Origin of the sequence: Vibrio sp. YT-18 (assembly GCF_033337345.1) — a bacterium.
GTDB classification, from domain to species: Bacteria; Pseudomonadota; Gammaproteobacteria; order Enterobacterales; family Vibrionaceae; genus Vibrio; species Vibrio alginolyticus.
The window spans coordinates 1-57,671 of record NZ_JAWOQO010000014.1 but is presented as its reverse complement, the minus strand read 5'-3'; the positions used below and the strand labels follow the sequence as shown (position 1 = coordinate 57,671).

Sequence of the window (57,671 nt, the reverse complement as noted above, 5' to 3'; positions counted from 1 at the left end):
AGCCGTAAAAGAGTCCGATTTTCATTATATTCGTCGTTATTTGTGTTGCTGTTGTGGAAGATTCTAACCATAAATTGAGGAAGATTGCAGCGAATATCCTATGTGGGATGATTTTTTATGGTATTGGATTGGCAGGTGCTTTAATCTAAATACTGTAAATATAAACAGATAAGGAAGCATTCATGACGGCACAACAGCCTGTCAATCAACAAGATTTTTCGCTTGTTGAGCAATTCTTAGATGCGATGTGGATGGAGCGTGGCCTATCAGAGAACACGTTGGCTTCCTACCGAAACGATTTAATGAAGCTGCTCGTGTGGATGGAAAAACATCGATACCGTCTTGATTTTATCAGTTTGTCTGGCTTGCAAGAATATCAAAGCCACCTTGTAGACTTAGATTACAAACAGACGTCCCGTGCGCGTATGTTGTCGGCTATTCGTCGTTTATTTCAATACCTGCATCGTGAGAAGGTGCGTGCTGATGACCCGAGTGCGCTCTTGGTTAGCCCTAAACTGCCACAACGTTTACCCAAAGATATTAGTGAAGAGCAAGTGGACGCGTTGCTCGAAGCGCCAGACCCGAATGACCCTATAGAATTGCGCGATAAAGCGATGCTAGAGCTACTCTACGCGACAGGGTTGCGTGTGACAGAGCTCGTCAGTTTGACCATGGAAAATGTTAGCTTGCGCCAAGGGGTGGTGCGCGTGACTGGTAAAGGCGGTAAAGAACGCCTGGTTCCTATGGGGGAAAACGCGGTCGATTGGATCGAGACGTTCATTCAACAAGGGCGCCCTGCGTTACTTGGTGATACATCATCTGATATTGTTTTTCCTAGTAAACGCGCAAGACAAATGACTCGTCAGACGTTTTGGCACCGTATTAAGTACTATGCTTTGATAGCAGGGATTGATACTGATCAGCTGTCGCCGCACGTACTGCGTCATGCCTTTGCCACGCATTTATTGAACTATGGCGCAGATCTCAGGGTCGTACAGATGCTTTTAGGACATAGTGACTTATCGACCACGCAAATTTATACTCACGTGGCGACTGAACGATTGAAGCAGATCCACAGTCAACACCACCCAAGAGCATAACAATGGTTAGATTCATCCATGTCTTCTTGGAAAAACGATTTTACATTAAGGTGAATTTCATGAGCGTATTACGCCGACTAACTCTGCTGACTTTACCATTTTTTGTTACCGCTTGTGGTGCAGAAGAAAGTCAGGCTCAAACGGAGACTCCTGCGCAACAAGTGGCGCCAGCTGCCCAGAGCGGCTTTGATGAAGCAGCATTAAAAACTAAGTTCTCAAAGCTTGGTTTATCTATCGTTGATATTCAACCATCAGACGTCGCTGGCTTATTGGAAATTCAAACCAATGGCGGGATCCTGTTTGCTTCAAATGATGGTAGCCATTTTATCGCCGGTACGCTTTATGCCATTAAGGATGATGGCAGTTACAAAGATGTCATAGCAGAGCGTCAAGCGCCACTTAACGCCGAGAAAATTGCGCAGTTCTCCGATAGCATGATCGAATACAAAGCCGACGATGAAAAGTACGTTGTGACCGTATTCACCGATATCACATGTGGTTACTGTGTGCGTCTGCATAGCCAAATGCAAGGCTATAATGAGCTAGGTATTACAGTGCGTTACATGGCTTACCCTCGCCAAGGTGCAACTGGCCCTGTGGCAGAACAAATGGCAACGATTTGGTGTGCTGAAGATCCGGCGTCGGCAATGCACAACGCGAAAGTGAATCGTACATTTGATAACCCTGCGAAAGACCTGAAACAGTGTAAAGAAACCATCCAGGCGCATTACAATCTAGGTCGCCAATTGGGTATTTCTGGTACGCCAGCAATCTTCTTACCGAATGGCGAAATGGTTGGTGGCTACCTACCACCTGCAGAGCTATTGAAACGTTTAAAGCAACTATAATCCATTAGGAGCAGAGTCGGCAAAGTTGTCGGCTCTTTTAAGCATGATAGAAATTCAACGACGTCCTGAACCTGATCTTTCCCTTCTTCCTGATTCCATTCCTCCGATTCTTAAACGTATCTACATCAACCGTGGGATAACGGATCTTTCACAATTAGAAACGTCGGCCCGTGGGTTGCATTCATATCAAAAACTCGGGGGGATTGAGCAAGCTGTCGATCTTTTGTTTCAGGGGATAAAAGAACAAAAACGCATCATCGTTGTCGGTGATTTTGACGCTGATGGTGCGACAAGCTCAGCATTATCAGTACTCGCGCTGCGTATGCTTGGTAGTCACAATGTGGATTACCTAGTGCCAAATCGTTTTGAAGACGGTTATGGGTTAAGTCCAGAAGTCGTTGACCAAGCCTTAGAGCTTGGCGCTGAGATGATCATGACGGTGGATAACGGCGTCTCATCAATCGAAGGCGTGCGTTACGCAAAAGAAAATGGCATTACTGTGCTTGTTACCGATCACCACTTGCCAGGACAAGTGTTGCCTGATGTGGATGCAATGGTGAACCCAAACCTTGAGAGCTGTAGCTTTCCATCTAAAGCGCTTGCGGGTGTGGGGGTCGCGTTTTATCTCATGATGGCACTATGCGTTCATATGCGAAAACACAATTGGTTTGCAGAACAGGGGATGCAAGAGCCCAAGTTGATGGAACTGATTGACCTTGTTGCACTGGGTACCGTCGCCGACGTCGTTCCATTGGATGAAAACAACCGCATTCTTGTACACCAAGGTTTGCAACGTATTCGTGCGGGCAAAGCGCGTCCCGGCATCCAAGCGTTAATTGAGGTCGCGAAGCGCGATGCGCGTCGTTTAGTTGCGTCCGATTTTGGCTTTGCTTTAGGTCCACGTATTAATGCTGCAGGTCGTCTTGATGACATGTCTTTCGGTGTTGAACTGCTGATGTGTAACAACATCCACGCTGCTCGTCGCATGGCAAGTGAATTGGATGGCTTGAACCAAACACGTAAAGAGATTGAAGAAGGCATGAAGCAAGAAGCGATGGCTTTCTGTGAGCGCCTTCAGTTTGGTGAAGGCAATGAGCTTCCTTATGGCCTAGCCTTGTTCCAACGTGATTGGCATCAAGGTGTGATTGGTATTTTGGCTTCGCGTATTAAAGAGAAGTTTCACCGTCCAGTCATTGCATTTGCTGATGGCGGAGAAGGGACGATTAAAGGCTCGTGTCGTTCTATTCCGGGGCTACACATGCGCGATGCGTTGGATTTCATCGACACGCAAAACCCGGGTTTGATCATCAAGTTTGGTGGACACGCCATGGCAGCAGGCTTAACGATTAAAGAGCAGGATTTTGAGCGTTTCAGTCGTTTGTTTGATGAAGTGGTAAAAAAGGAACTCGATGAAGCGGCGCTAAAAGGCGTGATCATGTCCGATGGTGAACTTAAGCCGGAAGAGTTCTCTATGCATGTTGCTGAACAGCTGCGATCGGGTGGCCCTTTTGGACAAGCTTTCCCAGAGCCAATCTTTGATGGTGAGTTTAAAGTACTGCATCAAAAGCTGGTGGGTGAGAAGCATCTTAAATTGATGTTAGAGCCGCTTTATAAAGGTCACCCTACCAATATGATGATCGACGGCATTGCATTCAATGTTGATCTACGCCGATGGCCAGATGCATCGGTTAAAACAGTACGTCTCGCGTATAAGTTGGATGTGAATGAATTTCGTGGTAATCAATCATTGCAATTGATGATCGATCATATCGAAGCTAAGTAATACCTAGATTAACCTTTCTTATAGAGTACGGTTGCCCCGAAGTGGGTGTAAAATTTTATGACCGTGCTCTCTCTCACCGCAATCTGATTTCTCATCCGAAATTTTCCTGTATCTCGGTCACATTTTTCAGTAGAATTTCTCGGTTAAATTCTATTCTAAAATGTTGAGTAAACATGTTTGAAATCAATCCAATTAAAAACCGTCTGCAGGACGTGTCTCAGCGCACAAATGTCCTGAGGGGGTATCTTTGACTATGACGCGAAGAAAGAGCGTCTAGAAGAAGTCAACGCAGAACTTGAACAACCAGATGTATGGAACGAACCTGAGCGTGCGCAAGCACTGGGTAAAGAGCGTGCATCACTAGAAGCGGTTGTTGAAACCATTGATCAACTAGAGCAAGGTGTGGAAGATGTAGAAGGTCTTCTTGAGCTGGCTGTAGAAGAAGAAGATCAAGAAACATTTGACGAAATTGAACCAGAACTTGCTGAGTTGGAAGAGAAGCTAGAAAAGCTTGAATTCCGTCGTATGTTCTCTGGCGACCACGATAGCTCTGATTGTTACATCGATTTGCAAGCTGGCTCTGGTGGTACAGAAGCACAAGACTGGACTAACATGCTGCTGCGTATGTACCTACGTTGGGCAGAAGCGAAGGGCTTCAAAGCTGAAGTGATTGAAGTCTCTGAAGGTGAAGTCGCGGGTCTTAAGTCGGCAACAGTTCGCATCTCTGGTGAGTATGCGTACGGTTGGTTACGCACTGAAACGGGCGTTCATCGTCTTGTTCGTAAATCTCCGTTCGATTCAGGCGGTCGTCGCCATACGTCATTTGCTTCTGCGTTCATCTATCCAGAGATTGATGAAAACATCGACATCGACATTAATCCTTCCGACCTACGCATTGACGTTTACCGTGCGTCAGGCGCAGGTGGTCAGCACGTAAACACCACAGAATCTGCGGTACGTATTACGCACGTACCTACGAACACAGTGGTTCAGTGTCAGAATGACCGTTCTCAACATAAGAACAAAGATCAGGCAATGAAACAGCTTCGAGCGAAGCTATTTGAGCTTGAATTGCAAAAGCAAAATGCGGAAAAACAAGCTAATGAAGACGCTAAGTCTGACATTGGCTGGGGTAGCCAGATCCGTTCTTACGTATTGGATGACTCACGTATTAAGGACCTCCGTACGGGCATTGAAAACCGTAATACTCAAGCGGTTCTTGATGGCGATCTGGACAAATTTATTGAAGCTAGCCTGAAATCAGGTCTATAAAGCTTTTCACCGACAAAAACAGGATACATCGAAAATGACTGATGCTGTTCAAAACGAAACTGTACTAGAAGAAAATAAGCTGATTGCTGAACGCCGCGCTAAACTGGATGCAATCCGAAAGAGCTGCAAAGCGAACGGCCATCCAAACGACTTCCGTCGTGACGCACTAGCGGGCGACCTTCAGAAAGAGTTCGGTGAAAAGACGAAGGAAGAGCTAGAAGAGCTTAACCACGTAGTAGCAATCGCAGGCCGTATCATGGCTAAACGTGGTCCATTCTTGGTAATTCAAGAAACTTCTGGCCGTATCCAAGCTTATGCTGACAAAGCGGTTCAAAAAGTACTTAAAGAAAAATACCAAGGTCTAGATATCGGTGACATCATCGGTGTTAAAGGTGCACTTCATAAGTCTGGTAAAGGTGACCTATACGTGAACATGGAAGAGTACGAGTTGCTAACCAAAGCACTACGTCCACTTCCAGAGAAGTTCCACGGTCTAACTGACCAAGAGATGCGTTATCGCCAACGTTACGTTGACCTGATCGTTAACGAAGACTCTCGTCAAGCGTTTGTAGTACGTTCTAAAGTAATGTCTGCAATCCGCAACTTCATGATCTCTAAGCAGTTCATGGAAGTTGAAACGCCAATGATGCACGTTATCCCTGGCGGTGCGAGTGCGCGTCCATTTATCACGCACCACAACGCACTAGACATGCCAATGTACCTACGTATCGCGCCAGAGCTATACCTGAAGCGTCTAGTTGTTGGTGGTTTTGATCGCGTATTCGAAATCAACCGTAACTTCCGTAACGAAGGCCTTTCTCCACGCCACAACCCAGAATTCACAATGATGGAATTCTACATGGCGTACGCAGACTACAAAGATCTGATGGACCTAACTGAAGAACTACTAAGCTCAGTGGCGCAAGAAGTTCTAGGTTCAACGTCAATGCCTTACGGTGATGAAACGGTTGAGTTTGGTGGTACTTACACTCGTATGAGCATGTTCGAAGCAATCAAGCACTACAACCCAGACCACGCGCAAATCCAAGCGCTAACAGAAGAAGACCTACAAAACCGTGATCTAATGGTTTCTATCGCGAAATCTGTTCACGTTGAAGTAGAACCTTTCTGGACATGTGGTCAGCTTCTTGAAGAGATCTTTGGTGAAACAGCAGAACCTAAGCTAATGCAGCCTACGTTCATCACTGGTTACCCAGCAGATATTTCTCCACTAGCTCGTCGTAGCGACGATAACCCGTTCTTTACAGACCGCTTTGAGTTCTTTATCGGTGGCCGTGAAGTAGCGAACGGTTTCTCAGAGCTTAACGATGCTGAAGACCAAGATGCACGCTTTAAAGCACAGGTTGAAGCGAAAGAGTCTGGTGACGACGAAGCAATGTTCTACGATGCAGACTACATCACTGCTCTAGAGCACGGCCTACCGCCAACAGCAGGCCAAGGTATCGGTATCGACCGTTTGGTTATGCTACTGACTAACACGCACACTATCCGTGACGTGATCCTATTCCCTGCAATGCGTCCGCAAGCGTAATTCGATAGGATGAGTAAAAAACCACCTTCGGGTGGTTTTTTTTGCCTTTTAGTTAAGTTAATTCAAGTTGTTGCATTTGCTTTTTAATGGGATATGCAAATAAACATTCGCCAAATCTCAATCTATTGCATAGTCTTAATACTGAGACAGACGTGAGGGGGCGGAGTCTCGATAATGTTACCCGCTCGCAAAGATAAGTTTGTGGCACAAAATTTCTATTAACAATGAAAAAGGGTTAGAGAATGGCTGGGCAGTTTAAGATGGATTCCATCCCGGGATCGCTTGTGGTAGTTGGCGGTACTTATGAGCCTTGGTTATCGGTACTGGAGCAAGTGGGCTGGAAGTGTCACCAAGTAGGTGACTTACGCAAAGCTAATACGCTGTTAGAAGATATTGGTCCATGTATCGGTATTGTTGATCTCAGCCATGACGAGTTCAGCTTGAATGGTTTGGCGAACTTAGTCAGCTCTCACAAACACGTACGTTGGTTAGCGTTTATTCGTGAATCTCAGCTTGGCACTGACACCATATGCCAGTTCATTGTTAACTTTTGTATCGATTTTTTCACAGCGCCGATCCCAGATGCACAGTTATTAAGCACAATAGGTCACCAGCTTGGCATGCTTAAGTTGGAGAAAAAAGTTTGGCCTAGTTTTGGTAGCAGTTTAGATATGGGTTTGATTGGTGAATCTATCCCGATGAAACGTTTACGCGATCAAGTGAAGCGCATTGGTCCAACGGACGTCAGTATTCTGATTTCTGGGGAAAGTGGGACTGGTAAAGAGGCGGTTGCTAGGGCCATCCATAAAGTCTCTTCACGCTCTCATAAACCGTTTATGGCAATTAACTGTCGCGCACTCAATGAACAACGTTTCCAAGCTGAAGTATTTGGTATTAACGCCGATGAAGATATGGAAGCATGCCTGCTTGAACAAGCAGATGGCGGCACCGTGTTGTTTAACGACATTCTTACCATTTCAAAAGAGCAGCAAATGAATCTGCTGAGATTCTTGCAAGAAGGCACCATTGATACCAAAGATGGCGTAAAAGCGGTTAACGTGCGTATTCTTGCTGCTAACTCGTCAGATGTTGAAAAAGCTTTGATTGACGGTGACTTCAATGAAGAGCTTTACCATTACATCAACGTTTTGCGCATCAATGTCCCTAGCTTGAAAGAACGTGCGAGTGACATCGCATTGCTGGCTCGTTTCTACTTACAAGAGTTCTCAAAAGAGTACAACTCGCAAGCAAAAAGCTTTTCTGAGGATGCATTCAAGGCACTGACACGTTATTTCTGGCCTGGAAATGTGCGTGAGCTGATGAACCAAGTGAAGCGAGCGGTATTAATGTCCGACAGCGTAATGATTGAAGAGCATCACTTAGATTTACCTCAACGTAATGACTCAAAGCGCAGCTTGAAATCAATCCGAGAGAAGAGTGAACGTGATGCGTTGCTGGTTGTTTTGGAATCTCATTCTGGTCAAGTTTCAAATGCGGCGAAAGAGCTCGGAGTTTCGCGTGCAACCATGTATCGACTACTTAATAAACATAACTTGATTTCCGAACAAGCCATGTAGTTGGCCTTTCCCTGTGTTAAATAGGCGAATAAATACAATAAAAGAGAGTGGCCACAGAGCCGCTCTTTTTATTTTTTGTTTGGTTTGATTTATAAAATCCGCAAATTTATATATTCCTCAGGTGAATATGTTATACATAAAAGTATATGAAACTAAATTGCGGTGTATTGATTTGTTTTTAATCAAAAAGGCAAAAAATGTTTGATATATATTCATCAAAGCTTACAATTTAACCGTAACTCAGTGAGTTATACCTTTCATAAACGGATTAATTTTTAGCTAGGAGGCGCAAGATGAAACATTACGTTGTTAACACCACTGCTTGCGCTGATCGTATGCCTATCGCTCCGATAACCCTTAAATCGGATGATACCAATACCACTGGCTCACAAGATAAAAATTAATCCGTAACCTATCATATTTATTACTAGGCTGCGGAAAAGTAGCGGCTTAGTATCAACAGAATATTTCTGTTCATTTTACGCACTATTTTTCCCAGTCGAATACATCGATAATCGGAGAAAATATTATGCGTCACTCTATTTACCTACAATTGGCCACTTTGCTATTGAAAGCAGACCTTAAACGCGAAGAAAAGCAATGGCAGCGCACCATACGCCGAACTGCTCATGATATTCCATGGACGAATGTTCATCTATTGAGAGATATTGGTTTAGATCGCGATGGTCGTTCTACACGTGCCAATGTTCCGGATGCAGTAAAAGTTGAACGTCGAGTTCGTCACCTTCGTCGAGTCTTAACGTCGCGAATAATGACGTAATCGTTAGCGTGTTGGGCTGACTGAGTTGCTAACGAGTCATTCAACACGCTTAACTTTTTATATGAAGTATGACTTCATTGGATAAACAGCTGATCTTGAAGATCAGCTGTTTTCGTTTGAAGGTGGTACTGTTAAGGGCAAGGATTCGAGTAAGTTGTACCTATTGCTTGAATTTCAGTAAGTAGTTCGTCGCTAAGTTGCAAATCAATACTGTCGATATTGGCTTTTAATTGGTCTAGGTTTGTTGCTCCGATAATGTTAGAAGCAACAAATGGACGCTGATTGACAAACGCGAGCGCCATTTGTGCAGGGTTTAGACCATGCTCTTGAGCTAAATTGACGTAAGCTTCGGTCGCTTTAACACCTTGTGGAGTGAAGTAGCGCGCAAAACGCTCCCACTTAGTACATCGAGCGCCTTCAGGTTTTGCCCCGTTTAGGTATTTACCACTCAGGCAGCCAAATGCCAAAGGAGAGTAGGCAAGTAACTGAACGCCTTCGTAATGGCTGATTTCAGACAAGCCAACTTCGAAGCTGCGGTTCAATAAGTTATATGGGTTTTGAATGGAGACAATTCTTGGCAAATCGTGTTTTTCTGCCAAACGCAGTAGCGACATTACACCCCAAGGCGTCTCGTTGGATACGCCGATATAGCGCACTTTACCTGCATTCACTAATTCAGTAAGCGCTTCCAACGTTTCAATTAACGTGACTTCTTCTTGTTTGTCAGGGTATGGGTAGTTGAGTTGACCAAAGCAGTTGGTTTGACGCTGCGGCCAATGTAGTTGGTACAAATCGACATAATCGGTTTGTAGACGATTAAGGCTGTCATCAATTGCTGTATGGATGTGGCGACGATTAAGGCTCATGTTGTCTCTAATGTGAGGAACATTGCGAGGGCCTGCCACTTTTGTTGCCAGTACTACTTTTTCTCTTTTGCCGCTTTTTGCCAACCAATTACCGATGTATTGCTCGGTGAGCCCTTGTGTTTCCGAGTTTGGCGGTACAGGGTACATCTCTGCGGTATCGATGAAGTTCACCCCATGATCGAGGGCAAAGTCGAGCTGTTCAAAGGCGTCCTTTTCTGTGTTTTGCTCGCCAAACGTCATAGTGCCGAGGCAGATTTTACTGATCTCAAGTGATGAGTGCGGTAGTTTTGTGTATTGCATATCACGTCCTTGAAGAGTTACCGACTAAATAAGTGACTCCAATATAGGGGATTTTTAGCCGCAATCGCAAATGATTTACGTATAAAGGAAGAGCAAACTCGAAAGCTACAGTTAGCCTAACTACACTTAAATGATCGTGTGAAGGAGGTATGTTATGCAGAAGCATCAATTGGACATGTGGCTACATGGTCCACATAAAGATACTTATAAAACTCCCAAAGTATTTGTGATTGGGTGTTCTGATGTCTCTGACTATCTTTTAGCTGTGGAGTACAAGCATCAACTTGAGCCGATTAAAGACGGTGAAGACCCGATACATTTTGGCTCTCTAGACTTAGTAAAAGAAGAACTATTGAGGCTAGGGGTCGATAAAGCGTATTTAAGGCTGCGCAATGCGTATGACGAATGTGGCACTGAAGAGGCAGCCTCGTACTGCGATATTGAGTTATCGCTCGTGACGCACTAAATAGCTGATATGGTTTTATTCTGGTTGAGTGTTAATGTAGTGCTTGAGTAAGATCTGTTCAGTAAACTGTGTTCTAAGGTAAAAGCCTCGGGGCAGAGTTTTCATCGGCTTACCATTTGAGTTGTATGCTTCGGTGAGCGCTTTTGCATTTGCGGCTTTAGGGCGAAGATGCAGCGCTTCTCCGTGTCTGGCGGAAATTTGATCAAATCTTCCCAAGACGATCATCTCCATTAACTCTTCCCAGTCATTTCGCAAAATCCGCTCTTCTTCTTCATCTGGTGACCAAATGAGTGGACTGCCCACACGTCTTTCAGCGAGTGGGATTTCTCGTTCTCCTTCTACGGGTACCCAAAGCACACGAGATAGCTTGTTTCGAACATGACTTGTTTCCCATGTAAGACCATGAACACCAGTGAGGGGAGCCACAGAAACAAAGGTTGTTTCTAAAGGTTTGCCAGAATAACTGATCGGAATACTTTTCAACTCGATCCCTAGGTTTGCGAAATCTTGTTGAGGTTTACTGCCAGCTGGAGCGCCCAAGTGCCATTCGAGTAATTGACCCACCCAACCTTTATCACGTTTTAAGTTTTCAGGAACAATCATATTCGCCTCGGCGGCCAACTCAGCAAAACTGAGTCCTGCCATATCATGCGCTCGTTCCAATAGCTCTGCTTCTGTTTGTGGTTCTGGTTTCATAGTTACAAGGTGGTATTACAAAAAATATAGTTTATCAAACTCCGACCAAATCTACTGTTTAAGATTTCACCGAGGCGGTGTAAGAACGATCAATTCATAACTTATCCACAGGCGGAGGAGGTATTGATAAGATCCTGGCGGGGTCTGTATGAATAAACAGGGGTTAAAATGCATTTTTGGGGTTGATTTTGTTGTAATCATCTAAACGAATAGCAGGTGAGTGTGGATAAATAGCCTGTTGGTGGATCTTTGACCGATCTGAGTTTGGTGAAAAGATCATCAAGAAATTGAAGATCGAATTATCGTTATTTTTAAAAATAAATACTTTCTTATCAATGTTTTATGTTTATTTTTTTGTTTGTTCATTTGTTTTTCATTTGATGGGATTGAACTGAATTACTCATTTGAATTGAATTCTTCACAAAGTTATTCACAGAAAAGGTGAATAAATGTGGGCGATGTCTCACTCTTGTGTTGATAAGGTATGGTTTGATTAAAAGATATCCAAAAATGGTGAAAAGGTAATAAATCTTGCTCATATCACATCAGTAAGTTTGCTAGTAATGGGGATATGTGGAAAAATCACGGTAATAAAAAATTTATTCATAGAGGTTAGCCAGTGATAGATGGCGATGGTTACCGACTTAATGTTGGTATTGTGATATGTAATAACCATGGTCAGGTCTTCTGGGCTAAACGATACGGGCAACACTCATGGCAATTTCCACAAGGTGGGATTGACGAAGGTGAAACCCCTGAACAAGCCATGTTCAGGGAGTTATATGAAGAAGTCGGTTTAACGAAAAAAGACGTTAAGATCATTGCAACAAGTCGTCATTGGTTAAGATATAAGCTACCAAAGCGATTGGTGCGTTGGGACTCCAAGCCTGTTTGTATCGGCCAAAAACAGAAATGGTTTCTGCTGAGATTAGAATGCGATGAGTCTCGCATTAATATGCAACGCGGAAAATCCCCTGAATTTGATGGTTGGCGCTGGGTAAGTTACTGGTATCCAGTTAGGCAAGTTGTTTCTTTCAAGCGAGATGTTTATCGACGAGCGATGAAAGAATTTGCATCCTTAGCCATGCCTTTTCGAGAGAGAAAAGCGAAAGGGAAAAGAAAAAAGCAACGTAGAGGATAATCATGCTCAGTCAGCTAAGGGAAATAGTTGAGAAAGTCTCCAGGGTCGATGATGTGCATCTGGCACTCGATATATTGGTGAAAGAGACTTGTGCTGCCCTTAGTACTGAGTGCTGTACTATCTATCTTGCTAATGAAGAAATGCAGCGCCTTGAGTTAATGGCAACTCAAGGCCTTATTTTTGAAGGTGATAGTATTCATATCAACTTCAATGAAGGCTTGGTTGGGTTGGTAAAACGAAGCGCTGAGCCTCTTAACCTTGCCGAAGCCTCAAAACATCCCGAGTTCAAATTCTTTCCTCAACTCGGCGAACAGATTTACCACTCTTTTTTAGCTACTCCAATCATTCATCGTAAACAAGTTTTAGGTGTGTTGGTGATCCAACAAAAAACACCGCGCTTGTTTAGTGAAATGGAAGAATCGTTTCTTGTTACCTTATCCGCTCAGTTAGCGGTGCTCATTGCACATGCGCAGAATCTTGGGCATTGGCAGTTAGCATCTAAACCCACGGTATTAAAAGGTTTGCCTGCGTCTACTGGTGTAGCGATTGGAGAGTTTTGGTTCGACAATACCCAGCCGAGTTTATCGGATGTTTTCCCTTCGTCCACGTTAGATAAGGAACGCGAGCACGAGACATTACTGGTGGCCATAGAGCGAGCGTTAAATGACTTTCGCCGTATGCGGAAAAAGCTGGACAGTGAAATCAACAAAGATGCGCTGGCGATCTTCGATCTGTTTACTCACTTACTGAATGATCCGATGCTTCGCGGTGATTTGAAGAAGCAGATTGAAAAAGGAGATAGGGCAGACTGGGCGTTACGCCAAGTTGTAGAGTCATACTCGAATCGATTTGCAAGAATGTCGGATGTATACATGCGTGAAAGAGCGCAAGATATCCGAGAGTTAGGGCAAAGGCTGCTCTATTTTCTGCACAACAGTGAGCAAGAAAATTCTGCAATTGATCGTCCCATTATTTTGGTGGCGAACGAACTCACTGCCACCTTGCTCGCTTCTGTACCTAAAGAGTTTTTGTTAGCCGTCGTATCATTAGAGGGAGGCGCAAACTCTCACGCTGCCATTTTATCTCGAGCTCTTGGGGTCCCTGCAGTCATGGGCGCCAACATTAATCCGGATGTGGTGAATGGCAAACTCGGGATAGTCGACGGCTATACGGGTGAGATCTTCTTAGAGCCAAACCGCCAGTTGTTGCGAGAGTATCGCAGCTTAGTAAGCGAAGAGTCTGAACTGTTTGCCATGGTAAACAAGGACCTCGCACTCCCTGCGGTTACGCAAGATAATCACCATATCGAAATTATGCTGAATGCGGGACTCAGTGCAGACAGTAATATTGCCATCAACACAGGTGTTGATGGTGTTGGGTTGTACCGAACTGAGATTGCATTTTTACTCCAGCATCACTTTCCTTCGGAAGATGAGCAGTATCATCAATACCAAGCAATACTTAACAGCTATCCGAATCAACGAGTAGTGATGCGTACTTTGGATATTGGTGGTGACAAACCTTTGCCGTATTTGCCCATCGAAGAAGATAATCCGTTTCTAGGCTGGCGTGGCATTCGTTTTACATTGGATCATCCAGACATTTTCTTGATCCAGCTGCGTGCAATGTTAAGAGCGAGTGCAGAAAGCGGAAACTTAAGTATCTTATTGCCAATGGTGTCAGGGGTAAAAGAGCTAGACGATGCCATTAGCTTGATTAATCAAGCTCACAGCGAAGCCGTTTTGCTTGATGATAGAATTCAATTCCCACAAATTGGGGTCATGATTGAAGTACCATCGATGGTGTATCTGTTGCCAACGATTGCTCACCGTGTTGATTTTGTTTCTGTCGGGACAAACGATTTAACTCAGTATTTATTAGCGGTAGATAGGAACAATTCGCGCGTAGCGGATGTCTATGAATCTATGCATCCTGCGGTACTGTTAGCGCTTAAGCAAATCCATGAGGTGTGTGATAAATATCAGGTGCCCGTGTGTATTTGTGGTGAGCTAGCGGGTGAGCCATTTGGCGCTCTTCTCTTACTTGGGTTAGGGTATACCAGTTTGAGTATGAACACCTCCAATGTGGCTAAGGTGAAATATTTGATTCGTCATAGCCAACAAGAAGAATTAGAAAAATTAGCGGAGCAAGCAATGACAAAGTCCTATGGGGAGGACATTCATCAAATGATGCATGACTTCTTCATTCAACAGGGCTTTGCGGGCTTTATCCGTGCAGGTAAAAAGTAGGAAATCGTGACCGTCTCTTTATTTTTGTTATTGTTGGCGCTAGGCGCTTTTGTGGGTGTGATGGCGGGGTTACTCGGTATCGGTGGTGGTTTGATTGTTGTTCCTGCCTTGTTGTATTTGCTTCCTCTTGCTGGGATCTCTCCAGAAATGAGTATGCACATGGCCTTAGCCACTTCGTTAGCGAGTATTATTGTCACGTCTGGCTCATCGGCGATGAATCACCTTAAGCTCGGCAATGTCGATATGTTTGTCGTAAAATGGTTGATGCCTGGTGTGGTCATTGGTGGCTTTGTTGGTGCCAATATTGCTGAGTGGATCCCTACACACTATTTGCCGAAAGTGTTTGGTGTCATTGTTCTTTGCCTGTCAGTACAAATGTTTCGTTCCATTAAAGTTACGAGCAGTAAACCTATGCCGAGCAGCCCTGTGACTGTAGTTTACGGCACGGGAATTGGTGTCGTATCAAGCCTTGCTGGTATTGGTGGTGGCTCACTGTCGGTACCATTTTTAAATAAACATGGGATAGAGATGCGTAAAGCGGTGGGCTCATCCTCCGTTTGTGGTTGCGTGATTGCTATTTCTGGTATGATCGGCTTCATCTTACATGGCTATAAAGTGGAAGGCTTACCTTCATACAGTATTGGTTATGTTTATCTTCCCGCTTTATTAGCGATTGCTATGGCCTCGATGCTCACAACAAAAGTGGGTGCGAAGCTGGCAACTAACCTTCCAACTGCGGTATTAAAAAAGATATTCGCGGTGTTCTTAATGTTTGTTGCAGCGACCATGCTGCTCTAAGTTTGTACCCAAGTCATTCTCGCTGAACCAAGCATCTAGAGGTTACTTGGGTATATTTATTTTGTTGTGATAAGAAGAGAATGATTTATGTCTCAGGGATATATTGAATTTCCCAATATTGATCCGGTTTTAATCTCTATTGGTCCTGTTTCGGTTCGTTGGTACGGTTTGATGTACCTTGTGGGCTTTATGTTTGCTCTATGGTTAGCGAACCGACGTGCGGATAAGCCTGGAAGTGGTTGGACACGAGAGCAGGTTTCTGATTTGTTGTTCGCAGGCTTCCTTGGCGTGGTGATTGGTGGCCGTGTAGGCTACGTGCTTTTCTACAATTTTGAGCTCTTCCTGGCTGACCCTTTGTATCTATTTAAAGTGTGGACCGGTGGTATGTCTTTCCACGGGGGCTTACTGGGTGTGATTACTGCGATGTTCTGGTATGCACACAAAAACGGGCGAACTTTCTTCGGTGTTGCTGACTTTATCGCGCCGCTTGTGCCATTTGGTTTGGGTATGGGGCGTTTAGGTAACTTCATGAACAGCGAGTTGTGGGGCCGAGTAACGGATGTGCCTTGGGCGATCGTTTTCCCAAATGGCGGTCCACTGCCACGTCATCCATCACAGCTTTATGAAATGGCGCTTGAAGGTATCGTCCTTTTCTTCATTTTGAATTGGTTCATCAAGAAACCTCGTCCTCTAGGTTCTGTTTCAGGACTCTTTCTTGCGGGTTACGGAACCTTCCGTTTCCTAGTAGAATACGTGCGCGAACCAGACGCTCATTTGGGGTTATTCGGTGGCTTTATTTCCATGGGACAGATTTTATCCCTGCCAATGGTGGTTATCGGTGTCCTCATGATGGTTTGGGCATACAAACGTGGTCATTACAAAGACGAATTACCACAAAAGACGAAGTAAGGTATTGGTGTGAAACAGTATTTAGATTTGTGTCAACGCATCGTTGACCAAGGTGTTTGGGTTGAAAATGAGCGTACAGGCAAGCGCTGCCTGACCGTAATCAACGCGGATTTAACCTACGATGTTGCGAACAATCAATTTCCGTTGGTCACCACACGTAAAAGTTTTTGGAAAGCGGCCGTTGCAGAGCTATTAGGGTATATTCGTGGTTACGATAATGCGGAAGATTTTCGTAAGCTGGGCACGAAAACCTGGGATGCCAATGCCAACCTAAATGATGCCTGGTTGAATAACCCATACCGTAAAGGCGAAGACGACATGGGCCGTGTCTATGGGGTTCAAGGGCGCGCCTGGGCGAAACCTGATGGTGGTCATGTTGACCAACTACGTAAGATAGTGGATGACTTAACGCGTGGTGTTGATGATCGCGGTGAAATCTTGAACTTCTACAACCCGGGTGAGTTCCACATGGGGTGCTTGCGTCCTTGTATGTACAGTCACCATTTTTCATTGCTGGATGATACGCTTTACCTGAATAGTACTCAGCGTTCGTGTGATGTACCGCTTGGCTTAAACTTCAATATGGTTCAAGTTTACGTGTTCTTGGCGATTATGGCGCAAATTACGGGCAAGAAACCTGGTCAGGCATTTCATAAGATTGTGAATGCTCACATTTATGAAGATCAGCTTGAACTGATGCGCGATGTTCAGTTGAAGCGTGAGCCATTAAAAGCGCCGACGTTCCATATCAACCCAGAGATTAAATCTCTAGAAGATTTGGAAACATGGGTCACACTGGATGACTTTTGGGTTGAAGGGTACGAGCATCACGATCCTATTCGTTACCCATTCTCAGTGTAACGAGTATCGTTCTTCAAGATATAGAAAAAGCTCCGAATGGAGCTTTTTTCTTTTTTGTACTTAGAAGGTATTATTTTAGTGCACTGACAATATAACGGTGAATTGGGTTGGTCTGCATCGGTGTGGACAGTGCCGGGCTAATAAACTTAGGTTGAGTGAATATTTCTTTACTCACTAATGAACGGATAAGCTCAAAGTACTTCAGCTCTGTTTTCCCGCACAACAATAGTGAAAAGTCATCGCCCAATTTATCATAGGCATTGAGCACCTCTCGGAATCCTCTAAGATACAAGTAATCCTTCGTTAAACCTCCACCTCGATAGACTCGGGCAGTCGTTGTAAATGCTTGAAGATCAGAAGCTTTATACTGTTCTTTTAATAGCATGAACGTATGGCGGAAATCGCGATCCTTGATCATCGACTCTACTGCCAGAACTCGTAAGGCTAAGGTTCTTAGGCGCTTGATACTGAAATGTCCTGACAGATACTCACATAATATAGCCAGCCCTTCTTGAGTGTTGGTATTGGCAGGACAACCTAAGCTCAGGACTTTTAGCGGTTGTTGACGACCGTTAAGCGTAGTCAGGAGATGTACTCCCATTTCATGATGTGCAAGAGCCTCCAGCTCATCAGTGGTGATGTACGCCGCGTGGTTAATTTTGACTCGAGATCCTGAAACTAGTGCGTTTGCTAACATCCCGTCCAACACCTGTATTTCACATTCATACCCATTGCGTTGAGCAAAATTTTGCATGAAACGTGCTATTGCACGGCTATCGTGCTGAGGTTCTTTTTCTTCTTCTGTAGGAAGGTGCAATATGAAATGGGCGTTGGCAATATCTTTGGCGCTCGGTTCCCCATAATAGCGTAAGGAGTTATAAAGAAACTCTTGCGTGCCTATGGTATTCACCTGATCCAGTTTATCTGCATAAGACTGAATTACATCTGCGTACAGCCTCTGCAATTGGGTGTCTTGAATGTTTTCTAGAGGTAGCTCATATAGACGTCGCTTTGCGCTGTGAGTATCTACATTAGTAATTGAATATTGAAAATTAGGCTCTTGAGAATATTTGTTTTTAATGAAACGTTCTCTTTCTTGAGCATAATTAAGAGGATTCACGCTACTGAGGATATCAATATCAGCAACCAGTTGGGTTAGGTTTTCGTCTATTGCGAGTAGCTGATCAGAAATAGCGTCATTAAGCTGCGTCATGTTGTCGACTCCAAATGAGATAGCTCAGCATAAGCATGCTGATGTGGCTCAAATTATCACCGGACAATCGATTTGAACAGTTTAATTATCATAAAAAAGGCTCCACGATGTGGAGCCTAAACAATAAGCGATGGTATGTCGTTGTTGTTACGTTGTTAGGGCTAGAATCGCACCTGGTAGAATAACGAATACTGACATTAGGTAGCCACCAACAACAGCTTTATTCTTAATAGCCATTTCAGAAATCATCTCAGCGCCTTTAACCGGAATCTCACGTAGGAATGGAATTCCAAAGATAAACAGCGTCGCCATGATGTTAAATACTAAGTGGACTAGAGCGATTTGAAGTGCGAATACTGCGAACTCTCCAGATACCGCTGTCGCTGCTAGTAGTGCCGTAATACAAGTACCAATGTTAGCACCCAGAGTGAAAGGGTAGATATCTCGTACTTTCAACACGCCAGTACCAACCAACGGAACCATTAAACTTGTCGTGGTTGAGGAAGATTGTACTAGAACGGTCACGATTGAGCCTGATACGATGCCGTGAATAGGACCACGACCGATGGCGTTTTTCAAAATTTCACGTGCGCGACCAACCATTAGGCTCTTCATTAATTTACCCATCACTGTGATTGCAACGAAGATAGTCGCAATACCCAAAGCAATAAGCATGACGCCGCCAACAGTATCACCGAAGGTAGAAAGTGGCTCTTTAATTGCGCCTACGACTGGCTTTGTAATTGGTTTAATAAAGTTGAAGCCTTTAATGCTCATATCACCAGTAGCAAGCAGTGGAGAAACAAGCCAGTGAGAAACTTTCTCTAAAATGCCGAACATCATTTCCAACGGAAGGAAAATAGCGACAGCAAGCAAGTTGAAGAAGTCGTGAATGGTTGCACTTGCAAATGCACGTTTGAACTCTTCTTTACAGCGCACGTGGCCAAGAGATACAAGCGTATTGGTCACTGTGGTACCAATGTTAGCACCCATCACCATAGGGATAGCGGTTTCTACAGGTAAGCCACCTGCAACCAAGCCTACAATAATAGACGTTACAGTACTTGAAGACTGAATTAAGGCTGTTGCCACCAAGCCGATCATTAGACCTGCAACTGGGTGTGCGGCAAATTCAAATAGCACCTTAGCTTGATCGCCAGTTGCCCATTTAAAGCCACTACCAACCATAGATACTGCTAGAAGAAGCAGATATAACATGAATGCCAAGTTAGCCCAGCGTAACCAACGAGCTGTGCTCGAAATTGGTGCCACTGTTGAAGTAGCTTGGTTCATCATAATTTTCTCCGTTGACCTTTCAGTTCATTTTTCGGTCTGTAGTTGAATCTGCGGGCGATGTTAGAGAACAAATATTTCAGTAATATTACAGATTTCTTGCTGTGAGAGATTTTTATTGTTCTTTTTGATAATGGCGTAAAAGAAGAAGAAAATTAATTTTTAACTTGTTGATTTTAGTGGTTAAATTTTGGTTTCGTTTTGTTTGGTTTTTGCGTTTTTTTGTAGAGAAAATGCGCCTCAGTTCAACTTTTATGACAGTATTGACTTTATACTTTCGGTAAAACTTATGCTTTTGTAAGGTATTGTATGGTTTTGTCGAGTTTATTGTTTGTCTCTGTCACATTTGGTATAAAAAGTATCACTTTCTTTTCGGGACTCGATCATGTCACATCTAAACTACAACCATCTCTATTATTTCTGGATGGTGTGCAAACAGGGCTCTGTAACTAAGGCGGCTGACGCGCTCTTCCTGACACCGCAAACCGTGACAGGACAGATTAAAGCGCTTGAAGAGCGCATGAAAGGAAAGTTAACCAAGCGCAATGGTCGTACAGTTGAGCCCACTGAGTTAGGTCAGCTTGTGTTTAAGTACGCCGACCGGATGTTCGGTTTGAGCTATGAGATGTTAGATATCGTCAATTACAGCCAGCACTCGAACATTCTATTTGAAGTTGGTGTAGCCGATGCATTATCTAAACGCTTGGTCAGTAAAGTACTGATGACGACCGTCCCGGAAGATAACAGTATTCATTTACGCTGTTATGAATCAACCCACGAACTGCTACTTGAACGCCTTTCTCAGCACAAGCTAGATATGATCCTTTCGGATTGTCCCGTTGATTCTACTCAAAGTCCTGGCCTTTATAGCAAAAAGTTAGGTGAAAGTAGCATGAGCTTTTTTGCTTCTTCTGAAATTGAAAATGTGCGATTTCCTGAGATCTTGGAACAAAAAAAACTTCTGATTCCCGCGAGCCGAACGGCTATGGGGCGTAAAGTTATTCAATGGTTTGATCGTCAAGGCCTTCAAGCCAATGTGCTGGGGGAGTTTGATGATGTTGCGTTGATGAAAGCTTTTGCTCGGTACCACGACGATGTGATTTTCTTGGCACCGACCGTATACATGTCGGAGATTGAAGACGACCGAAATTTACAGCTAATTGGCCATGTCGATGGGCTAAAAGAAGAGTACTACGTGATTTTTGCGGAACGAATGATCCAACACCCCGCGGTAAAAAATGTTTGTGATGCTGATTTCAGTCAAATGTTTGAGTAAACCCGTATCGTTGCGTAAATAAATAGATTACTATCAATAAAAATATAATTCTAAATAATATCTAAGTAAGCAAGATACTTGTTTTAGTGAGCAAAACTATTAATTATTGATGGCGCACCAATTAAAATCCTTGGTGGATAATATTGGTGTATCACTAACAACTAAATTAGAGGTTCTAATAATGAAGACTCTGGGAGTGTATCTTGATTTTCTTAGATATATAAATCAGTGCAACACAACAAGCTGGCCAGGGTTGGAATAAGTAAGTTGTAGCTAGAGGTCCAACACATGAATCTACAAGAAATGGAGCAGAACTCCGCAAAAGCCGTCGTGTTGCTCAAAGCGATGGCAAACGAGAGACGCCTACAAATCCTTTGTATGCTGCATAACCAAGAGCTGTCCGTGGGAGAGCTGTGTGCAAAGTTAGAGCTAAGCCAGTCGGCATTATCTCAGCATCTTGCTTGGCTTCGTCGTGATGAGTTAGTCACGACAAGGAAAGAAGCACAAACGGTGTACTACACATTAAAGAGTGATGAAGTGAAAGCGTTAATAAAAACACTGCATAGTCTTTATTGTGCTGAGAGTGCTCAACATTAATTAAATAGTCCTAATATACTGCTCATCTTAGAGTGTGAATCTAACTTGTTGGAATATTTGAGAGTGGCGTTAAACTTTTGATGATAGGGTACTACTCATCGACCAATTTGCTTTGTTCTCAAGTGTTTTATTAGTGCTTTCTAGTTTGAGCGTTATATGGGTAATGAATAAGCTGATGTCTTTAAATGGGACATTCAGAAAAAGAAAAGCTGGCATTGCCAGCTTTTTTTATTAAGAAAACTTTGTAGATATAAAAAAACCGACACAAGGTCGGTTTTTTCTTCACTGTAAAATCAGGACTCTATTAAAGAGCTTTGATTTGTGCAGCGAAACGAGACTTATGGCGAGCTGCTTTATTCTTGTGAATAAGGCCTTTAGTTGCCATGCGGTCTAGGATAGGTGTAACTACAGCGAATGCAGCAGTTGCAGCTTCTTTGTCGCCTGCTTCGATAGCAGCAACAGTTTTCTTCATGTAAGTACGCATCATTGAGCGACGGCTAGCATTGTGCTGACGACGTTTCTCAGCTTGGATAGCGCGCTTCTTAGCAGATTTACTATTTGCCAAGGGTCTAACTCCCAAAAACTTAGTTCTGTGACAATTTAAGGGCGAGGAATATCCCTCATTTGCGCTTAAATGTCAAATGATTTGTGCAAAAACCGATCTAAGCCAAAACAAATTTTGGTAAGAGAGGTTATCGCGGTTAAGATGGCGGGGATTCTAACAGCATTTTTATACCAATGCTAATAATTATCCGCGAAAGGCACACTTATTCCTTACAACCCGCGGATAGATTTTTGACGTCTATTTGCAGCACCTGTCAGAGAAACAGTATAGGGTTAGCTGTCTTATGGTGATATTCCGAGGTTACAGTGAGTAAACGACTACTCAAGTCTGGCATGATCGTCAGTGCTATGACATTTATTTCCCGCGTTCTTGGCCTAGTTCGTGATGTTGTAGTGGCAAATTTAATGGGGGCAGGAGCAAGCGCAGACGTCTTTTTCTTCGCCAATAAAATTCCTAATTTTTTACGACGTTTGTTTGCTGAAGGTGCTTTTTCCCAAGCGTTTGTACCTGTTTTAACGGAAAGCCATGCTCAAGGCGACATGGATAAAACTCGGGAGCTCATTGCTCGTGCGGCGGGTACATTAGGGGTGATAGTCTCAATTGTTACCATCTTAGGTGTTCTAGGTTCCGGAGTGGTGACTGCACTGTTTGGTTTTGGTTGGTTCCTAGACTGGATGCATGGTGGTCCCGCGGCTGAGAAGTTCGAACTTGCTAGCGTGATGCTCAAGATTACCTTTCCTTATTTATGGTTCATCACTTTTGTTGCCCTATCGGGAGCCATTCTCAATACACTAGGTAAGTTTGCGGTTTCTTCGTTTACTCCCGTCTTCCTCAACGTAATGATCATTTTGGCAGCATGGTTTATCTCGCCGCAGATGTCACAGCCAGAGATTGGCCTTGCCATCGGTGTTTTCCTTGGTGGTTTGGTTCAGTTCTTATTTCAAATCCCTTTCCTTATTAAAGCGGGGGTTATGGTTAAGCCGAAATGGGGCTGGCGCGATCCGGGCGTGGTGAAGATCCGAACCTTAATGATTCCTGCTTTGTTCGGTGTGTCGGTAAGCCAAATCAACTTGTTGTTTGATACTTTTATTGCCAGCTTTCTGCAAACCGGTTCGATCAGTTGGTTGTACTATTCAGATCGCTTGTTGGAATTCCCGTTAGGTCTGTTTGGTATTGCTATTGCAACGGTGATTTTACCAGCATTATCACGCAAACATGTTGACGCACAAAATGAAGGATTCGCACAAACCATGGACTGGGGGGTGCGCATGGTGATCTTACTTGGCCTTCCTGCAATGCTTGGTTTGATGGTACTGGCAAAACCTATGTTGATGGTGTTATTCATGCGAGGTGAGTTTTCGCCACAAGACGTACATCAAGCATCATTGTCACTCTTTGCTTACGCTTCAGGCTTGTTGAACTTTATGCTGATTAAAGTGCTCGCTCCGGGTTATTACTCGCGTCAAGACACTAAAACGCCAGTGAAATACGGCATCATTGCGATGGTGACCAACATGGTATTTAATGCAATTTTTGCGTACTTCTATGGCTACGTTGGCTTGGCTATCGCGACGGCACTATCGGCATTTGTGAATATGGCACTGCTGTATCGTGGCCTGCACATCGCAGAGGTATACCAAATCACTAAGCGAACCGTCTTCTTTATTATACGTTTAGCTATTGCTGGCGCGGCGATGGTGGCGGCAATCTTATGGCAACTGGAAGATATGTCAGTATGGCTGGGCTGGAGCTTTGCTCACCGAAGCGCGGTGCTAGGGATGTTGATCGGTTTAGGAGCCGTAGTTTACCTAGTGGTTCTATTTTTAACTGGTGCGCGTTTAAAAGACCTAAAAGCTGGGACAGACTGAGGGTGATTAGTATATAATCCGTCAGTTTCACACAGTGTAAAGTAAAACAGAGGCAGAAAGCAGTATCCAATGGAACTGATTAGAGGCATTCACAATATCAACCCGCGACATCATGGTTGTGTGCTGACTATTGGCAATTTCGATGGTGTCCATAAAGGCCATCAACAAGTATTGCAGCAAGTGTCTGAGCAAGCGGACAGGCTATCCTTGCCTTCTGTTGTGATGACCTTTGAACCTCAGCCGATGGAGCTGTTTGCCAAAGACAAGGCACCTGCAAGGTTGACGCGATTACGCGATAAGTTCGTGCAATTGAGTAAGCTCGATATTGACCGCTTACTGTGTGTCAATTTCAATCGCCATTTTGCAAGTTTAACCGCGGAAGAGTTTATCCGTGACTTGTTGGTCGAGCGTTTGGGTGTTAAGTTTCTTGTCGTTGGTGATGATTTCTGCTTTGGCAAAGGCCGTACAGGTAACTTTGCAATGCTGCAGGAAGCAGGGGAAAAATACGGCTTTGATGTCGTAAGTACCCAGAGCTTTTGTTTACAACAATTACGTGTCAGCAGTACGGCTATCCGTCAAGCGCTGGCGCGTGACGATTTGCATTCCGCGCAACAGATGCTGGGAAGAAACTACAGCATCAGCGGTCGTGTTTCTCACGGAAGAAAGCTAGGTCGAACCATTGGGTTCCCTACTGCAAATATTCCTTTGAAACGCTGTGTTTCTCCGGTTTCCGGAGTCTATGTTGTTCAAGCGCTTGGCTTAGGAAATAAGCCAGTTGGTGGTGTTGCTAATATTGGTCAAAGACCAACCGTCAATGGTGTTCGCCAACAGTTAGAAGTGCACTTATTCGACTTTCATGCCAATTTATATGGCAAGCAACTAGAAGTGGAACTTTTGCATAAACTTCGAGATGAGCAAAAGTTTGAGTCGTTTGAAGCACTTAAACAACAAATCGAATTGGATGCTGAAGCAGCAAGGGTGTGGCTGCGTCAGCTTAAGCGTTGAGCGGTTTATTCCACCGTTCAACATAATGTCTAATTTTCGCCCAATATAACGGAATTAAGAATCGATGAGTGAGTATAAAGATACCCTGAACTTACCTGAAACAGGGTTTCCAATGCGCGGCAACCTGGCCAATCGTGAGCCAGAAATGCTTAAGCGTTGGTACAAAGAAGATCTTTACGGTGAAATCCGTAAAGCTAAGAAAGGCAAAAAGTCATTCGTATTGCACGATGGCCCTCCTTACGCAAATGGTGACATTCATATTGGTCACGCACTAAACAAGATTCTTAAAGACATTATTATTAAATCCAAAACACTTTCAGGTTTTGACGCACCTTACATCCCAGGCTGGGACTGCCACGGTCTACCAATCGAATTAATGGTAGAGAAGAAAGTAGGTAAGCCAGGCCAAAAAGTGACAGCAGCGGAATTCCGCGAGAAATGTCGTGAATACGCAGCAGGTCAGGTTGAAGGTCAGAAAGAGAGCTTCAAACGCCTTGGTATCATGGGTGAGTGGGACAAGCCATACCGCACTATGGATTTCGCAACTGAAGCGAACATTATTCGTGCTCTTGGTAAGATCGCAAGCAATGGTCACCTGCTAAAAGGTTTCAAACCTGTTCACTGGTGTACAGACTGTGGTTCTGCTCTTGCTGAAGCGGAAGTAGAATACAAAGATAAAGTATCGCCATCTATCGACGTTCGTTTTAAAGCGGCTGACGAAGCGGCACTGCTATCTAAATTTGAACTGACAGAAGGTCATGAAGGTCACGGTGACGTATCTATCGTTATCTGGACAACAACACCTTGGACACTGCCAGCAAACCGCGCAGTATGTCTACGTGATGATCTAGAGTACGTACTTATCCAAACAGAAGGCGACAACGCCGAGCGTATCATCGTTGCTGCTGAGCTGGCGAAAGACGTAATGGACCGTGCGGGTATCGAGCACTTCCACAACCTTGGCTTTGCTAAAGGTGCGGACCTAGAGCTTTCTCAATTCCAACACCCATTCTACGATTTCACTGTACCGGCGATCCTTGGTGATCACGTTACGACTGATTCAGGTACTGGTGTTGTTCACACTGCTCCTGGTCACGGTCAAGAAGACTTCGCGGTTGGTAACAAGTACAACCTAGAAGTAGCAAACCCAGTTGGCTCAAACGGTGTTTACCTACCAGATACAGAGCTATTTGCTGGTCAGCACGTATTTAAAGCGAACGATGCAGTAGTAGAAGTACTAAAAGAAAAAGGTGCACTACTACACCACCACGCTTACGAGCACAGCTACCCACACTGTTGGCGTCATAAGACCCCAATCATCTTCCGTGCTACACCTCAATGGTTCGTTTCTATGGACCAAGCTGGCCTACGTGCTAAAGCATTAGAGTCAATCAAGAATGTAGAGTGGATGCCTGAGTGGGGTCAAAGCCGCATCGAAGGTATGATCGAAGGTCGCCCTGAGTGGTGTATCTCTCGTCAACGTACTTGGGGTGTGCCAATTGCTCTGTTTGTTCATAAAGAAACAGCAGAACTTCATCCAAACACGCTAGAGCTGATCGAGAAAGTCGCGAAGCTGGTTGAAGAGAAAGGCATTCAAGCATGGTGGGATGTCGATGCAGCTGAACTACTAGGTGCTGACGCGGACCAATACGAAAAAGTACTAGATACGCTAGACGTATGGTTCGATTCTGGTGTCACTCACTTCTCAGTTGTTGATGCTCGTGAAGAGTACAACGGCAATAGTGCAGACCTATACCTAGAAGGTTCTGACCAGCACCGTGGTTGGTTTCAGTCTTCTCTAATTTCATCTATCGCGATGAAAGACGAAGCGCCTTACAAACAAGTACTGACACATGGTTTCGTGGTTGATGGTCAGGGGCGTAAGATGTCTAAATCTATCGGTAACGTGGTTGCGCCAAAAGACGTAACTAACAAGCTAGGTGCTGACATTCTTCGTCTATGGGTTGCTTCAACAGACTACACTGGTGAAGTTGCGGTTTCTGATGAAATCCTAAAACGCAGCGCAGATGCGTACCGTCGTATCCGTAACACAGCGCGTTTCTTCCTAGCTAACCTGAGCGGCTTCAACCCTGAAACAGACATCGTTCCTGTTGAAGAGATGGTTGCGCTAGATCGCTGGGCGGTTGGTCGTGCACTAGCAGCACAAGAAGAGATCGTTAAAGCATACGAAGAGTACAACACACACGGTGTGACTCAGCGTCTAATGCAATTCTGTTCAATCGAAATGGGCTCTTTCTACCTAGACGTAATTAAAGACCGTCAGTACACAGCAAAACGTGGCGGCAACGCTCAACGTAGCTGTCAGACTGCGCTTTACTACATCGTAGAAGCGCTAGTTCGTTGGATGGCGCCAATCATGTCGTTCACTGCAGATGAAATCTGGAACGAAATGCCAGGTCAACGCGACAAGTTCGTATTCACTGGTGAGTGGTTCGACGGCCTATTCGGTCTTGCTGAAGGTGAAGAGCTGAACAACGAATTCTGGACTGAGATCCAAGCGGTTCGTGGTGCGGTTAACAAACTTCTAGAAGATGCGCGTAAAGAGAAAACCATTGGTGGTGCACTACAAGCTGAAGTGACTCTATTTGCTGATGACGCACTAGCGGCGAAGATCAACAAACTTGAAGATGAACTGCGCTTTGTTCTACTAACCTCTGCTGCGAAAGTTAAGCCTCTGGGTGAGAAGACTGATGCAGCACAAGCGACGGATATCGAAGGCTTATTTGTTGAAGTAGCAGCAGCTGAAGGCGAGAAGTGTGATCGTTGTTGGCACCACACGCCAGACGTAGGCACAATTGAAGGTCACGAGAAAATCTGTGGTCGTTGTGTGTCTAACGTAGACGGCGAAGGTGAAGTACGTAAATTCGCGTAATTGCCTAGAACGACTGAACTTTTTTTAAAATTAACAGCCCCAGTATTTACTGGGGCTGTTTGTAGGTAAAGTAATGAGTGAAAAAGCACTGACGTTAAAGCAATCTGGAGTTCGCTGGCTGTGGTTAGCAATTCTGGTATTTATTGCAGATATTGGCATCAAATTGGTGGTGATGGACAACATGGGCTACGGATGGGCAAACCGAATTGAGGTGTTGCCATTCTTCAACCTACTTTACGTTCATAACTACGGTGCCGCTTTCAGCTTCTTGAGCGATCAAGCTGGTTGGCAGCGCTGGTTATTTACAGGTATCGCGTTTGTTGTTACGGGTCTTTTGACCTACTGGATGAGTAAGCTTCCAGCAAAAGAAAAATGGAACAACATTGCTTATGCACTGATTATTGGTGGTGCAGTGGGCAACGTGTTTGACCGCGTCGTTCATGGCTTTGTTGTTGATTACCTAGACTTCTTCTGGGGTAACTACCACTGGCCAGCATTCAACCTTGCTGACATGGCGATCTGTATTGGTGCGGCAATGATTATTCTGGATGGCTTCCGTAAAAAAGACGCTGACAAGTAATCTTTTGCGGTATATCGAATAACCCTAAGCGTCGTCCGTTGATTCGAGCGACGCTTTTTATTATGTTGGAGCGCCAATCAGCATATCAATGTATAAAAAGACCAAGCTGACAGCGTAATAACCCAAGAACAAGGAAGCATTAACGTGACAACAATAACCAATGAATCGGTAGTAACCCTTCACTTTACGATTAAAATGAAAGACGGATCGGTTGCAGATAGTACTCATAACATGGGTAAACCAGCGAAATTTGTTATGGGTGATGGCAGCTTGAGTGAAAACTTTGAGCAGTGCTTGATAGGCCTCGAAACAGGCGCACAAAAAGCGATTGAGCTAAAGGCAGAAGACGCGTTTGGTATGCCAAACCCTGATCATATTCACTATATGGATCGCACTAAATTTGTAGGTGATGCAGAAGTGGAAGTTGGTACAATCATGGCCTTCAGTGGCCCTGATGGCATGGAAATCCCGGGCATTATTACAGAGATTGCAGGCGATTCAGTCACTGTGGACTTCAACCATCCTCTAGCGGGACAAGACGTGACTTTCGAAGTTGAAATTTTGTCAGTAGAATAGCGAACCAAATAAAAGATAACTTCCATGAGCAATGAAATGAAAATCCTGTTAGCTAACCCACGTGGTTTCTGTGCTGGTGTTGACCGCGCGATTAGCATCGTAGAGCGTGCGCTAGAGATGTATCAGCCACCGATTTATGTGCGTCATGAAGTGGTGCATAACCGTTTTGTGGTTGAAGGTCTAAAACAGCGTGGTGCTATCTTCGTTGAAGAACTGCACGAAGTGCCAGACAACAACATTGTGATTTTCTCCGCTCATGGTGTATCGCAGGCAGTTCGTCAGGAAGCCAAGCAGCGTGATTTGACCGTATTTGACGCAACGTGTCCTTTAGTAACTAAAGTGCATATGGAAGTGGCGCGTGCGAGCCGTCGTAATATGGAAGTGGTTCTGATTGGTCACGCAGGTCACCCTGAAGTCGAAGGTACGATGGGGCAATACGCCAGTGAAACCGGTGGTATGTACTTGGTTGAAACTCCGGCCGATGTTGAGAAACTGAAGGCGATTGTGAAAGATCCATCCGATCTTCATTACGTAAGCCAAACGACGCTTTCTGTCGATGAAACTGCCGATGTTATCGAAGAGCTACGCCGCGTGTTCCCAGATATCCAAGGTCCACGTAAAGACGATATCTGTTACGCGACACAAAACCGCCAAGATGCCGTACGTGAATTAGCTGGTGACGTAGATGTGATGGTTGTGGTGGGTTCTAAAAACTCATCAAACTCTACACGTCTTAAAGAGCTAGCTGAAAAGCTAGGGACACCTGGCTACTTAACCGACTGTCCGGAAGATATCAAACCTGAGTGGTTCGAAGGCAAAACAAAGGTCGGCGTGACTGCGGGAGCATCTGCTCCGGAAGAGCTCGTTAATCAGATTCTAGAGCGAATCAAAGAACTCGTTGGTGCCGAAGCGGTTGATGAAGTACTTGGCCGTGAAGAGAATATGTTCTTTGAAGTACCTAAAGAACTGCAAATCAAGCAAGTGGATTAGTCTCCATTTATCGAATATTCAAAAGGCGACCTGTGGGTCGCCTTTTTTACATCTCTCTTAACTCATTTAGGTAATCACGAATTTGGTCTTTTCCTAAACCATCGATAATCATATCAGACATCTTCGTGATTCTTCGCTCAAGCGATTGAGCAACCTTTTCGCAATGTGCGTACATGTCTTCATCAGAACCATCGGTCGGAAAAGCATCAACTTGCCAGTTTACTCGAACACCCCCCGCAAGCCACTGAGGAGCGGTTTCTTGATGTAAAGAATCACAGAGAATAATAACGATGTCGGGAAGAAACTGAGTTCGCTCCTCCCATGAATGTGTGTGGATATGCGGAATGGGGAGTTGGTGGTCATCTAAATATTTTTGCACCACTGGGTGCACCTTGCCTGTGGGATGTGAGCCTCCACTGGTGACACTAAAATCTGCTGACAGGATATTGGTTGCGATTGACTCCGCGAGGACGCTTCGTCCAGCGTTGTGCTTACATATGAATAAAACTTTATACATCATCGCCTCGTCTTTTCAGAGCGTCCTATTTATACGTTAGCGGAAATTCAGCGATGATGTGTGAAGTTTTTGTGTTAGTGGCTAATGCCGAGCATCTCTTTGAGCACCTTTAAGTAGCGGCGGCTTACTGGTATCTCAAAGCCTGTTTTGGTGATGATTTCCGCTAACCCATTTTCCAGTAACTTGATTTCGCTAATCGCTTTAATACTGACTAAGTATTGACGATGGCAGCGGACTAGAGGGGTTTTCTCTTCCAACGTTTTTAATGTCAGTTGGGTGCTCGCGGTTTGGCTGGTGGAGCGTACATGCACGCCGCTGATATCACTGTAAGCACATTCCACCGTGTCGGTGGCCATGATAACGATGCGGTTGTGTCCGATGCACGGTATCTGATCCAACGTGTCAGGTGTAATAGCAGACAGTTGTTGCGTTAGGGCGGATTGGCTAATGACTTTGTTTAGTCGTTTGACCGTTTTAGTTAACCGGCATGGGTCGACAGGTTTGAGCAAGTAATCAAAGGCATTGTCTTCAAATGCTTGAATCGCATACTGATCATAAGCCGTGACAAAAACCACATAAGGCATGGTTTCTGGATCAAGCATTCCAAGTAATTCAATCCCCGTGACTTGAGGCATTTGGATATCGAGAAACACCACATCAGGCTTGAGTTCATTGATTTTTTTTAGGCCAAGGATTGCGTTTGAGGCATCGCCCACGACCTCAACTTGGCCTGTTTCATCCAGTAACTCTGCTAGCTCTTCACGAGCAAACTGTTCATCATCAATGACGAGTGCGGTTAACATCCAACATTACCTTTATTGCTTCAGCGTGCTTTTATGATTTTGGGGGAATGATAAAGCTCATTTTAGTAAATTGATGTGGCTCGCACGTAATTTTTAGCGCTGCATCACGTCCAAATTGATTAGTGAGACGTTTGTCGACAATTTCTAAACCTAGCCCTGAGTGGTTTTCTTTTGGCGGTTCAAAACTGCCTGCGTTGTCTTCGACGGTAATCAAGTGACCTTGTGGGTGTGCTTCGCTGTATATATGAACTTTACCACCTTCAAGCATGTTTGAAATGCCATGCTTAATGGCATTCTCAACCAAAGGCTGGAGTGTAAAGCTTGGTAATTTGATGTCCAGCAATTCAGGTTGAATATCGATTTCAACCTCTAAGCGGTCCGTAAAACGCGCTTTTTCGATGCTCAAGTACGAGTTCACATGTGCAAGCTCTTCCTTTAGCGTCACGGTATTAATGTTCTGCTTTAAATTGCTGCGGAAGAAGTGCGATAAATTTTGGATTAGCTCGCGCGCTTTGTCAGGGTCACGACGAGTAATCGCACTAATAGTATTGAGTGCATTAAACAAAAAGTGTGGATTCACCTGAGCGTGAAGCAATTTTATTTCTGCTTGGGCGAGTAAGGCTTGTTGTTGTTGGTAATCGCCATAAAGGATTTGGCTAGATAGAAGCTGGGCTATTCCTTCCGCCATCGACATGTTGGCCGTCGAGAACAATTTACGCTTCGGTTCATACAGCTTTATGGTACCAATGACCTCTTTCCCTGCACGCAGTGGGATGATCAGCGCAGATCCGAGCTTGCAATCTTTTGCAATGGAGCATTGGTATGGACGCTCCGCACCATCAAGATAAATGATGTCGTTTTTCTCCATGGAGTCTAATGTGCTTTGCGATGAAATCGGCGTGTTCGGTTTATGGTGATCATCGCCAATGCCCACAAACGCCAAGATCTTTTCTTGGTCAGTAATCGCGACAGCGCCCACTTTGGTTTCTTCGTAAATAATACGTGCGATTTTCTCTGCGTTTTCGGTGTTGAAGCCGTTGCTTAGAATTCCCACTGAGCGATCAGCAATGGTGAGCGCTCGACGCGAAAACGTCGCAGAAAACTTTTCAAAGATTGCTTTTCTGTCTTGCAGGATACTCATGAACAACGCCGCACCAAATGAGTTCGCGATGATCATAGGCGCTGCAATAGCGGACACCAGTTCATAGGCTTGATCAAAAGGTTTCGCGACGGCGAGCAGCAAAATCATTTGCACCACTTCTGCAACAAACGTGACGCTGAATACGACGCTTGGATTAAACAGCAATGCGCCTTTATTTCGCTTGATAAGGTAAACGTGGAGCAAGCCACCAATTACGCCCTCGGCGGTGGTTGAAATTGCGCAGGCTAGGTCAGTAAAGCCACCAAGAGAGTATCGATGGATGCCACCAGTAAATCCGACGGCGAAACCTACAACAGGTCCACCAAACAGCCCGCCCATAACTGCGCCGATCGCACGAGTATTGGCAATAGCATCGTTGATGTGCAGACCGAAATAGGTGCCGAGAATACAAAAGCCAGAGAAGAGTACGTAACAAATTAGGCGGTGGCTTAAGCGCGAAGAAATACTCAGCAAAGGTAAGATGATTGGCGTTTTACTTAGCATGTAAGCCAAAACTAAGTACACACACATCTGTTGTAAAAGGGAGATGACCAGTTCCATAGTGAACCTAACCTAGAATCAATGTTGTTATTGTATACCTAAGTAACCTCAAGATGCTTGGCTCAGATAGATAAGAACAGCTAAGTAAATGATGCTGCGCTGTGCTTTCTGAACCTTAAAGTGACTTGGGTATAAAACAAAAAGAGCCTGCAATTGGCAGGCTCCTATCTTAGTCACTCAGATGTGACGAGTATTACGCTGTTTCTGATACGGCTTGTGGTTTCTCTTCGTCAGCCAGTTCAGTTTCACCTTTACCCTTAGAGGTTTTGATAACGTAACCTGTCACAGCTAGGGCAAACACAATACCTACGATAGTTGATAGTTGCATTGGCAGACCAAAACCTAGCGAGCTGTTGTTTAAGATGAACGTGACACATACCGTGGTCATGAAGATAGCTGGGATAGTGGTAATCCAGTGCAGCTTGTTGTGACGCAGTAGGTAAGCGGACGCAGTCCAAAGCATCATTACCGCTGTTGTTTGGTTTGCAAAACCGAAGTAGCGCCAGATAATGCCGAAGTCTACTTGAGTTAAGATACCGCCGATAACGAACAGTGGAAGTGCCATCAGTAGACGGTTACGTAGCGTTTTTTGTTCCATGTTGAAGTATTCAGCAAGGATCAAGCGGCTTGAACGGAACGCTGTATCGCCAGACGTAATTGGTAGGATAACCACACCCAGGAACGCAAGGATACCACCGAACACACCTAGCAGACCAAATGATGCGCTGTATACCACGTTACCAGGGCCACCGTTTTTCACAGCTTCTGATAGAGCGTCTAGAGAGCCGAAGAAAGACAGAGCGATAGCACACCAAATTAGCGCGATAACACCTTCACCAATCATTGCACCGTAGAATACGAAGCGACCGTTTTTCTCATTTTCCATACAACGCGCCATCAGTGGAGACTGAGTTGCGTGGAAGCCAGAGATAGCGCCACATGCGATAGTGATGAACAATGCAGGCCATAACGGCATGTCATTTGGGTTGAGGTTAGAGAACATGTCCGAAACTTGGAAGTCACCCATTACTGTGTGTTCGCTAGAGAAAGCAACGGCTGTCATTAGACCAACAGACATAAAGATAAGTAGGGCGCCAAACAGTGGGTAGAAACGACCAATGATTTTATCGACAGGAACAATCGTCGCAATGATGTAGTAAGCAAAAATAGCAATAACCATTGTAGTCATGCTTACGCTCAAGCTTGTTTGATCATTGATGAGGTTAGTAATCATGCCAGCAGGGGCTGAAACGAACACTACGCCAACTAGAAGCAATAGGACAATGGCAAAAATATTCATAAAGTGTTTTGCGCCATTACCTAGGTAGCGACCTGTAATGGTAGGTACAGATGCACCGCCGTTACGCACTGAAAGCATGCCTGAGAAGTAATCGTGTACTGCACCAGCAAAAATACAACCGACTACAATCCAAAGCATCGCCGCAGGACCGTATAGTGCCCCCATGATCGGGCCAAAAATTGGACCAACACCTGCGATGTTAAGTAGTTGAACTAGGTAAACTTTCTTTGTTGACATTGGAACGAAGTCAACACCGTCCGATTTGGTGTGAGCTGGCGTTTGGCGTTTTTCATTGATGCCGAAAATCTTCTCGACGAAAGCGCCGTAGATGAAGTATCCGCCGATTAGGGCTGCGACACAGGTTAGAAACCACATCATAGCAATTGTCCTTGGTCTTAGTTGGGTAGGGTAATTTTTTAATCTCAGGATGCATGTTATGCGTCACTTGTGTTAAATGCATTCGGTTAGTAGATGAGTGGTCGAATAGAGCACTGAGTGGTCGATATGCTGCTTGAGCGGTTTTTAAAAATGGCGAAAGGTTGATGACAGTCTTGAGCGGCTGATTTGAGTCATCAGTGGTTAAATCTGCAAGCTCAGCGGCAAGCGCCAATAATTAGTGGTAAGCTTATTTTTGAAAACAATTACTTAAGGAAGAACCATGAAAAAGGTAACGGTAGGTCTGGCACTGGCTTTACTTGCAGGATGCACAGCAACGACAGCAGATCTTGCCAAGTCGGGAGATTGGCATCAGATCGGATATCAAGATGGCATAACCGGACACACATCGCGCACGATGAGCGAGCTTCGTGAGTTGGGTAGTGTTAAGCAAAGTGACTACGACCAAGGTTATTTAGAAGGTTTACGTGAGTACTGTAATCCTGCTTTTGCGTATCAAATGGGGTTATCTGGTCAGTATTACGAAGGGGTTTGTGAAGGTACTGAGCAAGCGCAAAAATTCCGCATGGAATGGCAACGTGGTTGGAATGAATACTCAAATTAATAGTCAATAAAGCCGTTGTTACACTGTCTGCATCACATAAATGTGGCAAAATCTTCCTTATTAAACTATGTTCATATTGCTTGATAGTGAGCACAGAAAAAAAGGAATCACATTATGTCAACGCAAATGGCTGGTGGCTGGAGTCCATTTCATGAACTCACAGCAGAGAATAAAGAAGTATTTGCTAAAGGTATCGAGGGGTTTGTCGGTGTCAAATACTCCCCTTTGGTTGTGGCCACTCAAGTCGTAGCCGGACAAAACTATGCGTTTTTCTGTAATGCAGAAGTTGTCTACCCTGGAGCACAACCATACCCAGCAATGGTTCATATGTTCAGCGACCTTGAAGGTAAAGTCGGTATTACTCACATTGAACGATTGAACTACTAAATTAAGCCATAAAAGGCGCCTGACTTTTAAATAAGTGAGGCGCTTTATTGATTAAGATTGATTAGCTTGCTCGATCACGACTTTTCTTAAATATCCTTGTTTGGCTTTCAGTTGCTCAGTCGCGCTTTCTTTATCCAGCCCGGTTAAAATCATCAAAATAGCTAACTTGGCGTCGTAGTCCGTTTCTTTGAGCGCCGTTTTAGCCTCTTGGTTAGTACAATCTGTTGCTTGCATAACAATACGAGCCGCTCTTGCAACTAGCTTTGCATTCGTCGCTTTCACATCTACCATTAAGTTCTGATAACTTTTGCCCAGGCGAATCATGCTTGCGGTAGTGAGCATGTTCAGTACGAGTTTTTGTGCCGTCCCTGATTTTAAGCGAGTGGACCCCGTTAACGCTTCAGGTCCAACAACGGGGCTAATCGCAATATCGGCAATATCTGCAATCGGAGAGTCAGGGTTACAAGATAGTGCTACAGTGGTGGCACCAAGCTCGTTCGCATACTCTAAGCCACCAATCACGTAAGGTGTTCGTCCACTTGCCGCAATACCAACGACGACATCGCGTTGTGTTAGCGTATTCTCTTTAAGATCTTGCTCGCCTAATGTAGGGTCGTCCTCCGCCCCTTCTTTTGCACGGAACATTGCCTCTTTTCCACCGGCAATAATACCAACGACCATCTCTGGATCTGTGCCAAAAGTTGGTGGGCATTCTGAAGCGTCCAAAACGCCAAGTCGACCACTGGTACCCGCACCGATGTAAAACAACCGACCTCCGACCTTAAATGCTTCCGTGATCTTATCAACGGCTTCAGCGATCTCAGGCAATACTTTTTCAACGGCAAGAGGAACGAGTTTGTCCTGTTGGTTGATGCGTTGAACAATATCGAGAGAAGGCAGCAAGTCGATGTCCATGGTGTCTGGATTTCGCCCTTCAGATACCAGATGGGATAAAGCTGCGATAAGTGCATCGTTCGTCATAATGAATTAAGCCTTTTTGTTTAGGATATATTGCCCTTAATTTTTTGAATAGAGTACACCCAGTGAAGCGAGACGACTTGCCCCCGTAACTTCCGGTAAGTTGCTAGGGAGGCCGTGAATATGGCGCTGCGCAAGCCAAGCAAACGCCATTGCTTCCATGTAATCGCCATCAACACCTTTTTCTGCCGTTGTCGCAACGCTCCATTGTGGCAATAACTTAGCTAGTCGCTGCATCAAAAGCGGGTTTCTTGCTCCACCGCCACAGACTAATAGTTGAGGTGTGATGCCATGAGAAAACTTGTCGACTTCGTTGGCAATGGTAATTGCAGAATACTCGCAAAGTGTACGTTGTACGTCTTCGATTGGTAAATTGTGATGGGCCAGTTGTTGATGCAGCCAGTCAATATTGAACAGTTCTCGCCCGGTACTTTTAGGGGCAGGCATGGCGAGGTAAGCTTCTTTGAGTAATTGAGTCAACAAAGTAGCGTTTACCGTTCCTTTAAGTGCAAATTGTGCATCTTCGTCGAAGCTTTGCCCAGTATGCAGCGCACACCATGCGTCCATCAACATATTGCCCGGGCCTGTGTCATAGCCAATGACTGGTTGTTCTGGATGCAGTACCGAGATATTGGCAATGCCTCCAATGTTAAGCACCACAATTGTGGAATCCTGCATCGCAAAAATGCTTTTATGGAAAGCAGGGACGAGTGGGGCACCTTGTCCACCTAGCGCCATGTCTTTACGACGAAAATCCGCTACCGTATCAATGCCTGTCTTGACTGCGATAATGTTTGCATCGCCCAATTGAGTGGTAAACGGCAAGTTTCCGGTAGGCTGATGGAATACTGTTTGACCGTGATTACCAATCGCACGAATTTGCTCTGCGACGTAACCAGACTTATTGAGTAGCTGTAACACAGCATCTGCAAATAGGTGGCCGAGCTGGTGGTCAAGTTCACCTATGGCTTTTAAATTTGTTGCTTGACCGGTACAAACAGATAACAGCATGTCTTTTAGTGCTGCGGGCATTGGGTAGTCGTCGTGCGCAATCAGGCGAACGTGCTCATCGCTTATTTCAACTAGAGCGGTATCAACACCATCCATACTCGTTCCAGACATCACACCAATGTACAGTTCGTTAAATTTCATAGCCGATCTCGTCAATTCTTCATTCACTTATTGTAAAGCAAATCTGAAGCGAATAACCTCATCGAATACGAGATATTCAGCCGATTTTGAGGAGAAAACATGGGACCGTTATGGGTTGACGTTGCGGGGTATGAACTGACCGCTGAAGACAAAGAAATCTTGGAGCATCCTACGGTTGGTGGCTTAATTCTATTTGCTCGCAACTATCATGATAGCGAACAGCTTCAAGCACTTACTCAATCCATCCGAAAGGCGGCTAAGCGCCCGTTTTTGATCGGTGTGGATCAAGAAGGCGGCCGAGTGCAGCGCTTTCGTGAAGGTTTCTCATTAATTCCTGCTGCTGATGAGTACGCTAAACATCAAAATGGTGAAGAGCTTGCTCGTATGGGCGGTTGGTTAATGGCAGCAGAGCTGATTGCCCATGATATTGATTTAAGCTTTGCCCCGGTACTTGACCAAGGCCATCAATGTAAAGCGATCGGTAACCGCGCATTCGGTGAAGATGCCGATACCATTCTTCGCTATAGCACTGCTTATATGCAAGGAATGAAGAGTGTTGGCATGGCAACGACAGGCAAACACTTCCCTGGACATGGTGGCGTGATTGCAGACTCACATCTAGAAACACCATACGACGAGCGCAGTGATATTTTTGAACAAGATATGGCGATCTTCAAAGCGCAAATTGATGCCGGTATTTTAGATGCCATGATGCCTGCTCACGTGATTTTCCCACATTATGATGCTCAACCAGCCAGCGGTTCTGAATACTGGTTAAAACAGGTCCTGCGTCAGCAATTGGGTTTTAAAGGTTTGGTTTTTTCGGATGACTTGACCATGGAAGGCGCTGCGATTATGGGCAGCCCAGCCGAGCGAGGTGCTCAAGCATTGAGAGCTGGTTGCGATATGTTGTTAATGTGTAATAAACGAGAAGCGCACGTTGAGGTATTAGACAACTTACCGGTTTCAACCGTGCCACTCGCGGATGGATTACTAAAAAAACAGTCATTTTCTCCAAGCGAACTTAAGCTATCTCAAGAGTGGAAAGCGGCGAGTGAAGCGATGAAACGCTTGACTAGCTAAACCTTTTGTAAAAGATTCAAAACAGCGATGAGAAGCCAAAGTTAATTATACTTTGGCTTTTTATTTAACTGTAAACTTTAATTCACACTAAATGTTTTTTATTCTGTACGCTTGTTTTTCTTTTTTAGCCTGTTATCTTGTCGTTAAAGCTTAGTTGTCTCACCAAGGGTTTGGTTGGGTGTAAAAATAAATATACAGGTTAGAGTTATGCAGAAAAGTGAGTTGAGCAATATTAATATTATCGAAGAACAGGTTCTTATTACTCCGGAGGAACTAAAAACCAAGCTTCCTTTGAGTGAAAAAGCACGTCGCTTTATTCAAGAGTCTCGTCAAACTATCGCTAATATTATTCACAAGAAGGATCACCGCCTGCTTGTTGTATGCGGTCCATGTTCTATCCACGACGTAGAAGCGGCGAAGGATTACGCAAAGCGCCTTAAAGCACTCTCTGAACAACTAAGTGACCAACTGTATATTGTTATGCGTGTTTACTTTGAGAAGCCGCGCACCACGGTCGGCTGGAAAGGCCTGATCAATGACCCACACCTAGACGGCAGTTTCGATATTGAACACGGTCTGCATGTTGGACGCGAACTTCTGGTGGAGCTGGCAGAGATGGAAATCCCGCTCGCGACTGAGGCTCTAGACCCAATTAGCCCACAATACTTGGCGGATACTTTTAGCTGGGCAGCCATCGGTGCTCGTACGACGGAGTCACAAACTCACCGTGAAATGGCAAGCGGCCTGTCTATGCCAATCGGTTTTAAGAATGGCACCGATGGCAGTTTGGCAACCGCAATTAACGCGATGCAAGCTGCGTCCTCTAGCCACCGTTTTATGGGAATTAACCGTGAGGGACAAGTCGCACTGTTAACCACCCAGGGCAATGCTAATGGACATGTGATCTTACGTGGCGGCAAGCAAACTAACTACGATTCGGTATCAGTCACTGAGTGTGAGCAAGAGATGGCGAAATCTGGTCTTGATGCTTCATTAATGGTGGATTGCAGTCACGCCAACTCACGTAAAGATTACCGTCGCCAGCCATTAGTCGCGGAGGATGTGATTCATCAAATCCGTGAAGGCAATAAATCTATTATCGGTCTTATGATTGAAAGCCATATCAATGAAGGAAATCAATCTTCTGACTTAGCTCTTGAAGAGATGAAATACGGTGTATCTATCACTGACGCATGTATCAATTGGGATTCAACTGAGGCACTATTACGTCATGCACATGAAGAGCTAGTGCCTTTCTTAGAAAATCGTCTAAAGGCTAATTAATACAGGATTTAAGGAACATCAATGGCAGTTGAACTTAACGCATTACGCGATCAGATTGATGCAGTCGACAAGCAAATGTTGGAGCTATTGGCTCAGCGTTTAGCGCTCGTAGAGAAAGTTGGGGAAGTAAAAAGCGAACATGGTTTGCCAATTTATGCTCCAGACCGCGAAGCGGCGATGTTAGCTTCTCGTCGCGCTGAAGCTGAAAAAATGGGAATTCCTCCACAGCTTATTGAAGATATTCTGCGTCGAACAATGCGTGAGTCTTATGCCAGCGAGAAAGATTCCGGTTTTAAGTGTTTGAACCCTGATTTACGCTCAGTTGTTATTATTGGTGGTAATGGTCAATTGGGTGGCCTGTTTGGGCGTATGTTCAAATTGTCGGGCTACCAGGTCAAAGTTCTCGGCAGTAAAGACTGGGATCGTGCGGATGAGATTCTAGACAACGCGGGTTTAGTCGTGGTCACGGTGCCGATCCATCTAACGGAAGGGGTGATCGAAAAACTGGGGAACTTGCCGCAAGACTGTATTCTGTGTGACCTGACTTCTATCAAATCGAAGCCTCTGCAAGCAATGTTGAATGTGCATCAAGGTCCTGTGGTTGGTTTGCACCCAATGTTTGGCCCAGATGTTCCGAGCCTTGCCAAGCAGGTTATTGTGTACTGTGATGGCCGTGGTCACGAGCATTACCAATGGCTATTGCAACAGTTTGGGATTTGGGGCGCAAGCTTGTGCCAAATCGATGCACAAGAGCACGATCATGGCATGACGTTGATTCAGGCGCTGCGCCACTTCACTTCGTTTGCTTACGGTATGCACCTTAGCAAAGAGAATCCGAACATCGATCAGTTGTTGAAGTTAAGCTCGCCAATCTACCGCCTTGAATTGGCGATGGTGGGACGACTGTTTGGTCAGGATCCGAACTTGTACGGTGATATCATTTTCTCTTCTCAAGAGAATATCGATATGATCAAGCGATTCCATCAGCGTTTAGGTGATGCAGTAGCGATTCTGGATAGCAGAGACAAAGCGCGATTCATCGAAAGCTTTAAGCAGGTGAGTGATTGGTTTGGTACTTATTCTCAACAATTTATGAATGAGAGCCAAAACTTACTCAAACAGGCGAATGATAATATTCATCGCGGCTAATCACGGGTCATTTAGCCGTGCAGAGTCCGAAACAAAAAGAGCAGCGTAAGCTGCTCTTTTTCGTGTTGATGGACAAATCAGTTCGTCGCAGTATTACTCGTATCTTCACTTGATACTGTGTTGATACTGGTATCGCGATAGGGTGAATTGGTTAAATTGACTTGTAGGCGTACAACGTTATCAATCAATTGAACCAAAGGTCCCCATTTCACTTTTTTCTCTTTTTCAAAGACGTCATTGAAGTTTTCTGGCGTCCACTCCATTAAGTATTGAGGGTTGAGTGCTCGTCCGAGGAAGCGTACTTCATAGTGCAAGTGTGGCCCTGTGGAGTTGCCAGAGTTACCGCATTGAGCAATGATGTCGCCTTTACTAACAAACTGACCGCTTTTCACTTTGAAGCGTTGTAGATGAGCAAAGGAGCTCATAAAGCCAAATGAGTGACGAATGGTGACATAGTTACCATAACCACGATTGCTCGGGCGAACGGTTTCCACCACACCGTCAGCCGGTGCCAGGATCTCTTCTCCTCTTTTACAAGTCAGATCGATACCAGTATGAACATGCCTCTTACCTGAAATCGGATTAATACGACTGCCGTAAGAAGAAGAAATACGTTGGTATGTGACTGGGCTGTCATTTGGTATCAAACGGAACATCGTCGCGCGAACAGCAGAATCGATAGCGGCTGCGTCAATTCGCTCCTCTAACCCCATGCTGTTCTCATCGATCATCAACTCTTCGTCTGCGAGACCTAAAACCGATTCAACGTCGAATACCCGTTTGCCCAATAGCTGAATTTGATTGTTTTTGTCCGTCAAAGACTGGGAAAGCGAATGATTGGTATCAAGCTGTTCTTCGTAAAGAGCCGTCACTTCGGCCTTTTCACTTTCCAGTTTGGCGATGATTTGTGTTAGTTCGTCTTTATTGTGCATCTGCTGCTGATTAAGGTACCACGCGCCACCAACGACGGCGGGTAATGCCAATACTGAAGCAAATACTGCTAGGACCGAACTGCGGCCCAAATAGAACTGCTGATCGCCGTCTTTCGTCGGGATCTGCATGATGATTTTTTTAGACATAGTTATTGTTACTTAAATAGGCGTTCATTTATTTTTCTCCTAAAAACCAGAGAGGTGCTCTAACTCTCGATTCAGAAGGTCGTTATTGCCTACATTCAATTCTATAAATCGTTTTAGTTGGCTAATGCTTTCGATGTCTATCTTAGCGATCTTCAACCTAATCTCACACTTAGAGAGATCCACAACTTGCGCTTTTAACGTAATCACTTGTTCGGATTGATCAAATGAAAAAGTCACATGGACTGGAAGGGTTGGATCCAAAGCCTCAGTCTCTTCCACTTTCATGAGTAAACCATGCAAGGAAAGATCTTGAATCCTAGCTTCAATTGCCAAGTCACGTTGTTCTATCTTAGCTGGAGCTTGATGGAGAATACGTGAAAAGCGTCGTCTCTCTGTCATATGAATATTCTCGTCAGGTCGTCAAACAGAATTGAATAGTATATCAATACGAACAAAAAATGTTCGATTGTTGTTTGAAAAGTGTCGAGGTCGCTACAGAGTGACGTAAGTGCTATGTCATGTTCTTAACGAACGAGACGGGCTAATGAGCTCTTTTTATAACAAAGAAAACAAAGGCCGCTATGATAGCGGCCTTTGTACAAATTACAATCAAACTTTGTGGGTTGCGATTACTTCGCAATACGCTTGTATTTGATACGGTGTGGTTCTGCGGCTTCAGGACCCAATGTTTTCTTCAACCAATCCATGTACTCTGTGTAGTTACCTTCGTAGAAGTTAACTTGGCCTTCGTCACGGTAGTCAATGATGTGGGTAGCGATACGGTCAAGGAACCAACGGTCGTGCGAGATAACCATTGCACAACCAGGGAACTCTAGTAACGCTTCTTCTAGAGCACGCAGTGTTTCAACGTCAAGGTCGTTGGTTGGTTCGTCGAGTAGCAACACGTTACCGCCCGCTTTAAGCAGCTTCGCAAGGTGGACACGGTTACGCTCACCACCCGATAGTTCACCAATAATCTTTTGTTGGTCACTGCCTTTAAAGTTAAAGCGTGAACAGTATGCACGAGCTGGGATTTCGAAGTTGTTGATCTTAATGATATCAGCACCTTCAGAGATCTCTTGGAATACGGTTTTAGAATCGTCCATGCTGTCACGGAACTGATCGACAGATGCTAGTTTTACTGTATCGCCCATCTCAATTGTGCCCGAGTCTGGTTGTTCAGTACCACTTAACATCTTGAATAGCGTCGATTTACCTGCGCCGTTAGCACCGATGATACCAACAATTGCACCTTTAGGGATGCTGAATGACAGGTCATCAATTAGAACTCGACCGTCAAATGACTTGGTCAGGTTCTTCACTTCAATAACCTTATCACCTAGACGCTCACCTGGTGGGATAAATAGTTCATTGGTTTCATTACGTTTTTGATGATCAGAGCTTTGCAGTTCTTCAAAGCGAGCCATACGTGCTTTTGACTTCGCTTGACGACCTTTAGGGTTTTTACGTACCCACTCAAGCTCTTTCTCGATAGTCTTTTGGCGAGCACTCTCTTGGGAGGCTTCTTGTTGTAGACGAGCGTCTTTTTGCTCCAGCCATGAGGTGTAGTTGCCTTCCCATGGGATACCTTCACCACGGTCCAGTTCTAAGATCCAGCCCGCAGCGTTATCTAGGAAGTAACGGTCGTGGGTGATGGCTACTACGGTACCAGTGTAATCCACTAAGAAGCGCTCTAGCCAAGCCACTGATTCTGCATCTAGGTGGTTGGTAGGTTCATCAAGCAGTAGCATGTCTGGCTTAGAAAGTAGCAAGCGACAAATAGCCACACGGCGGCGTTCACCACCTGATAGGTGCGCAATTTTTTGGTCCCATTCAGGTAAACGAAGTGCGTTTGCCGCACGCTCAAGCGCATTTTCTAGGTTGTGGCCATCTTTCGCTTGGATAAGGGCTTCTAGCTCGCCTTGCTCTTTTGCAAGTGCGTCGAAGTCTGCATCTGGTTCAGCGTATGCTGCGTAGACTGCGTCCAAACGTTTCAGAGCGTCAGCAACGTCAGCAACCGCTTCTTCAACAACTTCACGAACGGTTTTTGATTCGTCTAATACTGGTTCCTGAGGTAGGTAACCTACGTTTAGACCAGGTTGTGGACGCGCTTCACCGTCGATATCCGTGTCGATACCTGCCATGATACGTAGCAGTGTGGATTTACCTGCACCGTTCAGACCTAAAACACCGATTTTCGCACCAGGGAAGAAGCTCAGAGAGATGTCTTTAAGAATTTGACGCTTAGGTGGCACAATTTTGCTCACCCGCGACATGGTATATACGTATTCAGCCATTGCCGATCGTTCCTAAATTAACTGTCATTCAAACCCATCATTTTATACCAAGTGCTTTGTTTTTGTTACCGCATTGCAAGAATTTCCCTAACGAATGGATTTCTTATTTTGAGCTGACCGGAAACTTACACGGTTAGGGTATACACTTTTGTTATTCGTTAAGAATGACGAAGTGTTTTCTATGCGAGTTAGAAACGCTTTGTCTCCATCGTCTTAAAAGTTTGACGAGTACAATTTTTAATACACTAAGTTGCTTTACATGGACATCTGCATTCTGTGTAAATAGATGCATGTGTGAAAATTGCCTTAACATCACATGAACTCTAACAAAACTAGGCTTTAGGGCAGTATATGTCTGGGGAAAATGACACAAATGAGATTCAACGTATCTGAATTGGCTAAAAACGTATGCTGCGCCGCCGCGTTGTGTGCTATGAGTTTGAGTGCTAATGCCGCGCTGAGTTTGGAAAAGCAGCGCGAAGTATATGAGCAAGCTCAAGATTTATTAGATAAAAATGACATCGACGGATACCTTTCGATTCGTCCTAAAATTTCTGACTATCCACTAACGCCTTATGTGGATTACCGCACTTTTATTAGACAGTTACCGGAAAAGTCACCACAACAGGTGAACGAGTTTATTTCTGAGCACGAGTCTTTTCCATTTTCTCGTCGAGTTCGCGCTCCATACCTCAATCATCTTTATAAGCAAAAAGATTGGAAAACCATTACTGAGTTTCAAAAAGTCATTCCTAGTGGTGAGCGTTACCAATGTATTTTCTACGTCGCTCAATTAAAGCAAGGCAAGAAAGTCGCGGCATTTAAAGGGGCTGAACATATGTGGTTACGTGGCATCAGCATTGCTGATGAGTGTGACCCATTATTTGCGGCATGGGACAAGGCGGGTGAGCGTACCGATGAACTGATTCTACAGCGTATGTTACTGGCGTTTGATGCTCGTAATGGCGGTTTGATGAGTTACTTGCTCAAACTGCCTAAATCAGCGCAGGCAAAGCAACAAGCCAAAGAAATGAAAGCGTTGTTTGATAATCCTTCAAGTGTTGCGGAATTCGCGAAGAAAAAACCTGCGAATGATTTTAATCGAGCGCAAAGTGAATATGCGTTAGAAAAGTTGGCTCGTATGAACACTAGCCAAGCACAAGGTGCGTACGATGCCGTCATTAAAGGACAGAAGTTTTCTCCAGAAAAAGCGCAAGAACTTGCCGACTATATTGCATTTCGATTGACTCGTACGGAGTCTGAGTCATTAGCTAAATGGCGCGATGATAAAACGAAAACCAGTCAGTACTTACCGTTGATTGAAACGCGCATCCGCTTAGCGATTCAAAATGCAGATTGGAAAGGCGTACAAGAGTGGATTGCTGTTCTAAATAAAGAAGAACAAGCCACGCTACGCTGGCAATATTGGCTTGGAAGAAGTGAAATAGCGTTAGGTGATGACATCGCGGGGAAACAGCGTTTAGCAACTCTGCTTGGGCAACGAAACTTCTACAGTGTGGCTGCCGCCAATGCAATCGGACAATCAATCAAATACCCAACGCATACGGTTAAGTTGGATAAGAAAGTTGTTCAACCCTATCAAGACTCGTTAGCTCGTATCGAAGAGTTGATCGCGACGGATAAAATCGCAGCAGCGAAGAGTGAATGGGCACACTTACTGCGCCGCGTAGGAAAAGATGAAAAGGCGATGTTGGCGGCTTATGCATCATTTAAACGTTGGCATCACCTAACGGTGACCGCGAGTATTCAAGCGCAGATGTGGGATAATATCGAACTTAGGTTCCCAATAGCACACCGCTGGTGGTTTAACTTTTATGCGAAAAAGCACAACATTGATCCCGTCACGATGATGTCTCTCGCTCGACAGGAAAGTGCGTTAGATGTTGAAGCCCGCTCTCCAGTTGGCGCTCGTGGTCTTATGCAGATCATGCCTGCGACGGCGAAGTACACGGCACGTAAATATAAGTTGAGTTATCAAGGTACGCAGGATCTCTACAATGTAGGAAAAAATATCGAAATTGGTAGCCATTATTTGCAAGGTTTATTAGAGGATTACGATAATAATCGTATTTTTGCTCTTGCTGCTTATAATGCAGGTCCTAACAGAGTAAAAACGTGGCGAGAGCGTACCCAAGGAAAAGTGGATGCTTATGCCTTTATTGAGGCAATTCCATTTAAAGAGACGCGCGGTTATGTACAAAACATCTTGATGTTTGAAACATACTATCGTGATCTTTTGGGTATCGATGGCGCGTTCTTGAATCAACATGAGATCAATACCAAGTATTGAGTGAGGTAACTTGATGTCGCACGAACCCGAGTACAAAGACTGGCAACAGATTATTGAGCTAATTCGAACAAGTATGGGCACCCAGCAAGATGACATGCTGTTAACTATGCTGATGTCACGTGATGAGAGAGAGTCATTAATATCACGCGTTAATATAATTAACGAACTTCTTAAAGGAGAATTATCTCAACGTCAGATCAGTCAGATGCTTGGTGTGGGCATTGCCACCATTACTCGTGGCTCTAACGAACTAAAGTCGAAATCTGATGAAGAAAAAGACAAGTTGAAAGTCTTGTTAGAACAAGTTGCGGTATCTAAGTAGACAGTATATCCAATTTGCTTTTAGGCCTTGGTGTTACAAGTGACTAAGATAACGTATTACAAAGGGCGGAAATATCCGCCCTTTTTGCGTATCTAGAGACTAGGGTGAGTGTTATAAATTTGAAGGAAAATGCTCAGGGTTTGTGAATGGAATCAAAGCCAGAATCAAGGCTTGGTGATAGACCGAGCTTCGAGTTAGCTGGTTTTGGGTTAGCAGGCTAATAGCGCCACCTTTCTGTTTGATATTATCAGTACCAAACACTTCGTCCATTACATCTCCCAATTCATTCGCATCCTTGAGTTTTTCCAAGACTTTTGGCGGCAACATTAAGCTTGCAGAACGAGATTCACCGCGGTGAGTCTCTGATTCAACCACCATCCAAGCAAACGTCACGTTTGCTTCAATTCCCGCTTCGAGACCGACATAGTAATCCGCGTTTGGCATCTCTACTTTTGCGTTTTTAACGCGGTTTAGCGCACCACGATGAGTTTCTTCATTCGTCATGGGCTGATCTGCGACCTCACTCGGTACACTGATGCCAACGAAGTTGAACTCTTGATGCGGAAATGCATTACGAAATGCACTTTGAACTGCATTAATTTTGGCTGGGTTTAGCGATGCGATTACGACTTTTTGGGTTGCCATGATCTTTTTACTCACTGGTGTCTATTAACTCAATTTTACTTGCGTAGGCTTTACGTTCTCACTCGGGTAACAGCCTAATACTTTCAAGTGCTTAGTGATTTTTGTTAGCTCTTCAAGTGCCTGTTGCATTTCTGTCGAAGCAAGATGTGATGTCAAGTCTACGTAGAACATCTCTTCCCACGGGTTCCCCATAATTGGGCGTGATTCCAGCTTGGTCATATTGATGCCGTAACGTTGCAGCACTAATAGTGTTTCAACCAATGAGCCTGCCTCTTGGGAGGTCGACATGATCAATGTGGTTTTTGCTGGAATCTGAGTAGAAACTTCAACCGGTTTACGAGCAACCACGATAAAGCGAGTATGGTTTTCGGTTTGGTTTGCGATGTTGCATTGAATTGCTTGCAAGCCATATAGCTTACCGCTTGATGCATTACCAATTGCAGCCACATCATCACGATCCATCTCTTGGACTTTCTGCATTGCATCTGCTGTGCTCGCGCAGGATTCCAGCTTTACCCCTTTCATACGGCTTAAAAACTCACTGCACTGTTGGTGTGGCTGAGGGTGAGAATACAGCGTTTTAATATCTTCCAGACGAATGTCTTTTTTCGCAACCAAGCAGTGTTCGATTGGTTGAGTTAGCTCTCCAACGATGTAAAGCGTCGTGTGTTGTAGTAAGTCATACACTTCATTAATAGAGCCTGAGCTGGTGTTTTCGATTGGCAGAACGCCATAATCAGCATGGCCAGATTCAACCGTTTGAGTCACTTCTTTAAAGTGCTCGCAGTTGAGCTCGATAAGCTCCGTATTTTTACGACTGAAGTATTCGCGACTTGCCAAGTGCGAATAAGAGCCTTTGGCTCCTAAAAAAGCGACGCGAGCAAGTGGCTTACGGCTTTGCTGTGGGTTAACGAGATTTTGCAGATAACTTTGTTGAAGCAGAACTGAGTCTTCAATGATGGTATGGAAAAGTTTGGTGATGTACTGCGCGTCAAGTTCGTATTTATCTTGGCCATTAGAAATCAGCTTGACCAATAATTGCTGTTCACGGACGGCGTCGCGAACAGGCTTTGAGGTTTGTACTTTGCTTTTGGCTACTTCAATGCTGAGTTTACGGCGCTCAGACAATAAGCTGAGAAGTTGGTCATCCAACTCATTCAAGCGTAAACGAATTTCTTCGAGGGAAATAGGTTGGTCAGTCATCAATTCTTTCCTTATAAAAAAGCCTCCCGATTTGGGAGGCTTTCTGTTTGTTTTTGACTTTTCTTTCACAAACGAGTTCGCCCCTCCAACTATGGGAGGAAAAAGAAGTCAAAAATAAACAGTGAGGTTAAATGCATAAATAGTGCTTAATTTATGAGTGTTTAAACACAATAAGCAAGGCTGGGGAGAGCGTCAAGCAAAAAAATAGCGCCTTTCGGCGCTATTTCCTCAATCTGTTCAGTTTACTCTTCTTCTTCCACTAGCTCAGGCTTACTTGCACGTCGAGCTTCAGGTTTGTGGGTCAGCTTGTTCAATTGTCGTTCTAGTTTTTGCTCCACTTCGTTGATAGCTGCGTAAAGATCTTCGTGAGTTGCTGAGGCAATGAGCTGGCCTTTAGGAACTTTGATAACCGCTTCGAATTTCTTCTGTTTGTTTGGTTCCTCACTGAAAGTTGCTTGGCAACCAATTAGGTCTACTTGCCATTTCTCCAGTTTTTTAAATTTGCTCTCAATATGAGCTCGGATTGCAGAGGTGATTTCGATGTTTTTGCCAGTGATATTCATTGTCATAAGTGTTTTTCCTCTGTTGCATCCCTCATGGGTTGAGTTCAGATTACCGCTTTAAGCATAAAAAAATGTGATTCAGATCATTATTTTGCTCGGGTTTTTTATGATGAAAAATGAATGTGATCTCACTCAAGAACTTCTGAGATTTATCGTGAAATTGCTTGTTATCGGTTAGTAAATCCGTAGATTGAATAGAGTACTCAGCTGAAAACGGCCTCGTTTTTAGGGAAGTTTTACGGCCTAATATTTGAGGTGGTTAAAATTTAACTACACGTAAGGTGTGATGACGATCACTGAGTCTTTCCAATGAATCCATTTAAAAAGCCGCTTACTGTACAAGCGGCTTTTTACTGTCTGGCATTTGGCTGACTTTTCGTAGCGGTATCATGAAAATGGGGTCTTTTGGGGCTAGTGAAACCCTTTCTAGACTTTTGACTTGGTCCAAACTTTCTAGTTGTTTGTATATTATGTAGTAGCGATTAATGCTTGTGACGTACCCAACCGTTGAGCTTAAACTTTTCCGCATAACGACTTCCACGTTATTAAACCAAACATTAGGATCGTAACCTTGTTGGGCTGCACGCTTACGAATACGCTCTACATTGCCGGGGCCCGCATTGTAAGCCGCCAATGTAAAGTAGAGTTTATTTTGTGCAGTAATATCAGGATCACTGAAGTACTGCTTACGCAAAAAAGCTAAGTATTTCACTCCAGCATGAATGTTGTTTTCTAATTGTCGAACATTTTTGATATTGATATTCGGATCTTGAGCGGTGCTGGGTAGGACTTGCATTATGCCAACGGCACCTCGGCTTCCAACTAGGTCGTTATTAAATCCTGATTCCTTGTAAGCGATTGCTGCGATCAGTAAATAGTCGATATCGTATTTCTCACCATAGCGTGAAAATAGCGCTGCGAGTTTTTCTAGTTGAGCAATTTTCTTAGGGTTAAGAGCTCTGTTCAACCATCCCGTGTTATCGATGTATTTACCGTAAATAACGTTACCGAGTAGTGTCCCAGAGCGAGACTTCTGGATGAACTTATTCACGACGGCTTTTAATTTGGGACTATTTTCTCGCATTGCCCAAGCAATTTTGCCATTTTTGCGGATAGGGATTTTTTTGTGCACCCGAATATCATCCATCACTTTCAGCCAAAGCTTGGCTTTATGGCTATCGAGAACAATGGCTTTGACGTAACCATTGTTGAGCATTCCGACCAGCTCATAATCTTGAAGTGTTTCTTCAATAAAGTGCACGATAACAGGCGGTAAGCCTTTTTTGTTTAGTTTCTTATTTAGTGTCTGAATGCTTTCAAAGTAGCTAGAGCTGGCGCGCACCCAAATCTCTTTGCCGCTCAGTTGTTCGATTTTCGTCATCGTTGGTGTGCTTTTGTTTGTCACTACCCACTCTTGAATGTCAGTGAGAATGGGTGAACTGAACTCCACTTTCTGTTTGCGCGTGTCGGTAATAGTCAGGTTGGCGACAACTAAGTCACCTGAACCGTTTTCTAAGGCTGGCAGTAGCTGGTCGCGGGCAACAGGAATAATTTGTACGTTAAGCTTTGGTTTGATTTTACGAAGGTCTTTTTCGAAATGCGCCAGCAATTCCGCGCCTATGCCTTTTGGTGTGCCGCCCTCAATGTAGTAAAAGCCTAAATCAGCAGAAACTAAGACGCGCAGTACATTCTTCTCCTTGATGACATCGAGGTCCCCAGTATAAGGAGGCTGTTTGAGCGGCGAGATTTGCAGTGCGCAAACGGAAGCAGACAATAGGAGCAGCATAACTGCGCAAAGCTTAGATATCGTCACGTTCACATCCTTTTTATAAAGGGGGGAGGAGAACTTTAAGCATATGTGGAGCTAGGAAGATCATCAAGAAAGGGCTGAATACACTATTGAGAGTAGTAAAAAACCGCCACGGTAAAAACGGTGGCGGTTCAGTTTAAAGCAAGTTCAATTACTTCACAGGGTTGAGCTCTATAAGCTTTTCAGTTCTTGCTACGGCGTCTTCCAAACCAAGTTGCTTGTAGGCCTCTAGCTGGATAGTCAGTGACTTACGTGCAGCTTCTGTGTCTGGATACGCTTTTTGTAGCTCTTGGCTGCGATTAATAGCAGCGACCCAAGCTTCACGGCGAAGGTAGAAGTCAGCAGTCGCTAAATCATAGTTCGCTAGACGGTTTTTCAGCGCGACCATACGTTTTTGTGAATCTTCTGCATATGGGCTATTCGGGTAACGTTGAAGTAGTTTTTTGAAGTCATCAAACGCTTTTTTTACCGGTTCAGGATCGCGATCGCTTCGATCTACGCTGAATAAATCATGCATAAAGTTACGATCTTGCGCCATGTGGCTTAGACCTCGCATGTACAGCACCCAATCCATCTTTTCATGGGTTGGGTTTAAACGCATAAAGCGAGAAATGGTTGCCAAGCCCAAAGCAAGGTCGTCGTTTTTGTAGTACGCATAGATTAGGTCAAGCTGCACCTGTTCAGAGTAGGCACCGAATGGGTAACGTGAGTCTAATGCTTCCAGTTTCTCAATTGCAGAAAGCCAATTACCACTTTGAAGAGAAATCTGTGCGTCTGCATACAGTTCCGAAGGCGGCACATCAGGAACGATTTCTTCTTTGCTTGCACATCCAAACAGAAGGGATACCGCTAAAAGGCCTGTTAAAGTCTGACGTTTCATATCAGGAGTCTGTTCCTTGAATCTAAATATTTCTTAAGCTGCCGTTACTTTCTTTCCAGTAACAGATACAATGACGTAATAGTCTATTTTTTCACAGTCGTGAGCATTAGTCTCACAGTTTTTAAAAAAGTTCGATATGGCTCAGCAGATTGTATTAACAAATACCGTAAAAGATAGCCAGTTAGGTCAACGTTTAGACCAAGCTATCGCCGAATTATTCGCGGACTTCTCTCGCTCGCGCCTAAAAGAGTGGCTGCTTGATGGGAAAGTTCAAGTTGATGGTGAAGTTGTCACTAAACCTCGTACCAAAGTAATGGGTGGCGAGGAAATTACATTGCAAGCCGAGTTAGAAGATGAAGAACGCTGGGAAGCGCAAGATATCCCGCTAGATATTGTCTATGAAGATGAAGATATTATCGTTATCAACAAACCTCGTGACTTTGTGGTTCATCCGGGCGCTGGTACGCCTGATGGCACTGTACTTAATGCGTTGTTGCATCATTACCCTGATATTGCAGAAGTACCTCGTGCAGGTATCGTGCACCGTTTGGATAAAGACACAACGGGTTTGATGGTGGTGGCGAAAACCGTTCCTGCACAAACTCGTCTGGTTCGCGCACTGCAAAAACGTAATATTACTCGTGAGTACGAAGCGATCGCTATTGGTCGTATGACTGCGGGCGGTAAAGTGGATCAACCTATTGGTCGTCACTCTACTAAGCGCACGCTTATGGCGGTGGCACCAATGGGCAAACCAGCAGTAACGCACTACCGTGTTGCTGAACGCTTCCGCGAACACACGCGTATTCGTTTGCGTCTAGAAACGGGTCGTACGCACCAGATTCGTGTGCACATGTCTTATCTTCAGCATCCGCTGCTCGGTGATATTGCATATGGTGGACGTGCTCGCATCCCGACAGGTGCGTCTGAAGAGCTAACGGCAATGATCCGGGGCTTCGATCGCCAAGCATTGCACGCAGTAATGCTGCGCTTTGAGCACCCAATTACGGGCGAAGTTCTTGAGTTTCATGCTCCAGTGCCTGATGACATGGTTGTGATGACTGAAGCGCTTCGTCAAGATACAGAAGAGCACGGCTTACCGGAAGAATTCTAATATGAAGACGATCATTCCGAACTGGCCAGCGCCTAAAAATGTCAAAGCTTTCGCCTCAACACGCATAGGCGGATTTTCGACAGGCCCTTACCAAGGGCTAAATTTAGGTACTCACGTTGGGGATGATTTGTCTTTAGTAGAGAAGAACCGAGCTTGGTTGGCGCAACAGGCAAGCATGCCAAATGCGCCAATCTGGTTAAACCAAACGCATTCAACCGTTGTGGCTCAAGCAAATGAACCAACAACACAGGTGCTTGATGCGGATGGTGTATTTACTTCTTCAAGCCATGTTGTTTGTTCAGCGATGACCGCCGATTGTTTACCTGTATTATTGACTAATACACAAGGTACGCAAGTAGCCGCTGTTCACGCAGGTTGGCGCGGCTTAGCAAATGGCATTGTCGAAAATGCGTTAGCGTTGTTTTCTGGTGAAGTGATAGCGTGGCTTGGCCCCGCCATTGGCCCTCAAGCCTTCGAAGTGGGTGAAGATGTTCTGCAAGCTTTTGTTGATTTTGATTCACAGGCGAATCAAGCATTTGCTCCACGCGATATCGACGGTAAATGGTTTGCTGACATGTCGGTGCTGGCAACGCAACGTCTAAACCGGGCTGGTGTGACACAAGTGTTTGATTCTGGACTTTGTACTTACCAAGATAAAGCCTCTTTTTACTCTTATCGCCGTGATGGTAAGACTGGTCGACAAGCAACCTTTATTTGGATCGAAGACTAGCTATAAGCACCAAAGTGCTAAGATGCATACTACTATTTTTGCAAAGCTATCTTTATTCATTCACTCCCTTGAAATTCCCCACCCGAGTATCCATCTTTCTAACTGTCAAAAGAATTTCCTTTAGTTGAGGTTAGGAAGGTAGATATGCGTCTTGATCGATTCACAAGTAAGTTTCAAATCGCTATCTCTGATGCTCAATCACTAGCGTTAGGGCGCGATCATCAATATATCGAGCCAGTTCACCTCATGGTGGCTTTGCTTGATCAAAATGGCAGTCCAATTCGTCCATTGCTTACTATGCTGGATGTGGACGTAACGCATTTACGCTCTAAATTGAGTGAAATGTTAGATCGATTACCAAAAGTCAGTGGCATCGGTGGGGATGTTCAGCTCTCTAGCTCGATGGGCACATTGTTTAACCTGTGTGACAAAGTGGCGCAAAAGCGTCAAGACTCCTATATCTCGTCTGAAGTCTTCCTGCTTGCCGCTTTAGAAGATCGCGGACCATTGGGGCAATTGCTCAAAGAGATCGGCTTAACAGAGCAAAAAGTCAGCCAGGCAATCGAAAAGATCAGAGGTGGTCAAAAGGTCAATGATCCGAATGCAGAAGAGCTTCGTCAAGCATTGGAAAAGTTCACCATAGACCTTACCGAACGTGCAGAGCAAGGTAAATTGGATCCGGTTATCGGCCGTGATGATGAAATCCGTCGTACTATCCAGGTATTGCAGCGTCGTACTAAAAACAACCCTGTGATTATCGGTGAACCAGGCGTAGGTAAGACAGCAATTGTTGAAGGCTTAGCGCAGCGCATAGTTAACAATGAAGTACCTGAAGGTCTGCGTGGTCGCCGTGTGCTATCACTGGATATGGGCGCACTGGTTGCTGGCGCGAAATACCGTGGGGAATTTGAAGAGCGTTTAAAATCAGTATTGAATGAACTTGCTAAAGAAGAAGGCAACGTCATCCTCTTCATTGATGAACTACACACTATGGTCGGTGCTGGTAAAGGTGAAGGCTCAATGGATGCGGGCAACATGCTAAAACCGGCATTAGCTCGTGGTGAGCTGCACTGTGTTGGCGCAACAACATTGGATGAATATCGTCAGTACATCGAAAAAGATGCAGCATTAGAACGTCGTTTCCAAAAAGTGCTGGTGGATGAGCCGACCGTTGAGGATACCGTGGCGATTTTACGTGGCTTGAAGGAGCGTTATGAGCTTCATCATCACGTCGAAATTACCGACCCAGCGATTGTTGCTGCGGCGAGTTTGTCACATCGCTATGTCTCCGACCGTCAGTTGCCGGATAAAGCGATTGACTTGATTGACGAAGCGGCTTCAAGCATTCGTTTACAAATTGACTCTAAGCCAGAGTCCTTGGATAAGCTTGAGCGTAAAATCATCCAACTCAAAATTGAGCAACAAGCACTAAGTAACGAGCACGATGAAGCGAGTGAAAAGCGTTTGAAAGCGCTTAATGAAGAACTCAATGAAAAAGAACGTGAGTACGCTGAACTAGAAGAGGTTTGGAATACAGAAAAAGCAGCTCTTTCTGGCACTCAACATATTAAGTCTGAGCTTGAACAAGCTCGTATGGACATGGAGTTTGCTCGCCGTGCTGGCGATCTAAACCGTATGTCGGAGCTTCAATATGGTCGTATTCCTGAACTTGAGAAGCAGTTAGATCTTGCAACCCAAGCTGAAATGCAGGAAATGACGCTATTGCGTAATAAAGTAACCGACAACGAGATTGCAGAAGTACTTTCTAAGCAAACCGGCATTCCGGTATCCAAGATGCTAGAAGCGGAAAAAGAGAAACTACTTCGTATGGAAGACGTGCTGCATAATCGTGTGGTAGGGCAAAGCGAAGCGGTCTCTGTTGTATCGAATGCCATTCGTCGTAGTCGAGCTGGGCTTTCTGATCCAAACCGACCAATTGGCTCCTTCTTATTCTTAGGTCCAACTGGTGTGGGTAAAACAGAGCTTTGTAAGACACTTGCGAGCTTTATGTTCGACAGTGAAGATGCGATGGTCCGTATCGATATGTCTGAGTTCATGGAGAAACACTCAGTGGCAAGATTGGTGGGTGCGCCTCCAGGCTATGTCGGATATGAAGAGGGTGGTTACTTAACTGAAGCGGTTCGTCGCAAGCCGTATTCGGTAATTTTGTTAGACGAAGTAGAGAAAGCGCATCCGGATGTATTTAACATTCTGCTGCAAGTTCTCGATGATGGGCGTTTAACGGATGGTCAAGGTCGTACTGTTGACTTCCGTAATACGGTTGTGATCATGACATCTAACTTGGGTTCATCTCGTATCCAAGAGAATTTCGCAACATTAGACTATCAAGGTATCAAGAGTGAAGTGATGGATGTGGTTAGCAAACACTTCCGCCCAGAGTTCTTGAACCGTGTTGACGAAATCGTGGTGTTCCATCCACTTGGTCAAGAGCACATTAAGTCCATTGCTTCTATTCAATTGGAACGTTTGGCGAAACGACTAGAGGAGAAAGGCTATCAACTAGAAGTTTCCGACAAAGCACTCGACTTGATCGCTCAAGTTGGTTTCGATCCTGTGTATGGTGCGCGTCCTTTAAAACGTGCAATTCAGCAGAATGTCGAGAACCCGTTAGCCAAATCAATTCTTTCTGGTGAAATCGTTCCAGACAAGACAGTGCAGCTAATTGTTACTAATGACCAAATTTGTGCTCATCAATAATTGTATGGATACAGTAAAATTGAGATAAAAATCACACTAAAGGGGCCGTTTGGCCCCTTTTCTATAGTTTTTTAGAGTCTTTTGTCTGTTTTCTATACGAATAAACTAAAAAGGTGAGTTTTTTTAAAAAATGCACTTGTGTTCTTTAATGAACTCCCTATAATGCGCCTCCGTTGTCACGGGAAAGCAAGTGAAGCGGAACCTAAACAACTACGGTTAGTGAGTTAAAATTAACTCGCAGATAAATAACTTAAAAAAGTGTTTGACACGATAAGTTATCTAGCTAAAATAGCCGTCCACTTTGAAGAGAACTTCGAAGTGTGCTCTTTAAAAATATAGACCTATCAATCTGTGTGGGCACTCGTTGATGATAATCCAATTAGAAGCTTAGGCTTCAAATTAGGTTTCAATGATACGAAGTGACCATTGAATCGAAAGATTCAGCACAGTCAATTCAAACATTACTTCTGCTATTTATTAGCGAAAGGAATGTTCAGTATTCATTGAGCCGAACAAAATCTTAAATTGAAGAGTTTGATCATGGCTCAGATTGAACGCTGGCGGCAGGCCTAACACATGCAAGTCGAGC

The 57,671-nt window shown here is 44.6% G+C and carries 51 protein-coding genes, 1 rRNA gene and 1 other annotated feature (1 of these 53 running past the window's edge); of the genes, 32 read left to right on the top strand and 20 right to left on the bottom strand.

Annotation, left to right across the window (positions count from 1 at the left end):
• On the bottom strand, positions 1–25 hold the 5' end (the start) of the coding sequence (gene fldB / locus R7M72_RS17915; protein WP_005381790.1) for a flavodoxin FldB. 494 nt of this gene lie to the left of the window's left edge; 25 of the gene's 519 nt are visible here — the first part of the coding sequence; the start codon lies at positions 23–25; its stop codon lies off the left edge, out of view.
• Positions 26–182: 157 nt separating this feature from the next.
• On the opposite strand from fldB, the gene xerD reads away from it, so the two are divergent.
• The 7 genes from xerD to R7M72_RS17880 all read left to right on the top strand — a co-directional run bounded on the left by xerD (position 183) and on the right by R7M72_RS17880 (position 8,913).
• Positions 183–1,100: a site-specific tyrosine recombinase XerD gene (gene xerD / locus R7M72_RS17910; RefSeq protein ID WP_005381788.1), complete on the top strand. Its 918-nt coding sequence runs from the start codon at positions 183–185 to the stop codon at positions 1,098–1,100.
• Positions 1,101–1,159: 59 nt separating this feature from the next.
• Entirely contained in the window at positions 1,160–1,948 is a 789-nt protein-coding gene (dsbC, locus tag R7M72_RS17905) for a bifunctional protein-disulfide isomerase/oxidoreductase DsbC (protein WP_042521854.1), read from the top strand.
• 43 nt (positions 1,949–1,991) lie between these two features.
• Positions 1,992–3,731 (top strand): single-stranded-DNA-specific exonuclease RecJ, encoded by a 1,740-nt coding sequence (recJ, locus tag R7M72_RS17900; RefSeq protein WP_225491975.1) that lies wholly within the window; start codon positions 1,992–1,994, stop codon positions 3,729–3,731.
• Positions 3,732–3,904: 173 nt separating this feature from the next.
• Positions 3,905–5,003 (top strand): peptide chain release factor 2 gene (gene prfB, locus R7M72_RS17895; protein WP_100068604.1). Its coding sequence is split into 2 segments (ribosomal slippage): positions 3,905–3,979 and positions 3,981–5,003, totalling 1,098 coding nucleotides; the frame shifts between segments, so codons are not numbered across the junction.
• A 34-nt stretch (positions 5,004–5,037) separates the two neighbouring features.
• Positions 5,038–6,555, top strand: a complete 1,518-nt coding sequence (gene lysS, locus R7M72_RS17890) for a lysine--tRNA ligase (RefSeq protein WP_005382861.1) — start codon at positions 5,038–5,040, stop codon at positions 6,553–6,555.
• Positions 6,556–6,797: 242 nt separating this feature from the next.
• The gene (gene vpsR, locus R7M72_RS17885; RefSeq protein ID WP_017635067.1) at positions 6,798–8,132 is read left to right on the top strand and encodes a cyclic-di-GMP-binding transcriptional regulator VpsR; all 1,335 of its coding nucleotides are present in this window, start codon (positions 6,798–6,800) and stop codon (positions 8,130–8,132) included.
• Between the two features lie 529 nt (positions 8,133–8,661).
• Positions 8,662–8,913, top strand: coding sequence for a hypothetical protein (locus R7M72_RS17880; protein ID WP_005381776.1), 252 nt, complete (start codon positions 8,662–8,664; stop codon positions 8,911–8,913).
• A gap of 131 nt (positions 8,914–9,044) precedes the next feature.
• Here the strand turns inward: R7M72_RS17880 and R7M72_RS17875 are convergent, their stop codons facing one another.
• A complete protein-coding gene (locus tag R7M72_RS17875) occupies positions 9,045–10,079 on the bottom strand; it encodes an NADP(H)-dependent aldo-keto reductase (RefSeq protein ID WP_005381774.1) in 1,035 nt (344 codons plus the stop codon).
• Positions 10,080–10,233: 154 nt separating this feature from the next.
• Between R7M72_RS17875 and R7M72_RS17870 the strand changes: the two genes are divergently transcribed.
• A complete protein-coding gene (locus R7M72_RS17870) occupies positions 10,234–10,545 on the top strand; it encodes a DUF6482 family protein (RefSeq protein WP_005381772.1) in 312 nt (103 codons plus the stop codon).
• 15 nt (positions 10,546–10,560) lie between these two features.
• On the opposite strand, the gene mutH is transcribed toward R7M72_RS17870, so the two are convergent.
• Positions 10,561–11,241, bottom strand: coding sequence for a DNA mismatch repair endonuclease MutH (mutH, locus tag R7M72_RS17865; RefSeq protein ID WP_017635066.1), 681 nt, complete (start codon positions 11,239–11,241; stop codon positions 10,561–10,563).
• A 619-nt stretch (positions 11,242–11,860) separates the two neighbouring features.
• Between mutH and rppH the strand changes: the two genes are divergently transcribed.
• The 5 genes from rppH (at position 11,861) to R7M72_RS17840 (ending at position 17,199) form a co-directional block, all read left to right on the top strand.
• Positions 11,861–12,382 (top strand): RNA pyrophosphohydrolase, encoded by a 522-nt coding sequence (rppH, locus tag R7M72_RS17860; RefSeq protein WP_005381953.1) that lies wholly within the window; start codon positions 11,861–11,863, stop codon positions 12,380–12,382.
• Between the two features lie 2 nt (positions 12,383–12,384).
• Positions 12,385–14,631 carry a phosphoenolpyruvate--protein phosphotransferase gene (ptsP, locus tag R7M72_RS17855; RefSeq protein WP_315956856.1) on the top strand — a complete coding sequence of 749 codons (2,247 nt, stop codon included), beginning with the start codon at positions 12,385–12,387 and terminating at the stop codon, positions 14,629–14,631.
• 6 nt (positions 14,632–14,637) lie between these two features.
• The gene (locus R7M72_RS17850) at positions 14,638–15,429 is read left to right on the top strand and encodes a sulfite exporter TauE/SafE family protein (RefSeq protein ID WP_005385965.1); all 792 of its coding nucleotides are present in this window, start codon (positions 14,638–14,640) and stop codon (positions 15,427–15,429) included.
• An 87-nt stretch (positions 15,430–15,516) separates the two neighbouring features.
• Positions 15,517–16,338, top strand: coding sequence for a prolipoprotein diacylglyceryl transferase (lgt, locus tag R7M72_RS17845; protein WP_005381948.1), 822 nt, complete (start codon positions 15,517–15,519; stop codon positions 16,336–16,338).
• Between the two features lie 9 nt (positions 16,339–16,347).
• Positions 16,348–17,199: a thymidylate synthase gene (locus R7M72_RS17840; RefSeq protein ID WP_005381947.1), complete on the top strand. Its 852-nt coding sequence runs from the start codon at positions 16,348–16,350 to the stop codon at positions 17,197–17,199.
• Positions 17,200–17,269: 70 nt separating this feature from the next.
• Here the strand turns inward: R7M72_RS17840 and R7M72_RS17835 are convergent, their stop codons facing one another.
• Both R7M72_RS17835 and R7M72_RS17830 read right to left on the bottom strand, forming a co-directional pair.
• The gene (locus R7M72_RS17835; RefSeq protein ID WP_053306894.1) at positions 17,270–18,412 is read right to left on the bottom strand and encodes a flavohemoglobin expression-modulating QEGLA motif protein; all 1,143 of its coding nucleotides are present in this window, start codon (positions 18,410–18,412) and stop codon (positions 17,270–17,272) included.
• 147 nt (positions 18,413–18,559) lie between these two features.
• Positions 18,560–19,705, bottom strand: coding sequence for a Na/Pi symporter (locus R7M72_RS17830; RefSeq protein ID WP_025768431.1), 1,146 nt, complete (start codon positions 19,703–19,705; stop codon positions 18,560–18,562).
• Positions 19,706–20,090: 385 nt separating this feature from the next.
• Here R7M72_RS17830 and nhaR point away from each other — a divergent pair, with 385 nt between their 5' ends.
• Together nhaR and R7M72_RS17820 are read left to right on the top strand one after the other, a co-directional pair.
• Positions 20,091–20,981 carry a transcriptional activator NhaR gene (gene nhaR, locus R7M72_RS17825; protein ID WP_005385959.1) on the top strand — a complete coding sequence of 297 codons (891 nt, stop codon included), beginning with the start codon at positions 20,091–20,093 and terminating at the stop codon, positions 20,979–20,981.
• Positions 20,982–21,269: 288 nt separating this feature from the next.
• Complete coding sequence (locus R7M72_RS17820) at positions 21,270–21,578, top strand: ArsR/SmtB family transcription factor (protein ID WP_005381940.1); 309 nt, start codon at positions 21,270–21,272, stop codon at positions 21,576–21,578.
• A gap of 304 nt (positions 21,579–21,882) precedes the next feature.
• On the opposite strand, the gene rpsT is transcribed toward R7M72_RS17820, so the two are convergent.
• The gene (gene rpsT, locus R7M72_RS17815; RefSeq protein ID WP_005381938.1) at positions 21,883–22,143 is read right to left on the bottom strand and encodes a 30S ribosomal protein S20; all 261 of its coding nucleotides are present in this window, start codon (positions 22,141–22,143) and stop codon (positions 21,883–21,885) included.
• A 305-nt stretch (positions 22,144–22,448) separates the two neighbouring features.
• Here rpsT and murJ point away from each other — a divergent pair, with 305 nt between their 5' ends.
• From murJ to ispH, 6 genes are all read left to right on the top strand, one after another.
• A complete protein-coding gene (gene murJ / locus R7M72_RS17810; RefSeq protein WP_005381936.1) occupies positions 22,449–24,011 on the top strand; it encodes a murein biosynthesis integral membrane protein MurJ in 1,563 nt (520 codons plus the stop codon).
• 69 nt (positions 24,012–24,080) lie between these two features.
• Entirely contained in the window at positions 24,081–25,016 is a 936-nt protein-coding gene (gene ribF, locus R7M72_RS17805; RefSeq protein ID WP_005381933.1) for a bifunctional riboflavin kinase/FAD synthetase, read from the top strand.
• A gap of 64 nt (positions 25,017–25,080) precedes the next feature.
• Entirely contained in the window at positions 25,081–27,909 is a 2,829-nt protein-coding gene (gene ileS / locus R7M72_RS17800; RefSeq protein WP_154204833.1) for an isoleucine--tRNA ligase, read from the top strand.
• A gap of 73 nt (positions 27,910–27,982) precedes the next feature.
• Positions 27,983–28,489, top strand: a complete 507-nt coding sequence (gene lspA / locus R7M72_RS17795; RefSeq protein ID WP_005385948.1) for a signal peptidase II — start codon at positions 27,983–27,985, stop codon at positions 28,487–28,489.
• A 144-nt stretch (positions 28,490–28,633) separates the two neighbouring features.
• Positions 28,634–29,065 carry an FKBP-type peptidyl-prolyl cis-trans isomerase gene (gene fkpB / locus R7M72_RS17790; RefSeq protein WP_005381922.1) on the top strand — a complete coding sequence of 144 codons (432 nt, stop codon included), beginning with the start codon at positions 28,634–28,636 and terminating at the stop codon, positions 29,063–29,065.
• 24 nt (positions 29,066–29,089) lie between these two features.
• Positions 29,090–30,055 (top strand): 4-hydroxy-3-methylbut-2-enyl diphosphate reductase, encoded by a 966-nt coding sequence (ispH, locus tag R7M72_RS17785; protein WP_005381920.1) that lies wholly within the window; start codon positions 29,090–29,092, stop codon positions 30,053–30,055.
• A 46-nt stretch (positions 30,056–30,101) separates the two neighbouring features.
• On the opposite strand, the gene R7M72_RS17780 is transcribed toward ispH, so the two are convergent.
• The 4 genes from R7M72_RS17780 to R7M72_RS17765 all read right to left on the bottom strand — a co-directional run bounded on the left by R7M72_RS17780 (position 30,102) and on the right by R7M72_RS17765 (position 34,755).
• Positions 30,102–30,575 (bottom strand): low molecular weight phosphatase family protein, encoded by a 474-nt coding sequence (locus R7M72_RS17780; RefSeq protein WP_064368997.1) that lies wholly within the window; start codon positions 30,573–30,575, stop codon positions 30,102–30,104.
• Between the two features lie 71 nt (positions 30,576–30,646).
• On the bottom strand, positions 30,647–31,375 hold the full coding sequence (gene btsR / locus R7M72_RS17775; protein ID WP_005381917.1) for a two-component system response regulator BtsR: 729 nt from the start codon (positions 31,373–31,375) through the stop codon (positions 30,647–30,649).
• A 31-nt stretch (positions 31,376–31,406) separates the two neighbouring features.
• A complete protein-coding gene (locus R7M72_RS17770; RefSeq protein ID WP_005381915.1) occupies positions 31,407–33,077 on the bottom strand; it encodes a sensor histidine kinase in 1,671 nt (556 codons plus the stop codon).
• Between the two features lie 193 nt (positions 33,078–33,270).
• Positions 33,271–34,755, bottom strand: coding sequence for a carbon starvation protein A (locus R7M72_RS17765; protein WP_005381914.1), 1,485 nt, complete (start codon positions 34,753–34,755; stop codon positions 33,271–33,273).
• A gap of 280 nt (positions 34,756–35,035) precedes the next feature.
• Between R7M72_RS17765 and R7M72_RS17760 the strand changes: the two genes are divergently transcribed.
• Both R7M72_RS17760 and R7M72_RS17755 read left to right on the top strand, forming a co-directional pair.
• Entirely contained in the window at positions 35,036–35,377 is a 342-nt protein-coding gene (locus tag R7M72_RS17760) for a DUF2799 domain-containing protein (RefSeq protein WP_005381912.1), read from the top strand.
• Positions 35,378–35,491: 114 nt separating this feature from the next.
• Complete coding sequence (locus R7M72_RS17755) at positions 35,492–35,764, top strand: hypothetical protein (RefSeq protein ID WP_005381911.1); 273 nt, start codon at positions 35,492–35,494, stop codon at positions 35,762–35,764.
• Between the two features lie 51 nt (positions 35,765–35,815).
• Here R7M72_RS17755 and murQ read toward each other — a convergent pair whose 3' ends face one another.
• Positions 35,816–36,745, bottom strand: a complete 930-nt coding sequence (gene murQ / locus R7M72_RS17750; RefSeq protein ID WP_215810542.1) for an N-acetylmuramic acid 6-phosphate etherase — start codon at positions 36,743–36,745, stop codon at positions 35,816–35,818.
• Between the two features lie 36 nt (positions 36,746–36,781).
• Positions 36,782–37,894 carry an anhydro-N-acetylmuramic acid kinase gene (locus R7M72_RS17745; RefSeq protein ID WP_215810541.1) on the bottom strand — a complete coding sequence of 371 codons (1,113 nt, stop codon included), beginning with the start codon at positions 37,892–37,894 and terminating at the stop codon, positions 36,782–36,784.
• A gap of 99 nt (positions 37,895–37,993) precedes the next feature.
• On the opposite strand from R7M72_RS17745, the gene nagZ reads away from it, so the two are divergent.
• The 3 genes from nagZ to tyrA all read left to right on the top strand — a co-directional run bounded on the left by nagZ (position 37,994) and on the right by tyrA (position 41,410).
• Positions 37,994–38,977: a beta-N-acetylhexosaminidase gene (gene nagZ, locus R7M72_RS17740; protein WP_005381905.1), complete on the top strand. Its 984-nt coding sequence runs from the start codon at positions 37,994–37,996 to the stop codon at positions 38,975–38,977.
• A gap of 207 nt (positions 38,978–39,184) precedes the next feature.
• Entirely contained in the window at positions 39,185–40,261 is a 1,077-nt protein-coding gene (locus tag R7M72_RS17735; protein WP_005381904.1) for a 3-deoxy-7-phosphoheptulonate synthase, read from the top strand.
• A 21-nt stretch (positions 40,262–40,282) separates the two neighbouring features.
• Complete coding sequence (gene tyrA / locus R7M72_RS17730; RefSeq protein ID WP_206959259.1) at positions 40,283–41,410, top strand: bifunctional chorismate mutase/prephenate dehydrogenase; 1,128 nt, start codon at positions 40,283–40,285, stop codon at positions 41,408–41,410.
• Positions 41,411–41,487: 77 nt separating this feature from the next.
• Here tyrA and R7M72_RS17725 read toward each other — a convergent pair whose 3' ends face one another.
• The 3 genes from R7M72_RS17725 to ettA form a co-directional block, all read right to left on the bottom strand.
• Entirely contained in the window at positions 41,488–42,489 is a 1,002-nt protein-coding gene (locus R7M72_RS17725; RefSeq protein ID WP_005381900.1) for a M23 family metallopeptidase, read from the bottom strand.
• Positions 42,490–42,528: 39 nt separating this feature from the next.
• On the bottom strand, positions 42,529–42,888 hold the full coding sequence (locus R7M72_RS17720) for a PilZ domain-containing protein (RefSeq protein ID WP_033906113.1): 360 nt from the start codon (positions 42,886–42,888) through the stop codon (positions 42,529–42,531).
• 230 nt (positions 42,889–43,118) lie between these two features.
• Positions 43,119–44,786, bottom strand: coding sequence for an energy-dependent translational throttle protein EttA (ettA, locus tag R7M72_RS17715; RefSeq protein WP_005381894.1), 1,668 nt, complete (start codon positions 44,784–44,786; stop codon positions 43,119–43,121).
• Between the two features lie 364 nt (positions 44,787–45,150).
• Between ettA and sltY the strand changes: the two genes are divergently transcribed.
• Both sltY and trpR read left to right on the top strand, forming a co-directional pair.
• Positions 45,151–47,097, top strand: coding sequence for a murein transglycosylase (gene sltY, locus R7M72_RS17710; RefSeq protein ID WP_042521869.1), 1,947 nt, complete (start codon positions 45,151–45,153; stop codon positions 47,095–47,097).
• A gap of 13 nt (positions 47,098–47,110) precedes the next feature.
• Positions 47,111–47,419, top strand: a complete 309-nt coding sequence (trpR, locus tag R7M72_RS17705; protein WP_005381892.1) for a trp operon repressor — start codon at positions 47,111–47,113, stop codon at positions 47,417–47,419.
• 111 nt (positions 47,420–47,530) lie between these two features.
• On the opposite strand, the gene yjjX is transcribed toward trpR, so the two are convergent.
• The 5 genes from yjjX to bamD all read right to left on the bottom strand — a co-directional run bounded on the left by yjjX (position 47,531) and on the right by bamD (position 52,520).
• The gene (gene yjjX / locus R7M72_RS17700; RefSeq protein ID WP_005381891.1) at positions 47,531–48,064 is read right to left on the bottom strand and encodes an inosine/xanthosine triphosphatase; all 534 of its coding nucleotides are present in this window, start codon (positions 48,062–48,064) and stop codon (positions 47,531–47,533) included.
• A gap of 24 nt (positions 48,065–48,088) precedes the next feature.
• Positions 48,089–49,267 (bottom strand): prephenate dehydratase, encoded by a 1,179-nt coding sequence (gene pheA, locus R7M72_RS17695; RefSeq protein WP_315956860.1) that lies wholly within the window; start codon positions 49,265–49,267, stop codon positions 48,089–48,091.
• 12 nt (positions 49,268–49,279) lie between these two features.
• Positions 49,280–49,401 (bottom strand) — a sequence feature (Phe leader region).
• Positions 49,402–49,509: 108 nt separating this feature from the next.
• Positions 49,510–49,836 (bottom strand): ribosome hibernation-promoting factor, HPF/YfiA family, encoded by a 327-nt coding sequence (hpf, locus tag R7M72_RS17690; RefSeq protein ID WP_005381889.1) that lies wholly within the window; start codon positions 49,834–49,836, stop codon positions 49,510–49,512.
• Between the two features lie 325 nt (positions 49,837–50,161).
• A complete protein-coding gene (locus R7M72_RS17685; RefSeq protein WP_315956861.1) occupies positions 50,162–51,643 on the bottom strand; it encodes a lytic transglycosylase F in 1,482 nt (493 codons plus the stop codon).
• Positions 51,644–51,791: 148 nt separating this feature from the next.
• A complete protein-coding gene (bamD, locus tag R7M72_RS17680; protein WP_005381876.1) occupies positions 51,792–52,520 on the bottom strand; it encodes an outer membrane protein assembly factor BamD in 729 nt (242 codons plus the stop codon).
• Between the two features lie 136 nt (positions 52,521–52,656).
• Between bamD and rluD the strand changes: the two genes are divergently transcribed.
• From rluD to R7M72_RS17660, 4 genes are all read left to right on the top strand, one after another.
• On the top strand, positions 52,657–53,634 hold the full coding sequence (rluD, locus tag R7M72_RS17675) for a 23S rRNA pseudouridine(1911/1915/1917) synthase RluD (protein WP_005381875.1): 978 nt from the start codon (positions 52,657–52,659) through the stop codon (positions 53,632–53,634).
• Between the two features lies 1 nt (position 53,635).
• Entirely contained in the window at positions 53,636–54,364 is a 729-nt protein-coding gene (pgeF, locus tag R7M72_RS17670; RefSeq protein ID WP_005381874.1) for a peptidoglycan editing factor PgeF, read from the top strand.
• Positions 54,365–54,508: 144 nt separating this feature from the next.
• Positions 54,509–57,082 (top strand): ATP-dependent chaperone ClpB, encoded by a 2,574-nt coding sequence (gene clpB / locus R7M72_RS17665; protein ID WP_005381873.1) that lies wholly within the window; start codon positions 54,509–54,511, stop codon positions 57,080–57,082.
• 522 nt (positions 57,083–57,604) lie between these two features.
• A 16S ribosomal RNA gene (locus R7M72_RS17660) occupies positions 57,605–57,671 on the top strand; the annotation flags it as partial.

Bases quoted from the DNA above. Each gene is read 5' to 3' on its own strand.
- xerD (WP_005381788.1), top strand. From the start codon at position 183: ATGACGGCACAACAGCCTGTCAATCAACAAGATTTTTCGCTTGTTGAG.
- dsbC (WP_042521854.1), top strand. From the start codon at position 1,160: ATGAGCGTATTACGCCGACTAACTCTGCTGACTTTACCATTTTTTGTT.
- recJ (WP_225491975.1), top strand. From the start codon at position 1,992: ATGATAGAAATTCAACGACGTCCTGAACCTGATCTTTCCCTTCTTCCT.
- lysS (WP_005382861.1), top strand. From the start codon at position 5,038: ATGACTGATGCTGTTCAAAACGAAACTGTACTAGAAGAAAATAAGCTG.
- vpsR (WP_017635067.1), top strand. From the start codon at position 6,798: ATGGCTGGGCAGTTTAAGATGGATTCCATCCCGGGATCGCTTGTGGTA.
- R7M72_RS17880 (WP_005381776.1), top strand. From the start codon at position 8,662: ATGCGTCACTCTATTTACCTACAATTGGCCACTTTGCTATTGAAAGCA.
- R7M72_RS17875 (WP_005381774.1), bottom strand. From the start codon at position 10,079: ATGCAATACACAAAACTACCGCACTCATCACTTGAGATCAGTAAAATC.
- R7M72_RS17870 (WP_005381772.1), top strand. From the start codon at position 10,234: ATGCAGAAGCATCAATTGGACATGTGGCTACATGGTCCACATAAAGAT.
- mutH (WP_017635066.1), bottom strand. From the start codon at position 11,241: ATGAAACCAGAACCACAAACAGAAGCAGAGCTATTGGAACGAGCGCAT.
- ptsP (WP_315956856.1), top strand. From the start codon at position 12,385: ATGCTCAGTCAGCTAAGGGAAATAGTTGAGAAAGTCTCCAGGGTCGAT.
- lgt (WP_005381948.1), top strand. From the start codon at position 15,517: ATGTCTCAGGGATATATTGAATTTCCCAATATTGATCCGGTTTTAATC.
- R7M72_RS17835 (WP_053306894.1), bottom strand. From the start codon at position 18,412: ATGACGCAGCTTAATGACGCTATTTCTGATCAGCTACTCGCAATAGAC.
- R7M72_RS17830 (WP_025768431.1), bottom strand. From the start codon at position 19,705: ATGAACCAAGCTACTTCAACAGTGGCACCAATTTCGAGCACAGCTCGT.
- nhaR (WP_005385959.1), top strand. From the start codon at position 20,091: ATGTCACATCTAAACTACAACCATCTCTATTATTTCTGGATGGTGTGC.
- R7M72_RS17820 (WP_005381940.1), top strand. From the start codon at position 21,270: ATGAATCTACAAGAAATGGAGCAGAACTCCGCAAAAGCCGTCGTGTTG.
- ribF (WP_005381933.1), top strand. From the start codon at position 24,081: ATGGAACTGATTAGAGGCATTCACAATATCAACCCGCGACATCATGGT.
- ileS (WP_154204833.1), top strand. From the start codon at position 25,081: ATGAGTGAGTATAAAGATACCCTGAACTTACCTGAAACAGGGTTTCCA.
- lspA (WP_005385948.1), top strand. From the start codon at position 27,983: ATGAGTGAAAAAGCACTGACGTTAAAGCAATCTGGAGTTCGCTGGCTG.
- ispH (WP_005381920.1), top strand. From the start codon at position 29,090: ATGAGCAATGAAATGAAAATCCTGTTAGCTAACCCACGTGGTTTCTGT.
- R7M72_RS17780 (WP_064368997.1), bottom strand. From the start codon at position 30,575: ATGATGTATAAAGTTTTATTCATATGTAAGCACAACGCTGGACGAAGC.
- btsR (WP_005381917.1), bottom strand. From the start codon at position 31,375: ATGTTAACCGCACTCGTCATTGATGATGAACAGTTTGCTCGTGAAGAG.
- R7M72_RS17770 (WP_005381915.1), bottom strand. From the start codon at position 33,077: ATGGAACTGGTCATCTCCCTTTTACAACAGATGTGTGTGTACTTAGTT.
- R7M72_RS17765 (WP_005381914.1), bottom strand. From the start codon at position 34,755: ATGATGTGGTTTCTAACCTGTGTCGCAGCCCTAATCGGCGGATACTTC.
- R7M72_RS17760 (WP_005381912.1), top strand. From the start codon at position 35,036: ATGAAAAAGGTAACGGTAGGTCTGGCACTGGCTTTACTTGCAGGATGC.
- R7M72_RS17755 (WP_005381911.1), top strand. From the start codon at position 35,492: ATGTCAACGCAAATGGCTGGTGGCTGGAGTCCATTTCATGAACTCACA.
- murQ (WP_215810542.1), bottom strand. From the start codon at position 36,745: ATGACGAACGATGCACTTATCGCAGCTTTATCCCATCTGGTATCTGAA.
- R7M72_RS17745 (WP_215810541.1), bottom strand. From the start codon at position 37,894: ATGAAATTTAACGAACTGTACATTGGTGTGATGTCTGGAACGAGTATG.
- nagZ (WP_005381905.1), top strand. From the start codon at position 37,994: ATGGGACCGTTATGGGTTGACGTTGCGGGGTATGAACTGACCGCTGAA.
- R7M72_RS17735 (WP_005381904.1), top strand. From the start codon at position 39,185: ATGCAGAAAAGTGAGTTGAGCAATATTAATATTATCGAAGAACAGGTT.
- tyrA (WP_206959259.1), top strand. From the start codon at position 40,283: ATGGCAGTTGAACTTAACGCATTACGCGATCAGATTGATGCAGTCGAC.
- R7M72_RS17725 (WP_005381900.1), bottom strand. From the start codon at position 42,489: ATGTCTAAAAAAATCATCATGCAGATCCCGACGAAAGACGGCGATCAG.
- R7M72_RS17720 (WP_033906113.1), bottom strand. From the start codon at position 42,888: ATGACAGAGAGACGACGCTTTTCACGTATTCTCCATCAAGCTCCAGCT.
- ettA (WP_005381894.1), bottom strand. From the start codon at position 44,786: ATGGCTGAATACGTATATACCATGTCGCGGGTGAGCAAAATTGTGCCA.
- sltY (WP_042521869.1), top strand. From the start codon at position 45,151: ATGACACAAATGAGATTCAACGTATCTGAATTGGCTAAAAACGTATGC.
- trpR (WP_005381892.1), top strand. From the start codon at position 47,111: ATGTCGCACGAACCCGAGTACAAAGACTGGCAACAGATTATTGAGCTA.
- yjjX (WP_005381891.1), bottom strand. From the start codon at position 48,064: ATGGCAACCCAAAAAGTCGTAATCGCATCGCTAAACCCAGCCAAAATT.
- pheA (WP_315956860.1), bottom strand. From the start codon at position 49,267: ATGACTGACCAACCTATTTCCCTCGAAGAAATTCGTTTACGCTTGAAT.
- hpf (WP_005381889.1), bottom strand. From the start codon at position 49,836: ATGACAATGAATATCACTGGCAAAAACATCGAAATCACCTCTGCAATC.
- bamD (WP_005381876.1), bottom strand. From the start codon at position 52,520: ATGAAACGTCAGACTTTAACAGGCCTTTTAGCGGTATCCCTTCTGTTT.
- rluD (WP_005381875.1), top strand. From the start codon at position 52,657: ATGGCTCAGCAGATTGTATTAACAAATACCGTAAAAGATAGCCAGTTA.
- pgeF (WP_005381874.1), top strand. From the start codon at position 53,636: ATGAAGACGATCATTCCGAACTGGCCAGCGCCTAAAAATGTCAAAGCT.
- clpB (WP_005381873.1), top strand. From the start codon at position 54,509: ATGCGTCTTGATCGATTCACAAGTAAGTTTCAAATCGCTATCTCTGAT.